The sequence below is a fragment of the Aquisalibacillus elongatus genome, from assembly GCF_003843875.1.
Classification (GTDB): Bacteria; Bacillota; Bacilli; order Bacillales; family Alkalibacillaceae; genus Aquisalibacillus; species Aquisalibacillus elongatus.
Map to the genome: position 1 here is coordinate 1 of NZ_RKRF01000014.1, position 57671 is coordinate 57671.

Below are 57671 nucleotides of genomic sequence, written 5' to 3' on the forward strand. Positions count from 1 at the left end.
ACACGTGGAGCTGACGGATACTAATCGATCGAGGACTTAACTTCGCAAGAAAAGACGTATTCGTCTTTGGCAGTTCGTATTTAGTTTTGAAGGTGTTATTCCTTTGAAAAATATTAAATTTTCACTTGCATTTTATTGCGAAGGTGAATTATAATATTATTTGTCTTGGAAATACCAAGATACATATAAAAGCTAATAAGTCCGGTGGCGATGGCAGAGAGGTCACACCTGTTCCCATACCGAACACAGCAGTTAAGCTCTCTAGCGCCGATGGTAATTGGGGTGTTTCCCCTGTGAGAGTAGGACGCTGCCGGGCATATTCATTACTTCTCCTTCGTGGACAGTTGAATTACATTCCAGCGTAGCTCAGTGGTAGAGCAATCGGCTGTTAACCGATTGGTCGCAGGTTCGAATCCTGCCGCTGGAGCCATTTCTTTGGAGAGCTGTCCGAGTGGTCGAAGGAGCACGATTGGAAATCGTGTAGGCCGCTACCGCGGTCTCGAGGGTTCGAATCCCTCGCTCTCCGCCATTATCATTTGGCCCGTTGGTCAAGCGGTTAAGACACCGCCCTTTCACGGCGGTAACACGGGTTCGAGTCCCGTACGGGTCATTCATTTTTATTCATGCCCTGGAGGATTAGCTCAGCTGGGAGAGCACTTGCCTTACAAGCAAGGGGTCGGTGGTTCGAGCCCGCCATCCTCCACCATTTAAAAGGGCTAAACTTAAATTAATCAGTTCTCTAAATATAGAGCAAACTGACATTATCGCGGGGTGGAGCAGTCTGGTAGCTCGTCGGGCTCATAACCCGGAGGTCACAGGTTCAAATCCTGTCCCCGCAACCAATTTAATTCATCGACACTACGTCGAATTACTTCATTGCGAGATGAAACATGGAGTGCTCGTAGAGTGCAACCAAATTGGTCCGGTAGTTCAGCTGGTTAGAATGCCTGCCTGTCACGCAGGAGGTCGCGGGTTCGAGTCCCGTCCGGACCGCCATTTTAATAAATACATAACACTTTTATTGGCTCGGTAGCTCAGTCGGTAGAGCAACGGACTGAAAATCCGTGTGTCGGCGGTTCGATTCCGTCCCGAGCCACCATTTATTTGGAGGGGTAGCGAAGTGGCTAAACGCGGCGGACTGTAAATCCGCTCCCTCAGGGTTCGGGAGTTCGAATCTCTCCCCCTCCACCATTTTAATTTAATATAAAACGTAGGGGTATAGTTTAATGGTAAAACGAAGGTCTCCAAAACCTTTGATGTGGGTTCGATTCCTACTACCCCTGCCATTTTAATGATGGCGGTCGTGGCGAAGTGGTTAACGCACCGGATTGTGGCTCCGGCATTCGTGGGTTCGATTCCCACCGGTCGCCCTTTTTATTGGGCCATAGCCAAGCGGTAAGGCAACGGTTTTTGGTACCGTCATGCGCTGGTTCGAATCCAGCTGGCCCAGCCAAAGCGGAAGTAGTTCAGTGGTAGAACACCACCTTGCCAAGGTGGGGGTCGCGGGTTCGAATCCCGTCTTCCGCTCCATTTTTTTATGTGGCGGCATAGCCAAGTGGTAAGGCAGAGGTCTGCAAAACCTTTATCACCGGTTCGAATCCGGTTGCCGCCTTTCTGAACTTAATATTGATTAGCTGATAAATCAGACAAGATTTATCTTTTTTTATATTTGAGAGGTTAATCGTAATTCAAACGATTAGCCTCTTTTTGTTATGTCTAAAATGAGAATTTCAGCATTTATAGATGAAATTTCAGTTAAACTACTTAAAATTTCAGCATATAATGGAATTTTTTCATTATATGACTAGTAAATTTCACCTTAGCTTAACAAATCTTCAGGATCTAGCCATAAAATTTCAACTTCTCCATTCTAAACTTCACCTTACAAGCAAAAAATTCAATGCAGTAAAAATAATGGTTGTCTTATAGTGATTAAGATAGTATAATTCAATCAAAACACAATATATTGTGTTTGTTTTAAAAAATAATCAATATTTAGTGTTCTTGTTAAGGTGCTTAAAGCTTAAAAGGGAATCTGGTGAAATTCCAGAACTGCCCCCGCAACTGTAAGCGCGGACGAAATGAATGACCACTTTATAGACTTTACTCATTTGGGTGTCTGTAAGGGAAGGTTCAGAGTAGGTTGATGCGCAAGTCAGGAGACCGGCCTTAATAAGGAAAGTTTCACACTCTTCGGGGATTGAGAGAATGAAACGATATAAGCGTATAGTGATTTTTAAGATTGCTATAGATAGCTATACATATCGTTTTATTCGCTTCTCGCCCGGAGAAGCGATTTTTTTTATTTGGAGGGATCGTAATGACTGTCAAAACAGAACCAATCATTGTAACAGAAGGTGGTGTATATCAAGAACGATTCGATGAACAACAGCTAAGAGATTACTTATTAGGTTTGCTAATTGATTTCGAAGAGTTGGATGGAGCAACATTTACAGAAAAAATCATTCAATCTGTGATAACGAAAGAAAGTATCACAAAGGAACAAATAACGAATGAAGTCTTATTAAGAGGGCTTGAGAATATTAGTCCTGAAGAACCTAATTGGACTTATGTTTGTAGCCGAGTTTATTTAGATCAGCTCTATAAGAAGGCTTCTTTAAATCGTGGTTATTCGAGAATGCAAAAATACGGAAATCTCTATGAACTTACAAGATATCTAACAAAAATTAATATTTTCAGTGATCAATTATTAACATACTATGATCAAAACGAATTTGAAGAGTTAGCATCTATTATAGAGCCTGAACGTGATCAGCTTTTCACGTATATAGGTATTCGTACACTTGCCGATCGTTATTTAGCCAAAGATCACGAAGGACGTATTTATGAGTTACCCCAAGAACGTTTTTTAATCATAGCTATGAGCTTAATGATTTATGAACCTAAAGAGAAAAGGTTAGACCTCGTTAAAGAAGCGTATTGGGCAATGAGTAATTTATACATGACTGTTGCAACTCCGACATTATCGAACGCTGGAAAAGCTCATGGACAACTTTCTAGCTGCTTTATAGACACTGTTGATGATAGCTTACAAGGCATCTATGACTCAAATACAGACATTGCGAACCTTTCTAAGAACGGGGGTGGAATTGGCGTATATCTAGGAAAAATACGCTCACACGGTAGTTCCATCAAAGGTTTTAAAGGGATATCAAGTGGTGTCATGCCATGGATGAAGCAATTAAATAATACAGCTGTGAGTGTAGATCAGTTAGGTCAAAGACAAGGTGCAATTGCGGTTTACCTAGATGTATGGCATAAGGATATTCACAAGTTTTTAGATGCTAAGCTCAACAATGGTGATGAACGTCAGCGCACACATGATTTGTTTACAGGTGTCACCCTACCAGATCTTTTTATGGAGAAAGTAGAAGCAAGAGAAAATTGGTATCTATTTGATCCGCATGAAGTTAGAGAGGTTATGGGCTATAGCTTAGAGGACTATTACGATGAAGAAGACGGTAAAGGAAGTTTTAGAGAAAAATACGAAGAATGCGTTAATCACCAAGGTTTGTCTAAAGAGGAAGTACCGGCAATTGACTTAATGAAACGAATCATGATTAGTCAACTTGAAACCGGGACACCGTTTATGTTCTATCGAGATGAAGTAAACCGGAAAAACCCGAACCGTCATAAAGGCATGATTTACTCGTCGAACTTATGTACTGAAATTACACAAAACCAAAGTCCAACCACCGTTGAAGAACAATTCACTGAAGATGGCAAGATCATCGTCACCAAGAATCCAGGCGATTTTGTCGTATGTAATTTATCGAGTATTAACCTTGGAAAAGCAGTCACAAGTGGAGTGCTAGAGCGACTGATTCCAATTCAAGTCAGAATGCTCGATAATGTCATAGATTTAAACGATATTCCAGTTTTACAGGCCCAAATAGCGAACCAAAAATACCGTGCTGTAGGATTAGGAACTTTCGGTTACCACCACCTTTTAGCACTTATAGGCTTTCGTTGGGAGTCAGAAGAGGCGGTTGAATTTGCCGATCATTTATATGAACAAATTGCTTACTTAACGATTAAGGCGAGTAACGATTTAGCAAAAGAAAAAGGGGCTTACCCATCTTTTGAAGGGTCCGATTGGTCAAACGGTCAGTATTTTGAGAAAAGAGGATATCACTCACCAGAGTGGAACAAGCTTAAGGAGAAAGTCCAAAAGCACGGCGTTCGAAACGGCTACTTAATGGCTGTTGCTCCAAACTCAAGCACAAGTCTTATTGCAGGAAGTACAGCAAGTATCGATCCGATTTTTAAGAAGTTCTACTCTGAAGAGAAGAAAGATTACAAAATTCCAGTTACAGCACCTGATTTAAGTCCCAAAACATTTTGGTTATATAAATCGGCATATGATATTGATCACCAATGGACTATTAAGCAAAACGAAGCACGTCAAAAACATATCGATCAATCTATTTCATTCAACTTTTACGTTAGAAACAATATAAAAGCTAAAGAGTTATTAGATCTACATCTATCAGCTTGGAAATCTAAATTCAAAACCACTTATTATACAAGATCAACGTCATCTGAAATCGAAGACTGCGTCAGCTGCGAATCTTAGTAAGGAGGCATAACTATGACTGAAACATTACAAAAACGACGCTTGTATGATTATCAAGCTCCGAATGCATCAACAGGTATTATTAATGGCGAAAGTTCAAATGTGTTAAATTGGGACGATGTTAGGTTTAGCTGGGCTTATCCAATGTATAAAAACATGCTCGCGAATTTTTGGACACCGTTTGAAATTAATATGTCCAATGATCGGAAACAGTGGCCTGAGTTAAGCCAGGATGAACAAGAGACTTTTAAGAAGATTATAGGTCTATTGGCATTCTTAGATTCTATACAAACAGATTACTCTTCGAAAGTAGCGGATTACTTAACGGATTCAAGTCTATCAGCGTTAATGCAGGTACTATCTTTCCAAGAAGTCGTTCATAACCAGTCTTATTCCTACGTGTTGTCTTCGTTAGTGGACAAGGAAGAACAAGACCGCATCTTTGAATATTGGAAACACGATGACGTATTACTTGAACGAAATCAATTTATTGCAGAAGGGTATGACCGGTTCGTTGAAGAGCAAACACCACAAGCTTTCATTGAATCCGTTGTATATGATGTTGTCTTAGAAGGATTATTCTTCTATGCAGGCTTTGCCTTCTTTTATAATTTGGCTCGAAATCAAAAAATGGTTTCAACCAGCACGATGATCAACTATATCAATCGTGACGAGTTGATTCACGTAAATTTATTCGCTCATATTTACAAAGAAACATTAAATGAAAATCCCGAACTTAATACGGAAGAAAATAAACAATTTGTCACAGAGACATTCAAAAAAGCAGTGGATCTAGAAGTGAAGTGGGGCAAACATATTATTGGCAATAAAATTGATGGAATCAACATGGATGAATTAGAGGAATATATCCAATATACAGCCAATAAACGCTGTAAATTACTAGGGGTAGATGCTCCATATCCTCATATTACGGAGAACCCAATGAAATGGATCAGAGCATACAAAGAGGTAGACGAAGGAAAATCCGACTTCTTCGAACAAAAATCCCGCCAATACACGAAAGTGTCTGATACAAACGGTTTTGACGATTTATAGTGTAAGAAGGCAGTGATGAACTGCCTTCTCCACTTATACATATTGACTAAACCATCATAACCATGTTATATTTATTCTTGTCGTAAATATTGAACACGCCGGTGTGGCGGAATTGGCAGACGCGTGCGACTCAAAATCGCATGGGTTTATCCCGTGTCGGTTCGAACCCGACCACCGGTATTACCAAGTGAATTTAGATGATTTCACGAATTAAAACCTCGCAAATGCTGTATTATACAGTGTTTGTGAGGCTTTTTCATTTTTTAGAAAACGACTGAAGAAGGTAAGAAGAAAGCCACAATCTATTGGATAACAAATAAAGTCATTCGATATCTAGATGAATGTAATGCAATAGTTGGCACCAAGCGACAAGCAAAAGACAATAGACCAAAGCCTATGTTTAATAAGCATTATGTGTATGGAAATGAACTATATGCTGAACTAACACCACATGGATATGGTGTTATTGATTCACGTGTCTGGAAGAAAGAAGAAATAAGAAATACAACCTGTACACGAATACATTAGTAAAAGCTGGACTACGATTTCCAAATGGAGATTTGTATGGAGTTTATCAATTTTTTGAGGAACGTAAAAGTGATAACCGATCAAAGAACTTCGGAAATATGCACAATCCGTTAAAATATATTTTTGTTCAAGATCCAGAGCAATATACACGGGTTGAATCTGAGATTATGAATAATGTCGATAATTTTCCTGCAACCAACGTGTCTGTAGTGCGACAAGGTTTTGGTTTTAATTTACTCAAATATTTCAATTACCATTCAAGCATTCATAATCAAATTGAGTCAGGCATAAATAATCAACGATTGAGTATAGATATCTTGACAGATCATGAAGAATAACTCTCTATCAACTCTCTATTTAGAGAAGGATAAAGGTTAATTAACATAAAAAGTCAACATTTTTTTTAATAAATCCACAAAATTATAGTTATAAATGGTATAATATTTGCGAAAACTATTAAGTGAGGAAAGGGAATGTCCAGTGGCCAAACTATTCATTCCCAATCCACTTGTTGGGGCTAGGCATTTTTATTAACAACACTTAAAATGACTAGTCCCCACACAATTAAAGTTAAATATTCAACAAACAATTTGCATTTCACTCCTTTCTTATTTAGAGATATCTATGTGATTTGCTAAAAAGCAATTATTGTTATCATTAGCGTGGTGTAAACTGCGCTTTTTTTATATGCTAGGACTGACTACTGTTTTTATAGTAATATGAACAGCAGTATATATCAATATATAGTATTGTTTTTTTAATTTTAATACTATATATCAGATTAAGAGCATAATTACACTTGATTGTCAATAAAATCTTAACTTTTTACAATGAATTCAACGTTAAATAACTCAAAGTGTGACAGAACTATTGGGTACAGCCCGTATGATAATACCTTCTTCATATATTGCATAACAATTATTATCCTTTATTAGCTTTTTGCAAATAAATAAGTTATGGGTATGTAATATTTGTTGATATTAACATGAACTAGTAAAAGAATTTAGTCTTATTGATAACCGATTAAACCCTTCTGAATTGGGTTAATTATATTATTGGCAGCCTAAAACAAATGGTGAAGTGAAATATTTTTGGCGACTAAACTATATTTCATATTGAACTTTTGGGCAATAATTGAGCAAGGCGAACATGCAATGGTCGTCTATTTTAATTTAATTAATAAACTGTTGAAATATTATGTTAACATTGATTTAGAAGATCTTGTCCTACTTGGGCAACTTAGTTGAAGAAGTTAACAATTTGTTTTTTATTGGTAAAATGTAGTAAGCGTTTATTTGATACAAGCAATATAAAATAATTTAGTTTAGTTATTGTAGAGGATGTAGTAGATGATGAATTCTTTCATGGTACCATTGTAGTCAAATAGGTTTAGTAAATACAGAATTTAAATGACAGGATCCAATTAATACATAAACAGTGTTCGCTATTTAGTGAAATGAGAAATAGTGCTTATGATTTTATAAAAATGTATAGGAGAAGTATAATGGCCATTTATTTAAGAAAAGAAACACTGCGAAAGGCCCTACATTTAGCTAAATGACATGAAGATATTAAAGGAATTGAAGGAGAAATCAGTGTTGGTAATTGTTAGATCAATACCTTCCAAATGATACCTATCTTCTTATCGCACAATCTGAAATCGGTAATTATCACCAGAATTCCTAATAATTTCTCCGGGTTATGGATTTCGAATTGTTGAGGTAAAAAATCTATCATTGATTAGTATTAGCAATATATAGTCAAATGGTAACTTTTCAACAATATATGGAAGTAAAAACTACCTTAACCAAGTAAGAGCTCATGTAAAAGATTTGAAAAGTTACCTATTGTCAAATCATCCATATCTAGGGGATACCCATAAATTGATTGGTTATTGTGTGTTAACCGTAGGATTTATAAAAGGAGAATTAGAGCAAAAGTTTGAAATATTAGTGAACAAATTGAATAACTGAGAATATTATATTTCATTCTAATTAAATTATAGCAGTGCCTTGAGCTACTAAACACTTAAGGAAATGAATAGTATTAAAAAATCCAGTTTCTTATAAAAAGGGGGGACAGAAGTGAGAGAAGAAAGAAAAGATGTAAAAGGGTATGAAATCTTTATTCTATAACTAGTACTGGAAAAATATATTCATATAAACGAAAAAGAACTATGAAAAGATGGGGAGATAAGTATGGTTTTCACATAGTAAAACTTTACAAAAACGGTATTGCAACTAATCATAATGTATTTGAATTATGGAAAAAACACTTTCCTATTTAAGGGAAACTGAATTTAAAGGTGCTAGAAATGTTATATATAGAAAAAATAAAGGATAATAAATGGAGAAAGTTTAATTAAGAAATAATATTAGAATAAGAGAGGCGTTATTTCTATCAACAGCTTTAATCAAAAATTATATTAAATTCTTCAAAAATTGTTTTTAGTGCTGTTACTAAGAGTAAACATACTATCTAAATTTATTATAAGAAGTCTAAAAGTGAATATCGAATATCTAGTTAAATTACTTCATATATTTGTCTAAAGCATTTGATTTATTGTAATACCTTTTACATTAACTTATGTTTATTATATAATAGAGGTTAAATTTTCCATTTCTTATTAATATATTAAAAAACAATTTTGAAGTTGATTATTTTTACCTCTCAATCCTGGAAAAATATAAAGTAAAAAGGAGCAATAATATGTATAGAATTAGTTGGAGGAATCTATTGAATGAAACAAGACCTAAATATAAGAATAGATTACCTTATAATAACCATGAAGTAGATGTAAATCAGGACCTATATGATCATAGAAATGAATTCGAAAAAGATTATGACCGTATCATGAGTTCCTCCTCTTTACGTAGGCTTCAAGATAAAGCGCAAGTTTTTCCTTTACAAGCTAATGATTTTATAAGAACAAGGTTAACCCATTCAATTGAGGTATCTGCAATTGCAAGATCTTTTGGAGTGTGGTTAGAGAGGAGATTAATTGAAAAGAACAAAGAGTTAGGAAAAGAACATTATGGTAAACTACCTGCAATGTTAGCGACGGCAGGGTTAGTTCATGACATTGGAAATCCACCTTTTGGCCATTATGGTGAAGACATAATTAAAAATTGGTTTAAGAGCTATTTTAAAAAAAATAAAAATTTAAATTTGACTGCGGAACAAGAAAATGATTTTAAAAACTTTGACGGAAATGCTCAAGGAATTAGGGTACTAACAAGCTTACAGTTTTTGAATGATCGGTTTGGTATTAACTTTACATATGGAACATTATCGGTACTTTTAAAATACCCGTGGAGTTCATCGGAGTGTATAGAGAAAGACAAAGAAAAATTTGGGTTCTTTCAAAAGGATAAATTAATAGGTAAAGAGATAATCTCACAAACTACTGGATTAGAAAGTACAAGGAATCCATTAACGTATTTTCTGGAAGCAGCTGATGATATAGCATACTATGGGTCTGACGTTGAGGATGGAGTAAAAAAAGAAATTATTCCATGGGAACATGTATTTGAAACCAAAATAAAAGCAAAAAATAGTAATATTTATAAGGCGTACAAAGAAGATATTGATAAACTTATTGAAAAACATGATAGAGCAAAAGCAAATAAATTTCCAGATTATTTGCTAACCAGTGTTCAAAACTTTAAAGTATGGGCTCAAGGACAAATGATTAGAGAAGTAAAAGAAGTTTTTTTGAATAATTATATAGATATTATGAATGGTAAATTTGGTGAGAGAGAACTTTTAAAGGAGACCAAGAATGCACATTTATTATACGAACTTTTAAACAGTCTCCTAAAAGACTATTGTTTTGGAGATAAAGAAGTAATATCACTTGAATTAGTAGGAGATTCTGTTTTAAGTGATTTATTAAATACCTTTATTGACGAATGTGTGTTATACGAAGATTTTAAAGAAAAGCCAAGATATAAGACAGGTAAATTATATAGATTAATTTCAGAGAATTTTATCTATGTACATTTACTTAATGAAGATCCTAAAGGAAAAAACAGAACTTTTGAAGAATTAACAACATATGAAAGACTATTATTAATTACTGATTTTATATCTGGTATGACTGATTCTTATGCTTTGGATTTGCACCAAAAGTTAAAAGGTGTTAAAATGCCTTAAATATAATGGGAGGTGGATTTGATATTATGGATTTTAACCCAGAAATAAAAAATAGGTTTTTTGAAATTTTATCTTCTCGCCCCAATGCAAATAAATTAATTAATAATTTAATGAATAATGGTGAATTGATATTATTTGGAGGATGTATAAGAGATTATTTTGAAAATTATTTCAATGTTTTACCTCGTGATTTTGATATTGTTATAGATAATATTGATATTGATATTGAATCAATATTATTAAATGTTGATTGTAATTATAGAATAAATAAATTTGGTGGCTTTAAAATATATGTAGATGGGCTAACATTCGATATGTGGGATATACAAAATACTTGGGCATTTAAAACGGAAAAGGTAGAGTATATTTCCTCTAAGGATTTAAACAAAACTGTATTTTTGAATATTGATAGTCTTCATTATAGCTTAAACAGTTGTTTCTTGTTAGATGAAGGTTTTAATAAAGCTTTCAAGCGAAAAGAAATAGATATAGTACTTTCAGAAAATCCTTATCCCGAATTAAACATTGCAAAAGCTATTAGATATAAAAGTAAATATAAACTTAAGTTTTCAGAGGATTTAAATCACTACTTTCAAAACTGGATAAATAATCAGGAAAATAAAATTACAGCACTTAACAGAATAAAAAAAATTGTCTATAAGAGATATCAATCAATCCCTGTAGAAGATCTTGATAATGAGATTAATAAGATAAAAGATGAATATGCTTTGAATCTAAATTAAAAGCCTTAAAACAGGATTTTACATACCGTTTTAAGGCTTTTTAGTATACCTTTCTGTTTGCAATTAATATCAAAAAAATGTAGTTTTAGAGTGGCTGAAATAAGGGTCAGGCACCCCATGTGGATAAATATCCACGAGGAGGGCCTGACCCCTAGCTCTGACACTTACAATGATATATGTCAGAGGAAAGATAAACAATTCAATTTTTAAAATGCAGGAATAGAAGCTTCGCCTTCACGAGAATTTAAAAACTCGCGAACGTCTTCGCTCGTCATGGCCTCAGCTAGTTTTTGAATCAATTCTGAGTCCGCATTATCTTCACGTGCGACTAATGTAATGGCGAATTTATTATCTTCTTTCTCTGTGATGAGTGCATCGTCAGCTGGAGTTAAATCTAAGTTACCAGCGTGTGTCGGGTTAACTATAACGCCATCAAAATCTTTATATAAACGAGTTAAAGCAGCAATACCTGCATCCTCAAAACTATAGTTGTGTGAGTCTTCTTTAATATCATCTAATCCGTACTGTCCGCCGTCTATTTCTTTTAACTCTATTAAGTTATGTGACGCTAATAGGCGAAGGGTACGATCGATGTTTGAAGGATCATTTGCAATACCAATCGTTGCGTCATCTGGAAATTCTTCAACGCTAGTGTATTCTTGTGCATAAAGGCCGAAATTAGCATAGTAAATCGGCTGTACCTCTGTTAAATTAGCATCTTTGTTTTGGTTGAACTGATTCATAAATGGACCATGTTGTGAGAAGTTCGCATCGACCTCTTCGTTTGCTAGCGCTTCGTTTGGTTGGATATAGTCACCCATTTCAACAACCTCTACGTTAATATTGTCTTCAGCGAGAATTTCCTTGGCAATTTCAACAACGTCTAACATAGGTGATTCAACCACTGCAACGCTTACTGTTTGTTCTTTATTATTATCATCACTTGAGCTTTCTGTGCCCTCGCTGTCGTTGCTGTCGCTACATGCGACTAGCACAGATGCTAGTACTACCATCATAATTATGAACCATTTTTTCATTAATAATTTCCCCTTATCTTTTGTCTATTTTTCTTGCTAATGTAATGCCGGCAAATTGAATGAGCTGCACAAATATTACCATAATAATGATAATATAAACCATCAAATCGGTTCGGAATTGTTGGTAACCATAACGGATTGCGAAATCACCGATCCCGCCACCACCGACGACACCCATGATTGTCGAGTAAGAAATAAAGCTAATCGTTGATGTCGTCAGGCTTAAGACGAGCGCTGAGCGTGCTTCAACATACAAAAATTTAAAAATGATATCTTTAATTGATGCGCCCATTGAAACAGCGGCTTCCATCACGCCTTTAGGGACATCGAGAAGTGATTGCTCCGCAAGTCGAGAGTAGTGGGCGATGGCGATCACAGTCATTGGGACAGTAGCAGCTGCTGTACCAATCGCCGTACCAATAATAAAACGGGTGAACGGAATCAAGAAGATGACAAGTAACAAAAATGGAAATGAACGAATAATGTTCACGATTAAATTCAGCGATGAGAAGACAACTTGATTTTCAAGTAATTGTCCTTTGCGACACAGGAATAAAAAGGTTCCAACTGGCAGCCCGATTAACAATGCCGCTAGTATTGAAAAACCAACCATAATAAATGTTTCGCCAATCGACACCCAAATCTCAGTTTGATACTCAACTAATATATCAGGCATGGTTGATGTCCCCACTTGATTTTAATCGTTTGATAAACCCTTCAGCACTATGCTCCATTTTATGTACACCTGTCGGCTCAATCTCAATTTCTTCATAGACTCGACCATCTGCCATAACCGTCACTCGTTCACAGATGCTTTTGATTACTTCCATTTCGTGACTAACAATGATAATGGTGACGCCAAATTCTTGATTAATACGTTGTAATACTTCGAGCACTTCCGCTGTTGTATTCGGATCAAGTGATGACGTCGGTTCATCACATAACAACACATTAGGCTGGTTGACAATCGCTCGTGCAAAAGCAACGCGTTGCTTTTGCCCTCCACTAAGCTGACTTGGATACTGATCTCTTAACGCTTCCAGGCCAACAAACCGCAAACTCTCCATTACTTGTTCTGCACGGCCTTTTTTCGGAGTCTTAGCCAGGTCTAATGGCATGACTACATTATCGAAAACCGTCTTATTGCCGATTAAATGATACCCTTGGAAAATCATAGCTAATGACTGACGGACCTGACGAATTCGCTTACCTTTTAAATGGTTTAGCGTTTCTCCATCTATGAGCACGTTTCCTTCATCAGGCTGCTCGATCAAGTTTATCATACGCAGTAATGTTGATTTCCCTGCACCACTCGCACCTATAATCCCATGAATTTCGCCCGACTTTATACTTAACGATACCGACTGAATTGCTTCAAATGAGCCGAACCGTTTGCTGACATTATTTAAAGTAATCATAAAAAAACCCCTTCCTTAATGAAAGGTGATTCAAAAACATATTTATTATAACTTATATTCAAGTTAATTAACAAACTGTAGAAGGCTGTAAACAAGGTTTTTTCTATAGTGAATTAGTTGGTAGCATACTTAAAACGGAGCTCTTTAGGAACATCAAATAATACGAATCCATGCTTGAGGATTTATTAGTGGGGTTATGGTTGCATTTATCAGGGGAGATTTAAGGAATTGAACCTATTCAGTATTTTTTTATTTTAAATAAAAATGTTTTACATGGACATACTATAGACCGAATTCAAAAGGAGGTTTATGTATGTCTGAAGAAAACAAGAATCGAAACAAAGATAAAGGTAGACAACGAAATGTACGTAAGTATAATACGGAGCCGAAAAGAAATAATTCGGCAGATACTGAATTTGCGGAGGACAGTGAGTTTTTAAATTTAGAAGGGAAAAGGAATAAAAGGAAGAGAAAATAAGACAGGGGCAAGTACTCCAAAATAGGCAGCCAAGATAATAATTTATACTTTAAAACCACCGGTATTTTAATGAACCACACAGATATTGCTATGCAATGTTTGTGTGTTTTTTGATATAGCACTATTATAACTCTTGTTTCTAAATTGACAGATTTTCAAAATAACTATACTAAATAGATTTACATATGTAGTTAAATATTGGAGAAACTGAATGTTAAGGAATAATTCTATTTTGGAGGGATGAAAATGAATTCTACTCAACAAAATGATATCAAATTAACTTCGGCAGAGATAACAAATCTATGGTCTGCATACATGAATGATAGTAGTTCCATCTGCCATTTAAAATATTACCTAAATAAAGTGGAAGATACGGAAATTAAATCTGTTATTCAATATGCATTAGACATATCACAATCGCACGTTAACACAATAACCGATATATTTACTCAGGAAGGTTATCCTGTTCCTCATGGCTTTAAATTAAATGAAGACGTTGATGTGACTGCCCCAAGGTTGTTTTCTGATACTTATTTTTTATATATGATAAATCAATTGGGTAAGATTGGTTTAAATGCATATAGCATGGCTGTATCTGTAGCAGTAAGAGAAGATGTTTATAGCTTTTTTAGTCAGTGTTTACGTGAATCAGATAACCTTATCAAAAAAACAAACGATATATTATTGGCAAAGGGACTGTATATCAGGTCACCATACCTTCAAAAGCCTGAATCATATGATTTTGTAAAACAGAAAAGTTTTTTGGCAGGCTATTTTGGCGAAAAAAGACCCCTTATAGGTACCGAAATCACAAACCTATATACCAATTTTCAAAGGAACGCATTAGGGGTAGCTGCCATGATTGGTTATAGCCAAGTTGCTCAGGATGAAGAAGTGAAACAATTTCTATTAAGAGGAAAGGAAATAGCAAAAAAGCATTGTGAGATATTTGGTTCATTTCTAAAAGAAAGTGATTTACCTAGCCCTATGACATGGGAAACAGAGGTTACTGATTCTGTTACGTACACTTTTTCTGACAGGAAAATGATGTTTTATACAACAAGTTTAATTGCACTTAGCGTAGGATACTACGGGACAAGCATGTCCATGAGTCCAAGAAGAGATATTGGTGTTATGTATAGCAGATTAGTTGCAGAAATATTAAAATACGCTGATGACGGGGCTAAAATCATGATTAAACATGGGTGGATGGAAGAACCGCCACGGGCACTCGACCGTGATGAATTAGCTAGTAGTTAAAAATGAACAAGGAAAGAGAGATTGAAGCTATATTTCGCATTTCTAAAATAAGCCACTCACAATAATAATTGTGAGTGTTTAATTATTGACCAATAATATTTATACACTCACATTATACATTAACTTACTCTAAACAGGCATGTCTGATATACATTTATCATCTCCGTAAGGGAAAACTATTGGATAGATGAATAAATTAGGTGGTGAATATAAATGGATATTGCGATTATGGGTGCCGGACTTTCAGGTTTAGCATGTGCCATTACGCTCGAAAAAAACGGAATTAACCCTACGATTTTTGAGAAAAGAAGCAAAGTAGGAGACCGATTTGTTAACGGTGAGGTTATTTTATCTATTTTTGATAAACCCGTACATGATAATATTGAAAAGTTGTCAGAGGAATATGGGATTTACCTTAAACCTACTTCTAATATTCAGAAAATGGAACTGATTTCAAAAAATGAAAAAGCGGTTATAGAGGGGGATTTAGGATTTGCAAATGTTCGGGGCAGAGAGCAGGATTCGTTTGAATCACAGCTTGAACAACAAACCCAATCCACTATCCATTATAACTCAGAGGAAACCTATGAAGAATTACTAAGTCACTATTCACACGTGGTTGTGGCAACCGGAGATGGTGATTATGCTAAGATGACCAGAAATTTCAGAGAAGATTTAACGGTCACGATAAGAGGGGCGACAATCGAAGGAAGTTTTGACCGCTATGTGGTGAAGGCCTGGCTAGATTATGACATTGCTCCTTTTGGTTATTGCTATTTTATTCCGTATTCAGATCATGAAGCAAATATTTCTTTGGCCATTCCAGATTTACCTGAAAATGCGGATATAAATCTCGATCGCCTTTGGGATTTATTTTACGAAAAGGTACGTTCTGAATTTGAGCAGGATATACGAATTACCGATCAATTCCAAATCACCCATTATCCAATTGGTATTTGTCAAACAGCTCGAATTGGAAATACGTTTTACGTTGGAAATTGTTTTGGGACTACGATGCCTTTTATGGGCTTTGGACAGTATGCGTCTATATTAAGCGGGGTTTTTGCGGCCTATGATTTGTGCGGATTGGGAAAATATGAGGAGTTAATGAAACCACTTCGGGAGAGCTATGAAGACTCTTTAGTTTTAAGAAGAACCATGGAACAATTATCTAATAAAGGATTGGATCGAATAATTCACTCACTTCAAGGTTATTGGGGTGAAAAATTATTCCAAACTAATACTATTAATCCGTTAAAAGTTGCAAGCTTTTTGCTTCGACCTTATATAAAGATGAAAAGGTAATGCTTTCATATTCAAGAATTATTGTTTAAGATATTACTTCACTCAAAGTAGACGGAATCTATGTTAGTTTTATCTTATGTTATACTCAGTCTAGAATGAATAGTAATGGAGAGTTTGATATGTATAAAGAACAAGGTAATGAGACGAATCCGTTTGGTGAGTCATTAGCGAAACAGATTTATCGTCATATTTTAAAGTTAATTATTGAAGGAAAGCTACAGTCGGGTGATAAGATTGTTGAAGAAGAAATATCAAAAACTTTGAATACAAGTAGGGCACCAGTCCGAGAGGCTTTATATTTGCTTCAAGTAGATGGGATTGTAGAGCGCATTCCGCGTAGAGGAAGTGTTGTTAAGTCCTTTACACAAAAAGAGATTGATGATTATTTAAAAACGACTGTTCATTTAATTGGATTTGGTATAGATCAATCGAGCGAGAGATGGACAGAAGCAAACCAAAAAGAGTTTCGAGGTCTTTTTAAAGAAGTAGAAGAGGCATATAATTCAAATGAATTGGTAGATTTTCAGTTAAGGTCAGAGCAATTATTTCGTTACATAATATTTTTAACCGATAACAAAGCTTTAATCCGCTTTTATGATGAAGCAAATCATATTCTAAGTGTATTTGCTCAAGTGCAGATGAATAAAGAAACAAAAGTATCTTTTTATAAAGAATTGTCTTCATTCGCAACAGCGATATTACAAAATGATTGTGCTAAAGCTAAAGTTCATGTGCAGCGGGCTATTGAGGAAGGTGCAAGGTAGCCTCTTTTTAAATTAAGCAATATTGTCGACAATCGACAAATATGAATGCTATTCTGAATATGTAAACGGATACAAAAAAGAGAGGAGAATAATCATGGAATTAAAAGGGAAACGAATTATTGTCACAGGCGGATCACGTGGAATGGGTGCGGCTACGGTTCGTTCTTATGTTAAAGCAGGTGCGAAGGTTGCATCACTAGATATTTTGGATGAACTTGGAGATGAAGTAGTTAAGCAAGCAAATGCTGAGGGACCAGGTGAAGCGACATATTATCACTGTGATTTATCTAATAGTGAAGAAGTCAGAGAAGTTTTTGCAAAGGTAGGTAATGAATTTGGCGGCTTAGATGTTTTAGCTCATGTTGCAGCTGTACAACGCTCAATTCCAGCTGCTGAAATCACAGATGAGGACTATGATTTCTTAACCAATATTAATATCAAAGGTACAATTGTGACCAATCAAGAGGCTTATAAATTAATGCGTGAAAATGGAAAAGGTTCAATTATTAATTTTGGTTCCATATCTGGTTTAAGAAAAGAGGCAGGTGCAACATTATACTCAGCTTCAAAAGGTGCAGTTATGTCTTGGTCAAGAAGCATTGCTGCAGAGTGGGGGCCTGAGGGCATTCGTGTAAATTCAATTCTTCCAGCTATTGATACGCCTATGTACCAAGAAGCGCGCTCACAACTAACGGATGAACAACTAGAAGCTATGGACGCTGCTAATAAGCAGGAAATTCCTTTAGGTGGTAAATATGGAGATCCAGATGATGATTTAGGACCAGTTATGGTTTTCTTAGCAAGTGATGCATCTAAGTTTATAACAGGTCAGTTGCTACCAGTTGATGGTGGACAAGCAACAGTGAGATAAAATTTAAAGGGGGAAAATATCATGAAAGCATTAGTATTATATGATTCAAAAAATGCAAAAGTAGAAGAGATTCAAACACCTCAAGTCACAGATCAAACTGTTAAAATTAAAGTTAAGTATGCTGGGATTTGTGGAACTGACCTACATGAATATTCTCATAAAACGTTTGTGACAGCTAATCAAATGGTTTTGGGTCACGAATTCTCTGGAGAAGTTGTAGAAGTTGGTGCAGGTGTTGGTTCTGTAACAGTAGGTAGTAGAGTTGCCGTTGAGCCAATTTGGGGTTGTGGAGAATGTTCATCTTGTCAATCAGGTAATTATAATACGTGTGTTAACATGAAGTCTTATGGTCTTCATGAAAATGGAGGTTTTGCTAAGTATGTAGTAGTGGACCAATCTAAAGTATTTGAACTACCTGATGAATTAAGTTATGATTTAGCGGCATTAGTGGAACCGACGGCAGTCGTAGTACATGCAATCCGCAGAAGTGCATTCAAGTTTGGTGACCGCGTAGCTGTATTTGGTGCAGGCCCGATTGGATTGTTGTTGTCTGAATCTTTACGTGCAGCTGGTGCGAGTCAAGTTATTGTTGTTGAGGTTAGCGAAAAACGACGTGAACTTGCGAAAGAAATGGGAGCAGATGTTGTGATAGACCCCACAAAAGAAGATGCGGTTAAGAGAATTAAAGAATTAACTGGAAAGGGCGTTGATGTCGCTTATGACGCAGCAGGGGTCGAAGCAACATTTAATAGTTCTCTTGATAGCGTGAAGCCTAATGGTGATTTTATGATTGTAAGTGTATTCTCTGAGCCGATTTCATATAATCCAGCTATGCAACTAATAAGTGAAAAAACAATTTCGACATCACTAGGTTATAACCATATTTTTGGAGAAGTAATTGATTTACTTGCTAAAGGATCTATTAAAGCTGAAAAAGTTATAACAAGTAAAATTGCCTTAGATGATATTGTTGAAGGTGGATTTGAAAAGTTAATCGTAGATAAAAGTGAAAGTAAAATATTAGTTGATCCTAGCTTATAGTTTTATAGGTTGTGTTTATGTCGAAAAAAGTCCATCCAAGTTCGGGGGGACTTTTTTTGTATAAACTCGATTAGCTATTTCTTATTACAAAATGTTATTTACAAACCGATAAATAAAAAATGCATTATTTATCGCAATATTGACCCAATTACAAAAATTACATTATAATAACCTTACGTTAACTGGAAATTTAAGATAACTCTAATGTAGGGAGTGATTCTCCATCCAACAGCTCATCAAGCGGAAAGTGATTGTTCTTTTCACTATTTCTATCCTATTAATTAGTTTCTATATATTTTTCCCTCTATTACTATCAAGCGTCATTTCTGAGCAGCACTCGATGTATTTACCGTTAGCTTGGGGGTATGTGTTCTTTTTATTTGTTTTAACGTGGGGGATTGGTTTTGTTTATGCGTATTATATGAGATCGATAGAGCGAAAGGTTGCAGCACATCAACAAGCTAGGGATTAGGGGCGTTCTTGTATGAATATGACATATCTTTCTTTCTTCATTATTATATTAATCGGTACATTAGTCATTACGCACTGGGCGGCGGAGCGCAGTCGAACAACCCACCAATTCTATGTTGTATCTGGTAGTTTAACAGGTTTTCAAAATGGATTAGCGATTGCTGGGGACTACATAAGTGCGGCTTCATTTTTGGGGATTACGGGTTTAATTGCTTTTTATGGATATGATGGGTTTTTGTACGCAACGGGATTTCTTATATCCTATGTGGTGTTATTGTTGTGGGTGGCTGAGCCTGTGCAGCGACTTGGGACGTATTCGATTGCGGATGTTGTGACGGAGCGTTTTCCGAAGCGGGGAATTCGTTTGATGGTGGCGGTTAGCGGGATTTTAATCTCCGTTTTATATATGATTCCTCAGCTTGTGGCATCAGGTCTTCTGTTGCGTTTGTTGCTTGGAGTGGATTATACGGCATCTGTTTGGGTTATTGGAGTTTTAATGACGTTGTATGTTGCATTTGGTGGAATGGTTGCGACATCCTGGGTTCAGATCATTAAGACCGTTCTTTTAATGGGCGGTTCATTATTAGTGGTTTTAATTGTGTTGTCATGGGTGAATTGGGATTTGTCGGTGTTGATTGTGGATGCGCAGAACCAAAGCACTTACGGTAATGCGTTTTTCTATCCGGGGCATTTATTTAATCATTCGATCGAGAAAATTTCTCTGACGCTATCTCTTATATTGGGGACTTCGGGTCTACCGCATATCTTATTAAGGTTCTTAACAGTCAAAAATGCTAAGGAAGCTCGTCTTTCTGCCATGTCAGCTACGTGGGTAATCGGTTTATTTTATTTAATGACGTTAATTTTAGGCGTTGGGACGATAGCGATTGTCGGTTGGGACCAACTGACTGGGGCTGATCCGAGCGGGAATTTAGCCGCTTTATTATTAGCTGAAATCGTAGGGGGAGACTTTTTAGTAGCCTTTGTGATGGCCGTTGCGTTTGCGACAATCATTGCGGTTGTAACTGGCTTGGTGTTTGCGGCAACGTCAGCATTCGCTTATGACATTTATCATCATATATGGAAAAAACAACAGGCAAGTGAAAAACAACAATTGACGGTCGCTCGGTACGTTGCGGTCATCATTGGTTTAATTTCTATTATGCTTTCAATTGGTATGGAAAATGTTAATGTTGCTTTTCTTGTTTCGATGACGTTTGCGATTGCTGCATCTAGCATTTTCCCACTGTTAATGTTGACGTTTTATTGGAAGCGTTTCAATCATATCGGTGCTTATTCTACACTACTAACAGGTTTTATTGTGTCACTATTAATGATTGTAATAGGTTCAGAAGGTTTAGGTTTAATCTCATTAAGTAATCCAGCCATTGTGTCGATTCCTTCTGGGTTTTTAGGTGGAGTCATTGGAACATTTGTAGCCAAACATAAGCCGGCTACAAATGACGAAGTTTTTATGCAACGCGTTCACTTTGGAGAGCAGGAGGTTACGCCTCATGATTGATGTTATGATACTCCTGTTTGAACGAATTGGACTTTTATTACTAGTCGCATTTATGTTGACTCAAATTCCGGGCTTCCGTTCGTTACTGGATCGTGATATGGCTTGGGATACGGTGTTCTATCATGCGATTGTCTTTGGTGTAATGGGAATTTTAGGGACGCATACAGGCGTTATTATGGACCACGAGACATTCATGATTGAGTCATGGCTATTAAATGTTGGTGACCATCAGGTATTGATTGGATTTGGAATGGTTGTTGTCATGATCGCCGGGTTACTCGGTGGACCATATGTCGGACTGGGGTCTGGATTAATTGTAGGAATTTATATGGCATTTATCGGCGGTGGCGCCTGGATGGCTAATAGTCTTATGAACCCACTTGCCGGTTTGATTACGGGTTGGACAGGTCAGTTCTTCTCTGATGAACGTGTCATCGCCCCTAATAAAGCACTATTTATAGGGATGTTCCCGCCAGTTCTATATATGGGAATGATTTTGATCTTTATTCCTAACCAACAAACAGGAATTGAAATTGTGAATCAAATCGGAATTCCGTTAGTGATTACGAATGCTATTGCACTTGCGATTATAACGATGATGATTCGTTCGGCGTTAAAAGAGAGTGAACGTGAAGCTGCGATTGAGACGAACCGCGCGTTATCAATTGCTGAAAAAGCCTTACCGATTTTAAAGGATGCATCACTTGCTAAAAATGCTGAAGCGTTGGCGGAGTTACTATATGATGAACTAGATGTTGCAGCTATAGCGATTGCTGATCAAAAAGATGTGGTTAGTTTTGTTGGACAAGGTGAAGATCATCATCAAGTTGGCGAATCAATTAAAATGAGATTATCGCAAGTAGCTTTAGAAACAGGTGAATTACAAGTCGCTTACGATAAAAGTGAGCTTCAATGCCCTTATGAATCTTGTCCTTTACAGACGGCTATTATGGTTCCAGTTTATCGTTCGCGTGAAGTCATTGGGTTGATAAATTTATACTATCGACACTCTCAACAAATTCGCGCCGTTGAGGTTGAGCTTGCTCGTGGGCTAGGCACGATTATTTCAAATCAACTTAGTGGGTTTGAAGCTGAACGAATGAAGGAATTATTAAAAGAAGCAGAAATGCGTAATTTACAAGCGCAGATCCATCCGCACTTTTTATTTAATACGTTTAATCTTATCCACTCATTAATGCGTGTGAACCATGAACAGGCTCGGCGTATTTTAATTCGTTTCAGTCAGTACATGCGTGCGAACCTCAATATTGCGAGTAAATCATTGATTCCATTAAGAGATGAGATTGAACATGTTAATGCTTATTTGGACATTGTAACAGCTCGTTTTCAAGATCAATTGGAAGTTAAGAAGGAAATTGATCAAGATGTTTTAGATGTCCTAATTCCCTCAGCAACTTTACAACCGTTAGTTGAAAATAGTATTCAACATGGTTTGAAAAAAATTCAGTCAAAAGGGATTGTGAAAATAAATGTTGTTCGAATTCAAGACAGCGTCTCAATTGAAGTAAAAGATAATGGGATTGGTTTTCCAGAAGAATTACTTTTAAGTATTGGAAAGCAGCCTTTTACCGATCGTCATGGTAATGGTACGGCTTTATATAATGTAAATGAGCGGTTAAAAGGCATTCTTGGTGAGGATGTCCAGCTGAAGTGTCGGAACCTTGATGGTGGAGGTAGCTCTGTATCATTTTTAATTCCTATTCAGTATGATACGAACGAAGGGTTGGAGAGGAGTTCAATCTAATGATAAACGTATTAATTGCAGAAGATGAACGGTTAGCTCGGGAGGAGTTAGTGTATCTTTTAGAGCAAGAAAAAGACGTCACCTTGTGCCCTAGCGCAGAAAATGGCGACCAGCTCTTAACTCATTATAAAGAGCATTCTCCAGATGTATTATTTTTAGATATTCGCATGCCAGGCGTAACAGGGATTGAAATCGCTGAAATGATTCGTGAGGAGAATAATGATCAGCAGCCATTAATTGTTTTTACAACAGCGTATGACCATTACGCGGTACAAGCCTTTGAACTACAAGCCATTGACTATTTATTAAAACCATTTGATCAAGAGCGTTTTGATATATCCATGCAAAGAGTACGTACAGCATTGAATTATCGTACTTCAGAGTCTAAGCATAAAATTGATAAGTTAATCGTTTCAACGAATGAAAAAATGGTCGTTTTGAATCCAAGTGACATTGGTTTTGTTGAGAGAATCGACCGAACGCTTAAAATCCATACATTAAATAATGATGTTATAGAAACGAAAATGACATTAAAGGAATTAGAAGAGAAGTTAAGTGCATATCCTTTTTATCGGCCTCATCGTAGTTATTTAGTCAATCTTGATGCTATTGAGGAAATCACACCATGGTTTAATGGAGCTTATAACATCGTCGTACGAGACTCTCAAAAATCAAAAATTCCAGTTAGTCGAACCGCAGCCAAAGAATTTTTTGAAGTTTTACAGCAATAACCATTAAAGTAAACGATACAACATTTAAAACAACTTATACGACATTTCAGAAAAGTGAAGTCACATTTCAGACACAAATTCAATTGAATATGGATTGTTTTAATATACTGAGTACAAAAGTTAGAGTATTCAGTATTTTTTTATTCTAAAAATGAAAGCGTTTTCTTTACAGAGTGCTCTAACAAAACTTATTGCGAAAGGGTGAAGAGGTTGGAACAACAAAAGACGTTGGATGAAAGACAAAGATGGTATTGGCGAAAGAATATTCGTTTTATTCTAGGTTTATTAGCAGTTTGGGCCATTGTTGCTTATGGCGGCGCTATTTTATTTGCAGAACCACTATCTAACATACAATTTTTTGGCGTGTCATTAGCATTTTGGATTGCACAACAAGGGTCTATATTAGTCTTTTTCTCTTTGATTTTAATTTACGCTATTCGCATGGATCGTTTGGATAAAGAATACGCTCGATTATTAAAGAATGATAAGGAGGGGTAGGCATTGAGTGTTGAAGCGATTACGATAACGTTAGTTGTTATTACATTTATCATTTATACAGCCATTGGTTGGTGGTCTCGTGTACGTGATACATCTAGTTTCTATGTGGCTGGTCAAAATGTTCCGACAGTCGCAAACGGTGCTGCGATTGCAGCGGACTGGATGTCAGCAGCGTCATTCATTTCCATGGCTGGACTTGTGGCTTTCTTAGGTTATGATGGTACGATTTACTTAATGGGTTGGACAGGGGGTTACGTATTACTTGCTTTACTACTAGCCCCATACTTACGTAAGTTTGGTAAGTTTACAGTGCCAGACTTTATCGGAGATCGATTTTACTCTAATGGTGCACGCGCCGTTGCGGCGATAGCGACGATTTTCATTTCGTTGACTTACATTTCAGGCCAAATGCGTGGCGTTGGAATTGTTTTTAGTCGTTATTTACAAGTTGATATAGTTGTAGGTGTATTAATTGGAATGACGATCGTTGGTTTCTTTGCGCTCCTTGGTGGTATGAAAGGTGTAACTTGGACGCAAGCGGTTCAATATTTTGTTGTTATTATCGCCTTTTTAATTCCAGCATTTGCGATTTCAGCTCAATTAACAGGAAACCCTGTTGCGCAAATGAGTTTTATCACGAATGATATTGTGGCTCGGCTTGGTGAAATCCAAATTGATCTTGGAATGACAGAGTACATGGCACCATTTACTAATTTATCAATGCTCAATGTCTTTATGATGACATTAGCTCTGATGGCTGGTACAGCAGGTTTGCCACACGTCATTGTCAGGTTCTACACGGTTAAAAGTGTGCGAGCGGCTAGGTGGTCCGCGGTGTGGGCGATTATATTCATTGGTTTACTATACTTAACAGCTCCAGCTGTTGGGGCATTCGCCAAGTATAATTTAATAGATACAATCGCTGATAAACCAGTAGAAGAAGTTGAAAATATTGATTGGGTCAGTAAATGGCAAACGACTGGATTGCTAAAATTCAATGATGAAAATGGAGACGGAGTGGTAAACTATACTGCTGGTGATGACAATGAAGTTATGATTGATGGGGATATTATTGTCCTATCAACACCTGAGGTAGCCAATTTAGCTCCATTTATCATTGCACTTGTCGCAGCGGGTGGACTCGCCGCCGCCTTATCGACGGCCTCTGGTTTGTTAATTACGATGACCAGTGCCGTATCACACGACATTTACTATCGAATATTTAATAAAACAGCTTCTGAAGCCCAGCGTTTACGAGTTGGACGTATTACTCTATTTATCGCTTTACTCGTTGCGGCTTATGTTGGTATTAGCCCGCCTGGATTCGCAGGTGAGGTTGTAGCACTTGCCTTTGGTTTAGGTGCAGCAAGTTTATTCCCAGTAATTTTACTCGGTATTTTTGATAAACGGATGAACAAAGAAGGGGCCATTGCTGGTATTCTAACTGGTCTATCCTTCACCTTAATTATGATTGGTGCCATTCTATCTGAATCTATCATAGGAACAGATGGACCAATACTTGAAAGTTTCTTTGGTATTAATGCTCAAGGTGTCGGTGTCATAGGGATGATCTTAAACTTCATTGTAAGTTTCATTGTCTCGCGTATGACAGAAGAGCCGCCGCAAGATATTCAAGAGCTCATTGAAAATGTTCGAGCACCTGAGATTGATGAGGATTCCAATTAAGTTTAGAAATTGAAAGGGGTAGCGTGATGAATTGGACACTTGTATTAGGTTGTGTAGTATTTTTAATCTATGTATTGAGCCCATGGATGACATTGAAGACTGTTCAACGGGCAGTTGGGATTACATTGTTTCTACAAATCTTTTATTTAATGGGTCATTATGTTATGGAGTGGCCGTTCCCAACGCCGTTAGTTTTGATTCAACTGCTAGTAGCTTCTAGTCTAGGAGTTGCGTTAGGGGTATGTTTTTCAAAGGTTTGGCCATTACCGCTAAATAAAGGATTCGAACGTATATTTCGCACATTTTTAATCGTCATCCCATCATTAGGGCTTGGCATGGGTCTTCAAATCCTCTTACAAGGAGCACAAGCAACACAAGCGATTTACTTAATTTTCGCGCTTGCTGCGTGGATCGGGTCTGGACAATTTGTCCGAGCAAAAGAAGAAGAACAACCTGTTCAAAAAAAGGTCGTTAATGGAGTGTCCTAATCACGAAATACTTTTAATGAAAAGGCTGTCCTAATTGTAGTTATATACTTACTTTAGGGCAGTTTTTTTGTTATTAGTGCCTAAAGTACTATTCAATGTTTATACAATTTAATGTATCATAACGTATAAGTTTTACCATTAATTTGAAAATTTGCTTAAGTACTAAAGGGGGATTCACGGTTTATGAAACAGTTCTTTCTAGCAATAGTAGTTTTGTTAATGGTAGCTATCGTAGGTTGTGATGAAGGTGAACCAAATGAACAAAGCGAGGATAATGAAGAAGTTAAAGAAAATAAATCTGATGATGAACAAAGTGAAGAAGATCAATCCGAAGAAAAAGATGAAGATGTTAAAGAAAATGACGAAGAAGATGAAAAAGATGAAGAACTTGAATTCAAAGCAGATGCGACTAGTTACGAACTTTCTAGCGATGAGCCACTGAATGTGGAAATCGTTGGGGAAACAGTTATCATTGACAACCAATTACAAATAGCTGGGAAAACGAATCTACCTGAAGGTGCAAGAATCCATATAGCTCAAAAACCTATTGGTAATGTCACTTTCATGGGAACATCAGGATATGCTTCAATTGAGGGTGACGGGAGTTTTAAATATCAGAAAGAAATACCAGATGATTACAAAGATAATTTAAACATTGTTATGACGTTGAATCCTAAGGTAAGCAAAGATGAAATTCAAGATGTGTATGGAGAACTTGGAGAAAGTTTAGAAGGTCCATTTGTACGACAAGATTATAGTTCTGATGAATATATTAAAGAAGTCGTCGCAGAAATATACCACGAAAGAAACAAGGATGGATCTTTATCCAAAGCTGAAATACCTACACCAACACTCGATAAACCTAATGATTATGGCGACCTTAATATTAGAATGGATGCAGATTTAGAATATGATGATGATTATGTCTATATTAATGGTACTAGTAATTTAATAGAGGGAACTGATATAAGAGTTTCAGTAAATAAGCCAAGTGGCTCTAGAAGTGGAATGTCTGAATTCGTAACTATAAAGCCAGATGGTTCATTTAACGTAATATTTAAAAACAAATCAGATGACGGAAGTTTATTAGATTATAAGTTACATCTTAATTTTAGTATCTCTTCTTCTAATTGGCCAGATGCTATCGAAAAATATGGTGAAAACGGAGAAAATTTAAAAGGAGACCTTGTAGAGGAACAATATGATGGAGAGCTAGAAGCAGTAAAAATGATAACGATAACTGAGTAACTATATAAGCCCCTTTAACATTGAAAATGCTAAAGGGTTATTTATTTGATAATTAAAGGAAAAAGTAAGCAGTTTTGTAAAATAATATAGTTACTTTTAGTTACCATTATTTAGTAAATTAGTACTCTTTTATTCCAAAATAAGTAAAAAGATAGTAGCATAAGTACGATATGCAATTTAATACTATACTCCCTTTTTTTAGGAAAAATAGTGAATTAAAAAATAACTATGTTAATATAAATTTTAGTCAAATGGATATAAGAAAGTAGGAGTATGTTTGTATATATTTCTGTTGGCAGGTTTTTTGTCTTGTCTAACTTTTGTATCAATTCGACATTTTATCCCTTTGTATAGTCCTCATTATGAATTACAACATCCTAAGATTGATACAAAACTATTATTTTATTTATTTAGTTTATTTTTATTAATCTTATTTATCCTGCCTCTAGAAGATTTACAGTATTTTACCACAACAAATTACTTAATAATAATCACGATTGTTATAGTAGCAGCAATTCTGGATAGTTTATACATGGTTATCCCAGACCGATTGTTGCTAATATTTTTACCTAGTATTATTTTTCTTCAATTATTAAATAACGAATTTATCTCCGGTTTGCTTGGGGGATTATTTGCTTTTGCCTTATTATTACTCATTGCTATTATTTCCAAAGGTGGAATTGGTGGTGGTGATATTAAATTAGTGACAGTGATTGGACTAGGAACTTCCTTCACCTTTGTATATCAATTGTTACTATTATCAAGTCTTTTAGCATTTTTTATAGGACTTTTTAACAGGGTTATTGGGAAAAGGAAGAAACAGGAAATGGCACCCTTTGGACCGGCTATTTCTTATACTACTGTTTTACTAATACTTTATTACTCTGCACAGGGGGGAATAGTTTGAAGGAAATACTAAGTAAAAAAGTAACTATTTTAGTCGAACATGATCATGACTACATAAAACAACACCCATTGTTTCAAATGCACGATATTGTAGAGGTCGATCAGAAGAAAAAGATAAGTTTTGATGAGAGAATTCCATTAATTAACCAATATAAACATAATGATATCGTAATTTATTTGTTTAAAGCCGCCAAGAAAAACGACGAAGAACTCATGAAACTTAGAAACTTCTATTTACCGGAGATAAGAATTATACCGTTTGAATTGCCGGATAATCAGGCTGAAACTATGCATTTATTGTTTCTGTTGACTGATCGACAGAGTGAACCACTGATATCGTTATTGGATAATTGGCGCCGAGTAAAGAAGCGATTGAGAAATTACAAAATAGTAAACAGTAAGTATAAAAAAATTCAGCAATTAAAACAAAAAGGAAAAAGTTTCAAATTAGAGGATTACATTTTGTGGAAAGAGGGTAATGGTAAAGCTAAGAAAGCTAACAAAGGCGGTTTAGAGGAACTTATTGACGAAGTGAAGAATGAAGCAGAAAATAGCTCGCCAATAATTGTTCAAGAGATGTTTAGTGGAGAGGTATATTTTTATCATTCTTTTAGTAAATTGGAACAATTAATAGACACAGCATCTATATCCATTAGCTTACTAGATTCAAATAGGAGTGAGGGTTAATTGGTTGAAGCAAAGCGAAAGGCGTTCATATTTATATTATTAGCATTTATATTAGCTATTATCGCAGCGGGTTTAATTATTCAACAGTTGCAAGCCATTGCAGAATCTACTAGTCAAACGATTGAGGTGGCAGTTGCAAGTGAAGAGATTGATAGCTATGAGGAATTTAATGACAGTAATGTGGACTGGGTAGATGTTCCACTAACGGATCAAGCTGAAAACTTCATTCAACAGAAATCCGACCTTGAAGATAGCATAAGCATTGTAAATTTAGAAGCAGGAAATTACATAACAAGTAACATGGTTAGAGAGAAAAGCTCAATACCACCTAATGAAAGAATTGTAAGGCTTGATGCTACAGATAATGTTATGAAGGATGAAGCAATAGGTGAGGGGGATAATCTAGACATTATTGTTGTATACGATACAGATGAAGGGACTACTGTTAGTCCAGCTTTTAGAGATGTTCCCGTTGTAGAGGTGAACGGTGAGGAAGTCCTTGTACGTATGGATATAGAGGTAGCACAGGAACTTATTTACTACCAGAATATTGCAAAACAAATTCGTGTGTTGAGAGTGAGTAATAGTAACGCTCAAGTAGAAGAACAAAGTGAGGGAGAATAACACATGAATCATTATAAAACGACAGTGATGATAAAAAATGAAGCTTGGCTAGATCAAATTGAAAAGATGTTAAATGAATTAGATTTAGAATTTGATGTAGCAACTAATAACCAATTTGATTCCAAGAGTGACCATATTTTAGTAGACCATGAAGTTGTCTCGCCTAGGGATTTTAGACGCCCTCATCAATCCAATGAAGTTACGGTACTCCTTGAAGAGGAAAACTTTAGAGAGGCCCGTGCTTGGATGGATGCTGGTGCAACTTCAATATTCATCTTCCCAAAAGAAGTCGATCGTTTACAACAACGGTTATCCGAATTAAAGAATCAATTCGAAAATAGAAGAGAACTGATGAGAGGTACAGAAGGCGGGAATGAAATTTGGTCTTTTTATAGTGCTAAGGGTGGTTCAGGAAAATCAACATTAGCTACGATTGTTTCGCAATCGTTAGCCATTCACAACGAGAAGAAAGTTCTCCTTATTGATATGAATAGTCAGTTTGGGGGATTAGAGTCGATGTTCGGGTTAGAGGGTGGACGGAATTATCAACAGCTAGAGGTCGTTCTAGATGAGTTAACTCCTGATCACATAATGAATGTTAGTTATCCAACAAAATCTGGAGTCCATGTCTTATTAGGACCGGCAGACCCTGTACGAGCGGCAGAACTTCTAGATAATCTATTACCGAAAACTATTCAGGTTGCAAAGTCTTATTTTGATTACGTCATATTAGATTTGCCAAGCGGTTTTAGTGAGGTTAGCTATGTTGGTTTATCAGAGGCCACGAAAGTCTTTTATGTTTTAAGTCCAGAAAGTCCTGCAATCCGAGCTTTTAAGCAATCTAAACCAATCTTTGAAAGTTTCGCCTTAAAGAGTGGAAAAAACTTTCATGTCATTTTAAATCGAGATAGTAGTAAAAATGAGCTTCAAGCTAAAGATGTAGAAAAAATTATTGAAGAGCCTATATATACAAAAATAAGTTCCCATTTTTCTGGTATCCAACCTTACATTAATATGGGTGAACCGTACTTCACTAAGAAAAAAGGTCGGGCTGCAAATAAAGTTAGCCGAGAGGTAAGTCATTTTGTTCTCAGTGTAACTAAGGAGGAATAACGATGTCTTGGGTACAAAAGTTAAAAGCACAAGAACATTCGTATGAACACCAAAGCAACAGAGCCCTCGATGACCATATCAATCATTTTAAACAAAGGTTATTGAACGAGGCTAATTTAGAAACCATTACATCGATGCCTCCTGATAAACGAAAAGAAACCATTGAGAACCTTGTGCTTCAAATGGTAAGTGAAGAGAAGATTATTTTGAAAAAAAGTGAATTGAAGCAAATTGTAGATTTCATCATTCACGAATCAGTTGGGTACGGTCCTTTAGAAAAACTTCTGGATGATGATTCGATTACAGAAATTATGGTAAATGGTCCAACTGAAATATATATTGAGCGAAATGGAAAGATATCTAAAGCAGATATTCGGTTCCGAGATCAAAAACATATTAGACATATTATTGACCGAATAATTGCTCCATTAGGTAGACGAATTGATGAAAGCTCTCCTATGGCAGATGCTAGACTACATGACGGAAGTCGTGTTAACGCAGTTTTACCACCAATTAGTTTAGATAGTCCATCAATGACGATTCGAAAGTTCAAAAAAGATCCATTTATTATGGATGACCTTATTACGCTTGGAACACTGAATCGAGATATGGGAGAATTTTTGGATGCTGCTATCCGTTCTAAAAGTAATATCTTGGTATCCGGAGGAACAGGAAGCGGGAAAACTACGCTTCTTAATGTACTTTCGGAATTTATTCCAGTAGGTGAGCGCTTAGTAACGATAGAAGATATGGCTGAACTACGCTTTGATTATGATAATATTGTCCGACTTGAAGCGCGACCAGAAAACGTTGAAGGAACGGGTGGTATTACAATTCGTCAATTGGTGAAAAATGCTCTACGTATGAGACCTGACCGTATCATCGTTGGTGAGGTAAGAAGTTCAGAAGCTTTTGATATGCTTCAAGCGATGAATACCGGTCATGAAGGATCTCTTACTACCGTTCACGCAAATTCACCTAAAGATGCAATTGGTAGATTGGAAGCGATGGTTATTATGTCAGGTTTGCAACTAACACCTGAGGTTATTTCAAAGTATTTTATCGGGGCAATCGATTTAATAGTTCAAATAAGTAGATTAGTAGATGGCCGACGCAAAATTACTAAAATATCAGAATTAGTAAATGAAAATGGATATTTGCAAGTAAATGATATATTTGTGTTTGATCAAACAGGAACAGACCAAAATGGTTATGTAGAAGGTACTTTTAAAGCAACAGGTTATGTTCCGAAAATTAACGATCGATTTAGACGTTTTGGCTATGATCCTCTACAGCGAAAGGGGTAATAGATGATGCTCTACTTGCAAATTGTTCTAACTCTACTTTTTATGGCCGTATTACTCTCAATGTTTTATATCATTTACTACGCAAGGTTACGAAGAAGGAAAAAGAAGTTATACGCTAATTTTCAAGTTGAGGAAGCTTTAGAAAGAAGAAGTTTATTAATGAAGTTTGGGGATCAATTCGACTCTTCGTCTATGGCGAGTGAATTATCTCTAAAACTTCAACAGGCGGATATTACCATTAAACCATCCGAGTATATGATGCTCTTCTTATTATCTTTCGGCGGGTTATGGTTTATCAATAATAAGATGTTATCACTTATATTTCCAATAGATTTATTATTAGCATTTTCAATTGTCTATTTTGGTTCTTATTTTCTTCTGAAATCACGGAAAAACAAGCGTAGAGAAAAACTAAATGCTCAGCTTCCAGAGATTTGTAGGCTTATGTCTAACTCACTTAAAGCAGGTTTGACCATTCAGCAAGGTATAAAAAACTGTGCAGATGATTTAGAGGAACCAGCCAGAAGCGATTTTGCAATCATGACTAGGGAACTGTCTGTTGGTGAAGATCTAGAGTCTGTATTAAATCGATTTCGAGACAAAGCTCAATCAAGTGATGTCAATATTTTTGTAGGTACTTTATTAATCCAAAAGCATGTTGGCGGTAACTTAGGAAAGATACTAGATATGATGGCTCAAACAATTGAATCACGCTCAAGAGTATTTAAAGAAATTCGAGCAGCCACGGCAGAAGGCAAAGCCGTTGCATATATCTTGCCGTTAATGCCAGTTGCGATGATGGGTCTTATGTCTATTATCATACCGGGTTTTCTAAATCCATTATTTACTCCATTCGGATTAATTTTAATTGGATTAGTTGTAGGGGTTATCACTGTTGGTTTGATTATTATTAAGCGTCTGACAAATATTAGGGTGTGAGTATTGTGCAAAATTTTTACCTAGAAATATCCATTATTTTTTTTACATTAATAATCTTACTATTTGGGCTTATTTTTCTATTTAACTATTACTTAAAAAAATTTGAATTGCATAATTATTGGTTGGGAGAAAAATTAAAAAAGAAGAAGAAAGCTAAACTTAGAAAAAGGTTCGTTTATCGTGTGATGAACATGGCGCAAAAGATGGCTCCAAGAGCGAAGTCTTTACTATCTTTCCGAAATATTGAGAAAGACCGTGAGCAACTTCAGTTAGCCGGAAGCCCCTACGGAATGACTGTGGACTCTTACTACGGTCTCAAACTTACGTTGGGTGCTTTTGGTGGAGTATTGTTTTTGATCTTATTCATTTTAGGTATTAGAGCTTTTGTAATTGCATCTGTTTTATTAACGTTTCTAGCATTTATGTGGCCAGACATTTGGTTGAGTCTCAAAGCCAAAGAGCGTCAAAGAAAAATAAGTGAAGAGATGCCGGATTTCCTAGATACGATCAGTGTGATGTTGCATGCGGGTAGTTCTTTGGATGGCTCTTTAAAAACAAGTACAAATTACATGGAAGGGCCACTTTATGAAGAAATTAAGAAATTCAATCAAGAGATTGAACTTGGGGTGCCTAGAAAAACGGCTTATGAGAACTTAATGAACCGTAATGATTCCCAAGAATTAAGCGCCCTGGTTAAGTCTTTGATTCAAGGTAGTGAGCTTGGAGTATCTATTGCGCATACATTCCAGGTGCAAGCTGAAGATCTTAGGTCTTCAAGGGGAAGCATTGCTAAGGAGAAAGCGGCAAAGTCAAACCCTAAGATTTCTTTAGTTACAACATTTTTAATCGCACCATCTCTGTTCTTCTTAATCGTAGGTTTATTATTATTAAATTTAATATATAACCCCGAGAATTTTGGGGTAACAGGTTTCTTTAATTAAATAAAAGATAAGGAGTGTTCCAATGATGTTATTATCAAGGTTTAGTAGAAAAGTTAATAATGGTTTTGAGGTTGTTAAAAGAAGACTAAATAATGAAAAAGGCGCGGAATTGATGGAATGGATTGGTATGACATTAGTTGTCATTGCAATCTTAGGTGCTGTCATTGCTTTTTTCTCAGATGGTGGAGGTACAGAAATAGGTCAATCAATTATGGATTTTATTAATAAACAGATTGAAAACCTAACAAATAGTGGTGAATAGGTTCGTCACATGAAGAGGTGATGTGACTAATGAAAAAATGGTATAAGCATATAAAAACTGAACGCGGATCCCAAGTTGTAGAATTTATAGGGACTTTTCCATTAATCATTATTTCAGCTCTAGTAGCATGGCAAATATTAATGGCAGGGTACACAATGATTATTGGCGAAGCTGCTGCTCGAGATGCTGCTAGGGTCGCAAGCGTTGGCGGTGATTATGAGGTCGCAGCGCAGAATTCAGCAAGTGGTCTTTATGTCAGTAGTCAATTGTCAGACGAAGGTGATTATGTTGAAGTTTCAGTTAAAACTAAGGTTCCAACAATTAAAATTCCGATTTGGGAAAATCCTAATTTTGAAATAGAATCCTCCGCTATCATGCCAAAAGAGCCGGAAGATGAGGAGGATTGACTATAATGAAATGGGTTAATAACGAAAGAGGTTCTGCCACATTTATCATGTTCTCGTTGTTAGCTGGAATGATTATTATGGGATTTATTTTCTTCGATATGACGAGTGTGTTTATGGAGAGACGTATTTCCCAAACTGGAAGTGACGCAGCGGCAATTGCTGCAGCACAGAAAGCTGAAGAAGTCTATGAAGATAGAATTGAAGAGAAAATAAAAGACTCAATTGATCACTTAGAGACAAGGACTAAAGACCAAATTGAACAATGGGAAGAAGAGTTTGAGGAGATGCAAGAGGACTCCGAACCAGGCCCTTCTCCTATTAGTTGGGATGAGTTTTTCGATGAAAAGTTTGAAGAATGGATTGAACAGATAGAAGAAGAACATGATCATCGATCCATGCCTTCGGGTATTGTGAGTTATTTAAGATACAATATTCCATTGGATATTGATATCGAAAATGCAATGAAATTCTTTTGGAATGAAGAGCAATTATCAAATCTTATTTGCGAAGCAGTCTTAGACCATAAAGATGATGAAATACGTGATGCTGCACAGCATTATGCAGATTTAAATGGTATTGAAAATGATATATCCGTTGTATTTCCTGTTGAAGAAGATGAATTTAAAGTAGGAATTCGAACTAAATCTACTATTAATGATTCATTTGTTGATAGTGTTAATACAGATGAGTTAAAAGTACCGGCTAATGCCGTGGTGAATATCCAAAAACCTAGAGATATTAATGTTGTATGTGATTAAAGCTGCTTTTATGAAATAGTATCAACATTTTGAGAGGTTGATTGGAGGTGTCACATGAAAAAGGGCCTTGTATTATTAATTCTGGTGTGTTGTTTTTTAATCCCAACATCTTCTATTTCAGCAATTAATGTTACAGGGGAAATAGAGCATGACAGCGAACACCCAACTTTAACAAATGGAGAAATCACCGAAGAAGAATGGCGCGCTGGAGAAGGAGATGGCATGGATGGAGTAGGCAATCCAGGTGCTGACGACCCTAATGATGCAAGTGTGAAAGATCGCTTTTTTGGTTGGTTGGATGACCTAGCTGATTCAGGAGGGGAATTTATAGGTGATGTCTATAATTCTACTGTTGATTCATTGAAAGAGTTGGGAAGCAATTTACAAGATATAGGTCATAATATTGCGGATGTTGCTAATAGTGTAGTTGACAGAATTGCTGATGCATGGAATGGGTTAAGTGATGGTGTTCAAGACCTTATCTTAACAGTCGCTGCAGTTATTGCTGCAGTTGCAGTGGCTGTAGCTTTAGCTGCCGCAGCTGCCGCAGTTATTACAGCGTTTACATTATCTGCAGGAGTAATTGCTGCTATTGTTGCTGGAGCGGCCGTAGTAGGAGGTTTGTATTATTTAGCCCAAGGAGGAACTGATGACTTTACCTTCTTTGGTGCTTTTACTTCTGCATTAACGGGTGGTGTAATGGGCGGATTTTTAACTACATCACTTGGAGGAGCTGTAGTTCTGAATGCAGTAAGAGCTTTAGGCACACATAATTTTAAGGCTGGCCTTGCTATGGCTTTATCCAGAGGGTCACTGGCAACAGGAAGATATATTGTTGGTACAATGCTAAAAAATTCAGTAATTCCATTTACTGTATATGGAGTAAGTTTAGTTCTTGATTTTGTCGTTAATGGAAATGTGCCATCAGGTAGAGAGATGTTTTTTGAGAGTTTATTCATAGTACTGACTGCCCCTATTGGAGGTGCAATATTTAAACGAGCAGCTTCACAATTACGTATGAAAAACATTTTTAGTGGGATGAGTTGGGGGCTTGCTGGAATTAATTTAGGAGGTGCTACTTCATTTGCTCTAGCTTCCATAGGAGAAGGAAATGGAGAATTGAGAGATTATATTATAGGCTCATTGGTTGCCACTTTGTTTGTATATTCTGATGTTAATCTTGATAAGTTCATTGTCAAAAACGGACTATCAAAATCAAGAAGAGAAGTAACATTATTATATGAGACAGCTAAAAGATTCCTCAGTGAGAGAATTACCGATTCTTTCAAAGGAGAAAAGCCAGCTGGTCAGTTTTATACTCCACATGTGGGAGATAGCATAAATTATTCCAATATTAATGCTTCACTAAATGAAACAAATGTGAATCCAAACCCTTTAGAAAATCACGGTGCCAAACTGGGTAATGTTCAAAACTTAGACGTTAACCAGTTCAATGGTAACTTGACAGCTGAAGAAGTAGAGGCTATTGAAGAGTATTTAAAAGATTTACAAAAAGATTAAACCATAACCAGAACCATTAAAGGTGTGATTTAAATGAACGATATAGTTTGGAAAGTAATTCAAATATCTAGTGCCTCTATTGTTATAATCGGAGGTATAATTACTTTTTTATTACTGCCTAAAGAGAGGCTTCCGAATGGTGGTTGGGATGTGGCAATTCCAGGTGGAGCTTTTCAAATTACCGCTATAATTTTAGTAGCTGGACTAGGATTTACTTTTGTATTCTCGACGATGGTTCGGAGAGAAAAAGAAGTCTCAATGAAGGTATTTTTATTTACCATTCTATATATTATTTGCTTTGGCTTAGTTTACCTATTCCTAAGATCATTTAGAGGTTGATTATAAGGGGAGGTATCTCATTGAGTAGTCATGTTGATTTGTGGAAACTGATTAAAGTTATATCTGTTTTTTGTGTCGCAATTGGGGTACCATCCTTTTTTTACTTTTTTGGATATCGCCTAACTGGAAGTACTGAAGTTGATTTTAATTTAATTTCATATACTAACCCCTTTTTCTACTTTAATGTATTGGTGATATTGTTTGGTGCCATTGCAGGGATGGTTGGTCAATCTGTGGAACGGAATAATTATACATTTCAAAGCACTATTATATTTAGCGTTGTAGTTAGAATCGCTTTAATGATTTTTATAATTGCTATTTTAAGCTGGATCATTGTATAGCTCGGAAGCAAAATGAGGCATTAGCTGTTGGTGAGGTGAAAACCATGAAACGACAATTGACAAAACAAGATTTTGTACATTTAAAGCGTCTATTTTCAGATTACCGAAGGTATAAACGCGGGTTGCCACGGCTTTTCGGTATTGGATTATTGGGGTCGGTTGTGCTTAGTATAATTATGATGATTTCCATTTTAATTAAATCAGGAGAATTTAATTTAAGTGTTTTTATCTTAATTTTAGTCTTACTTTCTATTTTTTCAATTATCTTGGTTTTAGTTGGTTGGTTAATCATTAAAAAGAATGCTATAAAATTTGAGGAAAAATTAATTGAATTAGAGATGACCGAACAGGAACTTGAGACAATGATTTACGAAGATTACAAAGACAGACTTGGAGTATAGGTATAGCCCTAAAGAAGTTCGTTAAGTGCCCACACAAATGGCTGTAAAAGCAGTCTTTGTGTGGTTTTGTTATTTTTGTGGGATAATGGTTGTGAAACCTACATAAAGGAGTTCTCACCATGGAGTTAGGGATCTTAGAACAAATGGCACAACCGAAGGATAAATCGGCAGAAGAAACGGTTGCAGATACGATTGAAATGGCTCAATTGGCGGAAAAGTTGGGTTATGGACGGTATTGGTTTGCGGAGCATCATGCGACGAAGGGGATGGCATCGAGTTCTCCTGAGATTATGATGGCAGCTGTTGCGTCTAAGACTTCTAAAATTAAAGTTGGAAGTGGTGGTATTTTGCTTCCACAATATAGTTCGTATAAGTTGGCCGCACATTTATTTCAACTTCAGGCTCTTTTTCCAGGTAGGATTGAAGCGGGTGTTGGTCGCTCGCCTGGTGGCGGTGAGCGAATTCGGTCTTTATTGGCTGACGGAAAGCCTAGTCAGTTGGATGACTATCCGGAAAAGTTAAGAGACTTAATTACTTTTTTAAGTAAAAGTGGTAAAGTGCGTGCAGCTCCTCGTACTGAAGATTCACCTGAACTGTTCTCATTAGGTTTAGGTGAAAATAGTGCTAAACTAGCTGCAGAACTAGGGATCGGCTATGTTTATGGGCATTTTATTAACCCCAGCAGAGGTGAAGCGGCGCACCAAGATTACCGAGATCATTTTAAAGAAGGTTACTTACCAAAGCCTATTCAACGTTCGGCAGTATTTATTATTTGTGGTGAAACGGATGAGCATGCAGAAGAACTTGCGGTGAGTCAGGACATTTGGTTATTACGTGTGGAAAAGGGTCTAGATAGTCGAATACCGAGTATTGGTGAGGCAAATAAAGTAATGTTAAGTGAAAAAGATAAAAAGAAAATTCAAGATAACCGAAAGCGCATGATTATTGGTGGTCCAAATAAGGTTAAACGAGAACTGGATCAGCTATCAAATGAGTATCAATGCTTTGACTGGCTGGTTTTGACGAATATTTATGACTTTAAGGAAAAACAACAATCCTATCGTCGTATTATGGAATTATATTCATAAAAGTACGTATCCCCTTGTTTAATAAACAAGGGGATAATTTGTAACTGTTATTTGGCCCTATTCCCCATTGATGAATATAACAACCTTAATTTCTTTTTTCTAATGTAACAATTCCAAACTTGGTTTATTAATAAAAATTAAATTGCGGAGATTTTAGAGGGTAACAAGGGCGTATTTTACCTATTTCAATAATTAAATATTGTTATTCGATAAAAAATTATTTATAATCAAGTTAAACATAATGTGAATTGGGAGGCTCCTTAGATGAGAGGGCTAAGACAGTTTGTTCGTTTTGGGTGGGCTCAGGCGTTATCGTGTATGTTTCCTGTAGTGATTTTTGTTTCATTGGCATTTACAGAATGGGTATCTATGCCCTTTATCCCGCGTTATGATTGGTTGCTGTTGATTTGTTTGTTAATGCAGTGGTGGATGTTGAAGTCTCGCATTGAAACAAAAGATGAATTAACAGTAATTACGTTGTTTCATCTGATTGGTCTAGTATTAGAAATTTATAAAGTCAATATGGGATCTTGGACTTACCCAGAGGAAGGTTATTCTAAAATTTTCGGTGTACCACTATATAGTGGGTTTATGTATGCAAGTGTTGCAAGTTATCTGTGTCAGGCTTGGAGAAGACTTGAATTGAAATTAATTAATTGGCCTCGGCCTTACATAGTCATTCCGCTTGCAGCAGCGATTTATTTAAACTTTTTCACACATCATTTTTGGATTGATATCCGTTGGTGGTTATTAGGTCTTGTTATTATTGTCTTTTGGAAGTCCTGGGTTCGTTATAAAGTAGGTAGAATAAATTACAGAATGCCAATTGTTTTATCATTTATACTAATTGGATTTTTTATTTGGGTAGCAGAGAATATTGCAACTTACTTTGGAGCCTGGGAATACCCTTATCAATCAGAAGTATGGAGTCTTGTTCATTTAGGAAAAGTTAGCTCGTGGTTATTATTAATTATTGTTAGTTTTTTCATAGTTGCAGTTTTAAAGCAAATTAAACATTATCCGACTAGAGAATCTTCGTATGTACATAATCCACCTTTTTACGGTTACGATAAAACTAACTAATAATCATTGGAGGAATGAACATGACGTAGGGTTTGGGTTAAATGAATGATAAACTATGGAAAGTAATTCAAACATCCAGTGGATCTACTATTCTAATAGGGGGAATAATACTTGTCTTATCATTGCCGAAAGAGAGGAAACCGAGTGGTGGCTGGGAAGTGGAAATTCCAAGTGTAGCTTTCCAAATCACTGCAATAAATATTACTTCTTTGATAGGTTTTACATTTGTATTTTCGTCAATGGTTAGGAGGCAAAAAGAAGTCTCTTTAAAAGTGCTACTAATCACCTTTATTTATATAATCTGCTTCGGTGTATTTTACCTAATGTTAAGGTCATTTAGAGGTTAAAGTATACTCTTTTAAAATTAGTGTAAGCTATGACCTTAGATGACACTTTGGCAGAAATTAATTTATACTTCCACACAAATGGCTGTAAAAGCAGTCTTTGTGTGGTTTTGTTATTTTTGTAGGGATAATTTTTATTAACGATAACTATTCACTGAAATTAAACTTAGTTTTGATTTCCCAAGAGTCTGTTATGATATTGGCTTGATCTCCTTGATGAAAAACTAGTCTGAATCCCTTCTCTTCCTGTTCATTCTTTAACTTCAGTATACCATGTGGTAAATAATCGTATTTAAATCCAGAGTTAGAAAATTGAAAATCACGAGGGCTTTGATTAATTTGATTTATCATTTCATTAATTTTGTTTTGATCATTTAAGACGTGCGTTACTTCTCCCATATGTGTAACTGTTAATTGGTCGTATTCCCCTTTTACAATCTTGTAGTTATAAGCATAGAGAATTGATGATGCGACAATCAATGAAACGACTAAGATGATCACCCATAATTTTTTCTTTCTCATGCAACAACCCTTCCCAAAGTAAGTTTATTTAATAATACCATAATTATTTGAAAATTTAAGATGGAGAATGGACTCTTAATAACCTCGGCAGGTACTAATAAAAACTTTTCACTTTGTTAAATATTTAAAATTATGTGTTAATTACCGATATATAATTTATGAAGGTTAACTTAGGGGGGTGCTGTTACTGAAAAAGTTAACGATTAATAAAGAGGCTAAAATAAGCACTCTTTTATTAATGATTCCTTTAATCATTACGTTGCTTCTTTTTACACCAGTACAAGAGGAGTTTATAACTAAAGGTGATATTGAACCCGTGACTGAATTAGGGGTAGAAGGTAGTGTGTATTTTACATATGTTCACTCTGGTTTCGTAGAAAACTACTTGGATAAAATCTCACTAGGTATACAATACAATAACATAGAATTTATACCTCTTAGTGATGAAGAGTATGAGTATTACACTTCTGAATACACGGAGGATGACCAGTATTATAAGGAACAAACCATTGCGAATGCGGTTAATGTCACCTCCGATTCTGAATCTGAACCTAAACATCGAGATCGAATAGCAGATATTATTTACGAAGCTAGGGAATATTATGGCGATTCCTTTGGATTAATGATTGCAATTGGATTAATAGAAGAGGAGTTAAGTATGGATTATTCACGAAATGGCTCTTTTTTAATATCTGGAACTGGAACAATAGAAGCGGATCACACAGTTGGGTCAGTTGGCGCTATACGTCATAAACTTTTGACAGCAGAAGAGAATGGTGTAGATATCTTTTTTATGCCAAAAGATGAGATCTACTATGGTGAAACAAGTAATCAAAGAGAAGCAATTAATGTATTAGAAAAAGAGGATTTGGACTTAGATGTTGTGTTTGTTTCCACTTTAGAAGAAGCTTTAAATGTTCTTGAAGATTTAAATTAATAATGTTGGAAGGTGATTTTTTTGAAGAAATTAGCATCTGAATCTATAGGCAATATATTACGTACAATACTTTTAGCACTTATCATTCTTGAATCAATTGTCTTTATCATAACCATTATATTTGTGATTGATTATAATTCATATTTACCATTTGCTCAAATTGAACAAGCTATCAATACATTTATTTTCATTTCATTATTTATTATGTATTTAATATACGTGATTTGGATATATAAGGTTCACGTAGATATGCAACAATTAAATTTGAATTATCCGATTAGCCCTGTTAAGTCGGTTTTGAGTTTTGTAATCCCTTTTTATAATTTATATGGTGCTTGGAATGTTCACTCAAAATTAGCCGATAGTTTTAGACAACGGAATTTACCTAAAGCGATTCGCCTAGGTGATACAATAATGAAGGTATTACCCGTGGCCTATTTATTGACCTTTGCAGACCGGGTATTAGGCATGTATTTGAATGATTTATTAGAAGCACAAGAGGTAGTTTCTGAATACTTATGGCTCTCAGTAGAAGTTGTATTTCTTGCGTTGTTGCTCTCATATTGGAGACTTTATAAATCAATAACAGAAGGTGTTCGTTTCATAAGTGCCCCAGGTATGAATGAGAGTGAGGATGAATCTGAATCGACTGGAACCGAAGGAGTATAATGAACTAAGTAGGGTGCTTTCAAAATGTTACGTACATTAATCAGTGAGTTATGGTTACGATAAAACTAACTAGTGATTAATGGGAGGTAAGAACATGACGAAAGATTCAAAAGCACCGAAGTATAAGCGTAATGGCGAAGGAAAACGGCCTGACGAGCAACGAAGAGGTAAGGCTAAGTCGACTGCACGGAACACGAAAAATTAATTTTATAAGGCGCCTGATGGGGCGTCTTTTTTGTTGAATTGATTTTCTTTAAATGAGTATTTCTATGATAAAATGAGACAGTATGAATTCAACATCATAGGAGTGAAATCATTGAATAAAAAAGACATCGCCAATATTCGTAAACAATTCAAATTAGACAATGACCTATTGAACATTAGCGAGATTTTTAATGTTTATATTATGAAAGAATCGAGTGATATTTATCACCATGAAACGATGCCGTTTGAGTTATTAGAAGAAGAACAGAAAGAGTTATTTATGAATAACTTCAAGAAAGTGTTAACAGGACAGCTTGATGAGAAGTTATTTGAGTTAAAGTTCCAGCAGGATTCTGAACAAAGTAGTCAGCTTATTCTACATCAAGGTTTACTTGGTCAAAGTACTGAAGAGTGGACGAACCAAATGCTTAAGCTTGTTGAGAAGATGTTAAAGGATAAACAATATGAGATGGATATTGTCGTGACTTTTATCCGGGGTGAGTACAGAATCCCGACGAAGGGCAATGCTGAGGCGGATGAGAGCGGACGCGATAAGGTATACGCAAATCCCTTTATTTTATGTAGCATGAATAAAACCCAAGACCCGAAAAAAGAGTTGTTGTTTGATTATATCGAAAAGGAATTTAAATATAATATCGTCGTCGATCCGATTATTAACTTAAAGGCACCAATCTCTGGATTCCTATTCCCATCAGTGACAGATGGGGCATCAGATGTTAATCATGTTTTATATTCGACTGGAAAAGCTAATGAACTAGATTATCATTTCGTAGAAGATGTACTTGGCGCTGAGGAAGTTATGACAGCACAAGAAGATAAAGTGGTGTTTGAAGAGGTTGTCAAGAAGGTAACAGGAGACCAGATTAATACATCGACGTTGTCGAATGTGTACGAAGAGATTAACCGTGTAATCGAAGACCACGAAGAAGAGGAACCACCAACATTAGACTATAAAGATGTTGGAAATGTTCTTAAAAGTAGCGGTGTAAAAGAAGTTGATGAAGAGAAGTTAGAATCAGCCTTTAAAACCGTAATTGATGATGAAAAGTATGAGTTTAAAGCCAAAAATGTCGTGCCAAAATCTAACTCTAAATCTATTAAAATTCAAACGAAAGTAGCGGATGTTTCGATAAGTCCGCAAGATTTAAAATACGTGAGGCAAGTTCAAGTAAATGGCAAGGTTTGTTTGATGCTTGAAGTCGAAGAGAATACAGTAATCGAAGGATTTGAGATGATTCCTGAGGTGTTGTTTTCAAAAGCAGATGACGAAGGTTAAAAGTCAGGTGAGAGCCTGGCTTTTCTTTTGGAAAAATAATTGACAGATTATTCTCATATCAGTAAAATAATATTGGTAATATCCTCGGACAAATCCTGACAAACTTCTATTTACTTCTTAAGTTCTTCTTCATTTAACACTTCAAACATCTTTTCTAAGTTTTCCTTTGTGTGTTTGAACAATACAATTGTATAGATGGGAGGTGAATGATTCTCTATTGGTAGTTTAATAGAGGATGTTGCTAATTCCATTAAATTTAAAGAGGGTGAAGAGATGGGTCTTGATATGCACTTGTATTCTGCTCCAAAAATTGAAGGGATGGAGCTAGATGAGATTATTAAGGCTAACAATCAGTTATCGATTTTAGAAAATGAAGATCGTGAAACCTATTTAAAGGTTAAAGATCACATTAAGCAGTTTGAAAAATTTGGCCATAAATGGGAAAGTCTTTTGACTCAGCAAATATACTGGAGGAAGGCTAACCATATTCATTATTGGTTTGTTGAAAATGTCCAAGGTGGTGAAGACCAAAACTTGGCATTATCCCCGGTTGAAAAAGAACAGTTAACCAAACTCTATCTATTGTGTGAGAGTATCCTAGAACATAATGAATCCCCAGATGAGACACTACCTACCATGCCCGGTCCTTTTTTTGGAAGTCTCGCCTACGATGAATTCTATTTCCATGAAACAGAACGAACATATCACGAGCTAAAACGAATACTTTTGACGTCATTCCTTGACGAGAACTATGTGATGTACCAGAGTTTTTGGTAGGGATCTATAAAAGGAGAGTCGATTCTAAATGAGGAATTGACTCTCTTTTTTTTATAAAAACAGTATCTTCCTAATAGTCTTTAGATCCATTTATGCTCTGTTTAGACCATTTTTGAGTAGGTTCAGACCAATATTCCTGAATAATGATATCAAAAATAGGTTTTTCAGAACTTTAAAAGTTGTTTTCATACCTTTTTAAAACAAAACCACCTACTGTTCAGTAGGTGGTTATTTTTATGAAGTCTGGAACATTTTATTTTGAATTTTTTCATTTACTTCATCAATTGAAATATTGAGAGCAAGAGAGATTTCTTTAAACAAGATGCTTTTAATTTTGGTTAATAATTTTTGGTCGTTCTCATAAAGGGTTTTTTCGTTTTGTTTAAGTTCGTGTTGTTTCCTAATGAGTGTGTTAGCAATGCTAGCTATGTCTTTGCGATCGCCGGAGTTAATTTTTTTATTAAAAACCTGGTTTCGATTATTCGCGTTATCAATCCACTCAAGACCATCTGATTCAAACGTTTGCAAGATGTCCTTTGCCTCATTTTCATTAACTAATGAGAGCATTAACATTCCATTGTTATCGACTGGAATACTGATGGTAAGGTGTTGGTTGTTTTCGATTGGGCTTAATATATAGTAAGTACGTGTGGTTCCTGCAATGTTTTTTTCGGTTATGTTATCGATTCGGCATATTCCATGTGTTGAGTAAATGATCAAATCACCTTTGTTATACATGACAGACCCCTTTCTTATTGCTTAGCTCTATTTATATTATACGTCTATTCACCCTAAATTGTCAACTAGGTTGACAATCATAAGTGTTTTTGATTAAATTTATTTCAGTTTAAGGATTGGGGTGTATGGTAGAGGATGAAGCTTGAAGAGTTAGATTTAATTGATTTAGTTAGTGAGCGACACCAGCAATTACGAAAAGTATCTGGCGAGCTTTGGAATAAAAATAGTGATCTATATATTTCAAATTCAGAATGGTTTATATTAACTAGAATTTTCCAAGAAGGACAAACAACAAGTTCTTATATTACGAAAAGTGTCGATATCTCCAGACAGGGAACGCATAAATTTCTTAAACAGCTTGAAAGTAAAGGATTAGTCCGAATAAGTAAAATGAAAGAAAATAAAAGGGAACGCTTATTAGAACTTACCTCATTAGGTGAAGAATGTGTGGAGAAAAATCAGCTTTTAAAAAGGCAAATTGAGCAAGAAATATCTGAAGCCATTGGGGAAGAGCAAATTATTCAGTTGAAAAAGATTTTAACATCAGAGTGGAATCTATAGTTAAATTAGTTCGTAATGGGGAATGTTATCGTTAGACTAACTTTTTCTGGAGGTTCTTCTAATGAATCATTCTCACCAAAAGGTACCAAAAGAAATTGGACTTGATCATTCCCTTGAATTGCTTAAAGAAGGTTATTACTTTATTATGAACCGTTCCGAGAAGTTTGACTCACGGGTTGTCCAGACCAGATTATTAGGGGAGAAAACGTATTGTCTAATTGGTCAGGAAGCAGCGGAACTATTCTATGATACGGATAAATTTTTCAGAAAAGAAGCGGCGCCAGTAGTTGCCCAGAAGACGTTGTTAGGTATGGGTGGCGTTCAAGGACTGGATGGAGATGAACATCGTCATCGTAAAGCGATGTTCATGTCGCTGATGACAAAAGAGTCACTTAAAGAGATCCAGAGTATTGTAAAAGAAGAATGGACTCGCTATTTAGAGGCTCATGAGAAAGAAGTGAAGGTTTTTGAAGCTGCTAAGCTAGTTTTAGCTCGGACGGCTTTAAGATGGACGGGCGTTCCATCTCATGAACATGATGCAGATGACTGGGCTTCAAAGTTAAGTCCTCTCTTTGAAATGGCATCCAAGGTTGGACCTAAACATCTGAAGTCTAGATGGTCGCGTGTTCAGTTAGAAAGTCGATTAGAAAAGTTGGTAAAACAGGTTAGGAATAGAAGTTTGGATGTGGAACGACATAGGGCTTTCTATCATGTTGTGTGGCATCGTGATGAAAATGGTGAACTATTAGATCCGCATATCGTTGCCGTTGAAATTTTGAATTTGTTAAGGCCCATTGTTGCTATTGCGGTGTATCTTGATTTTATATTTTTAGCGATTAATGATTATCCAAAAGAGGCTGAGTTAGCTAAACAAGGTTATGATGAGCGTCATCGTTTTATACAAGAGGTGCGTCGTTATTATCCGTTTTTTCCATTTGCAATTGCGAGGGTGAAGAAAGATTTTATGTGGAAAGGTTATACCTTCAAGAAAAACACCATGACATTATTAGATTTGTATGGTACTAATCATGACCCTGAATTGTGGGATGAGCCTCACCAATTTATGCCGAAACGATTCGAAAAATGGGAAGGCAATCCATTTGATTTTATCCCTCAAGGTGGTGGCGAGTTTGATATAGGTCACCGTTGTGCTGGCGAGTGGTTAACGGTTGATATTATGCAAGTCACGCTTGATTATTTTTTAAATCATGTGAATTACGAATTGCCAAAGCAGAAACCGGATTATCGAATGAACGATATTCCACCGATTCCTGGCATGAAAATCTATATAAAGCATTAAAGTTCGAGCTCTGGTTCGATGCCAAACGACTTGAGCTCACGAATCACACGCGATAATGGTAAACCAACGACATTATAATAGTCACCAACTATTTGTTTGACAAACATGGACCCTAGGCTTTGGATACCGTAGGCGCCTGCTTTGTCGTATGGGTCATCCGTTGAGACGTACCAATGGATTTCATCTTGGTCAAGCTTCCAAAATTCAACCTCTGTTTTAACGACAAACGTGCTCTCTTTTTCTGGAGACTGAATCATGACGCCTGTGTAAACTTCGTGTACATTATGACTTAAATCTGAAATCATTTGATAAGCTTTGTCACGATTTTTGGGCTTTTCAAAAATTTGATTTTGAAATGATACGACGGTATCAGCGGATAAAATGACTTCTTTTGGTGATTGAAAATTTACGTGTTGCCCTTTAAGCTGGGCGAGTTGTTTAACTTTTTCGTAAGGGTCCTTCGTCTTGATTTGTGTTTCGTCAACGTTTGGTTTTCGAATATGAAAAGAGATGCGAGCTTGTTTTAAAAGTTCCTGTCTTCTTGGTGAAGAAGAAGCTAGAATTAATTGTGAGTCCATAGAATACCTCCGATTTAGAAAGGATTGTCCATATGTCATTTGTCAAAGAGACGATTCGGGTAATGGGTGTCGATGTATATTGCGAACATGATTTTAATGGCAAACCACCCATTGTCTTAATTCATGGCTACTTAGCTTCTACATATACATATCATAAAGTGTTGCCGTTACTGCAGGAGCATTTTTCGGTACTAGCCATTGATCTACCCGGTTTCGGCAAGAGTGAAAAATCAAAATCATTTCGTTATTCATTTGAGAACTATGCCAAGCTTGTTACCGCGTGTATGGATGTTTTTAATATCTCTTCGGCTATGTTAGTTGGGCATTCAATGGGTGGACAAGTCGTGATGAATGTTGCCAAATTTTCACCTGAGCGTGTGTTGAAGTTAGTTTTACTAAACAGTTCTGGTTATTTGAAGCGTGCCAACAGGCTTTTAATCTTCAGTTCATATTTACCATTCTTTCATCGCTTTGTCCATTATCATATAAATAAGCATGACGTGAAAGACGTTTTAAAAGACGTTTTATACGATCACTCCTTAATTGACGAAGACATGATAGAGCAGTACAAGCGTCCTATTATGGATGGGAATTTCCCTCATTCATTGATTAGGTTACTAAGACACCGTGAAGGTGATTTATCAAATGAAGAGTTAAATCATCTTCAAGTGCCAGCACTTTTGTTATGGGGGAAACAAGACAAAGTAGTTCCATTATACATTGGGGAAAAGTTAGAAAAAGAGTTGCCTCAAGCTAACCTTAAGGTTTATGACAAAGTTGGTCACTTGATCACAGATGAGAGGCCACGAGAAGTTGTTGAAGACATCGTCATGTTTAGTTTCAATAAATGAGAATGTCTTTTAATCAATTATCTTGACTTTAAGATATGTCGTTAGTAAAATGGGATTTGTGCTTACAAAAAGTAAGTGAACATCTAGAAGGGAGTTTTTCAGAATGACTAATTTAGCAATTGTTTATTATAGTTCAACTGGTACAAACTATCAGATGGCTAAATGGGCTGAAGAAGCAGCTCAAGAAGCAGGTGCAAATGTTAAAGTTCTTAAAGTAGAGGAACTTGCACCACAAGCTGCGATTGAATCAAACCCAGCTTGGAAAGAGCATTATGAAGCAACTCAAGATGTAACTGTTGCAACATCAGATGATATCGAGTGGGCAGATGCGATTATTTTCAGCACACCAACTCGTTTCGGTAACTTACCATCTCAAATGAAACAGTTCTTAGACTTACAAGGCGGGCTTTGGGCAAATGGTAAGACCATCAATAAAGTCGTAAGTGCCATGTCATCAGCGTCAAACGCACATGGTGGACAAGAAGCAACTGTACAAGCACTTTACACATCTATGATGCACTGGGGCGCGATTATTGCAGCACCTGGTTACACAGATCCTGTTCAATTCGCATCAGGTGGAAACCCGTATGGTGTAAGTGTTACTGTCGACCAAGACGGTAACATGGTTGAAGATGTGAAAGATGCAGTTAAACATCAAGCTAAACGTACACTTGAAGTTGCATCATTTGTTAAGAAAGGTCAACAAGATGGATTAAACGTATAAATAATTGATGACTGATAACGCCGAGATGATTTTCATCTTGGCGTTTTTTAATTTTTAAACATATGATTGTGGTTTTTGGGAATGTTAAAAGTTAAGAAATTATGATGATAAAGAGGGGTTTTCATGCATCCAAACCATGATCTTAATAATTTAACGTCTGCTGAAGTGACGAATTTATGGAATACTTACATGAACGACTCAGGGGCAATTTGTCACCTAAAGTATGAACTTTCGCATGTTGAAGATGAGGAAATTAAGTCAGTTCTTCAGTATGCCTTAGAAATGTCACAGTCTCATGTAAAACAAATTGAAGATTTTTATAATCAAGAAGGCCATCCAATTCCTCGAGGTTTTAGTATAGAAGAAGATGTAGATGTATCAGCTCCAAGGTTGTTTACAGATGTTTATTTTTTAAACAGTGCGAATCAAATGGGAAAAATAGGGTTAGGTAACTATGGTATAGCCATCACGCATGCGACACGAGAAGATGTTTTTCAATTTTTTAAGACTTGTATTAACGAGTCAGTTGAATTAATTAATAAGTGTAAAGAATTATTGATGAAGAAAGGGCTATATTCTAAGACACCTTATTTACCAGTACCGGAAAATGTAGATTTTGTTAATCAAAAATCATTCTTATCTGGCTTCTTTCAAGAAAAACGACCACTGACAGGAGAAGAGATTATGAATTTATATAGTAACTTTGAACGTAATGCATTAGGGTCCGCGACGATGATGGGCTATAGTCAAATTGCTCAAGACAATGAAGTCATGAAATTTTTATTAAGAGGAAAAGAATTAGCGAATAAACATACTAAGATTTTTGGTGAAATTTTAAAGCAAAATGATACACCAATACCCATGACTTGGGATTCGGAAGTGACAGATTCGACGTCATATGTCTATTCAGATCGTAAGATGATGTTTTATTCAACGGCATTAATTGCTTTAAGCATTACGTATTATGGCGCCGGTCTTGCAGCAAGTCCTAGACGAGATGTTGGAGCCGTATATAGCCGTTTAATAACCGAGCTTATGAAGTATGCTGATGATGGAGCCAAGTTGATGATAAAATATGAATGGATGGAAGAGCCTCCGCGATCTGTTGATCGTGATGAATTAGCTAAAAAGAAAGATTAATAAAAAACCAGTCGTAATCTACGGCTGGTTTTTTATTGAAGATGACTGTCATAACTTTTTAACAAAACTGTAAATTCCACCGATTCCTACTGAAATTAGCACGAATTTTCTGTATAATAGTAAATAGACAACAAAGAGAGAGGGGACTTCGTTTGACTAAGAAACGGTGGATGAAAATTGGGGCAGTTATTCTATCAATTCTATTAGTTGCAGATATAATTGGTAGTTTTTATTTTTATGACTTGGCGATTGAACGTGAACAAAAAGACTTTTTGCAAAATAATGACGATCTCGTTGTCTCGAATGAAGCGATGAGTGTTTTTACTAGTGGTGGCTGGCGAGAATGGGTAGACGAGCAAGACTTCGATTATTGGGAATTAAAATCGTTCGATGATTTAAGGTTACAAGGCTATTATTTAGAAGCTGAAGAACCAACCGAAAAAACTGTGGTCTTCGCCCATGGTTATCTTGGGAAGGCAAGAGATATGGGATTATATGGAGAACATTATTATGAAGATCTCGGCTATAATATTCTTTCAGTAGACTTACGAGGACATGGTCAAAGTGAAGGCGATTATATCGGATTTGGCTGGCACAGTCGACTTGACCTTCTAGATTGGATTGACCGACTAATAGAAAAACAAGGTGAAGATGCTGAAATTGTGTTACACGGCTTATCGATGGGAGCGGCATCTGTCTTAATGTCTAGCGGAGAAGATTTACCTGAACAGGTGAGTGCGATTGTCGCAGACAGTCCATATACGAGTGTTCATGATCTATTTGATTACCAAATGGGACGGATGTTTAATCTTCCATCTTTCCCAATACTACACTCAACAAGTTTAGTCACACAAATGAAGTCGGATTTTTCGTTTAAAGAAGCATCGGCGTTGAAGCAAGTGAAGAAGGCGGATGTTCCTATTCTCTATATTCATGGTAATAGTGATGATTTCGTCCCAACACGTATGACGGAAGAACTTTATGAAAATACCAATAGTGAAGCAAGGTTGAAAGTGTTTGAAGACTCGAGTCACGGAGAAGCTTATGCTATTTATAAAGAAGAATATATTGAAGTCTTAAATGATTTCTTAAAACAGTATAATTAATTCAAAGAGCCAGGCAATCTTTATCTGATGCCTGGCTTTTTGCGTTAATATCGACCGATATCATTGAAGTTACGTTGAATGCCATTCATTCCAGGTTCCCAATTCGCAGGAACACCTAATCCGGTTTCGCGTCCGAACTGGATGCCTTGCATGAGTCTAAGAATTTCATAAGCACTCCGTCCAACTTCTCGCGGATATATCATTTTAGAAACAATGGTACCATCTGGATCGATGATGACCGTAGCTCTAAATGAAGTACCAGAGTTTTCGTCTAATACTCGATAACCTCTAGAAATTCGCTGGTTACGATCACTGACTAGTGGAAATTGTACTTGCCTAGCCGATGGTGACGTTTCTTTAAAGACTTTGTGTGCATAAACACTATCTGTGCTAATTCCTAACACTTCTGTATTCATGCTTTGTAGCTCAGGGTATATAGCAGCAACTGCTGCTAATTCTGTAGGTCAAACGAACGTAAAATCACTAGCGTAGAAAAATAATATTACCCATGATCCCCGGTAGTCTTCTAAATCAATCGATTGAATACTGTTTTCGTAAAGTGCTTCCGCTGTAAATAACGGGGCAGGATCATCCCTAGTTGCACAGAAAGGCAAGGTGCGTTCGTCTAACGCATCAACCGTTAAAAATTCCGATTGAGTTCTTTTCATGGTGTTAATACCTCCCAGATAACGTTTAGCACTATACTATTCAAACTCCCTGACTAAGATTACTCTCGTTTTTTACTTTGTCTAAATTTGAATAGAATAATTAAAGCGATTATAGCTAGCGGAATCAATATTGGTGATAGTCCAACAAAAAAGACAACTAAACCTGAACCGATGGACATAAAAACATTAATTGTATCTAAGAATAGTTTCTTTGCTTTTGCCATTGTATTTAATTCTTCTTGAGATTGAACTTCTGGAATCTTCACGTTTCTCTCTTGAATGGAAATGGTGACAGTTGAGTAGGCGACGTGGTTTTCAATATAATTCATACGGCCTTTAATCTGTTCGATTTCTTCTTGTACTTGTGATAAGTCATCGGAGATTTGAAGAAGATCTTCTGTTTTTTCAGCGTTTTCCATAAAATTTAATAATCTTTCTTCGACAGCTTCTTTAGCGGTTAGCCTAGATTCAAGGTCAACATATTCTTCTGTTACATCTTCACTTTCTTGTGTTTTGTTTAATACATGGACATTTTCTGCTTCTAAACTGTTCATAAATGGATCAAAGTGTTCTTGAGGAATACGCACTTCTATTTCGCCATACCTTTGTTCTTCCTCACCTCGAGTGTGCTCATTTGAACGGACAATGTATCCGTTACGATTAGATAGCTCATCTCGAATCATATCGTTGATTTCCTGGTAATTATTCGTCTCAAGTTCTATTCTGCCATTATAAATGATCATCTGGTTCATCGTATCAAAGTCGATCTCACCTTCAGTTGGTTCTGCACCTGATTGTTCATCGCTCTGGTCCATTTCTCTTTCACCTTCTGCATCATCGCTACTTTCCGTCAATCCTGCCCCGTCTTGAGCACTGTCGTCCATATTTGAGCCTTCGTTTGCTGAGTCGTTTTGTGAGCAGGCAAACAGGAAAAGTAATAAACCGATTAAACACATCCCTTTTAATAATTTCATTTAATTGGCCCCCTAGAATATCTTTAATTCTTTAGACGTTAATTCCGTCGATTGGTTACATATTTTGATTAAATAGTTGGCCTTAAGGGAATATAATTTCATATACGATGACGTTAGGGATGATTGAAATGCAACTTAGTACGCTACTTAAAGGCATCATAGTTTTTATATTTGTGTTGTTACTTTATTCGTTTCATCAGCGTTTATTTCATATTTCACCCGAAGATATAAGAAATATCATTTTAACCGCAGGGTGGTTTTCACCTGTATATTATATTCTTCTATTTATGTTTAGACCGCTTGTGCTATTTCCTGCTTCTGTATTTTCGATTGTTGGAGGATTAGCTTTTGGTTCGGTATGGGGATTTTTCCTAGCCATCACAGGTGCAACAGCTGGAGCGGCTGTTGCTTTTTGGATTTCACGAAAGTTAGGCGAAGATACTTTTAAAAAATTAAAAAATCAAAAAGTACTAGATTTGAAGCACCATTTTGAGGAACGAGGATTTCTTTATATACTTTTACTTAGATTACTACCAGTTATTAACTTTGATTTAATTAGTTACGGTGTTGGTTTATCAAAAGTTCGTTTTATGGAATTTCTTAAGGCAACGCTCATTGGAATTATCCCAGGTACATTGATTTACGCGTTTTTAGGTGCTAGTTTAGTGGAAGGAAATAGATGGACTGTGACCATGGTGGTATTTATTTATATAGTTCTAGTATTAGTTCCAATATTATGGAGGAAAAATATAATGAATCGAATTGACCAGGTAAACGAGAAGAATACAACGGAGGGATAACTTGAAATACTTGAAGCAAAAATTAAAGCAAATTGATGGCAAAAGTTATAAAGGTTACAAAGGTATCCAAGGTTCATTTCAATTCTCGAACTTTGATTTACACATCGACTATGCTCAAGGTGATCCATTTGCATCGCCATCAAAAATTCGCTTAGTTATACCAAAGCGATATCAGTCCATAGATGAAGAATGGCTAAAGACACCTAGACGTCAGACTTATGTTGAAGACCATGTGGCGCGCCGTGTTCATAAGGCTGTTTTTAAAGAACAAACGATTGTTAAAGGAAGCGGAAAAAGTGGCATGATCGCCATTGACGGCCCGGATCAGACGATATTGAAGCGCTCAGCTGTAAAAGTTGAAAAGGATGCTGTAACGGTTTGTCTTTCTATTGGACTTCCAGCTAATGGCCGACGCATTAATGGACGTGAGGCAGAGAAATTATTTTTTGAGGCCTTACCTTCGATTCTTAAGCATTCCATCTTTTCCTTAAACCAAGATCATTTATCGGATATTTTACAATTAGCAGATCAACATGATGCAATCCGCCGCAAGATGAAAGAAGAAGATTGGATTGCGTTTATTGCCAATGATTCGATTTTACCGCGAAGCAGTGGTATAAGTTCGAAGCCATTACAAAATTCCATTCCGTTTAAAAGTCCTAAAGAAAATGAAGTATCATTTAACATTCCGCATCGTGATGAGCCGATTGCTGGGATGGCGATTAAAAAAGGCATTACATTAATTGTTGGTGGTGGCTTTCATGGAAAAAGTACGTTATTAGAGGCACTTGAGCAGGGAGTATATGAGCATATTGCCGGAGATGGTCGTGAATATGTGTTAACAGACCCTGACGCTGTTAAAATCCGTGCAGAAGATGGACGTAGTATTACGAAAGTAAATATTTCACCGTTTATTAATGATTTACCGAATGGGTCTGACACCAAGACCTTTACCACAGAAAATGCTAGTGGAAGTACATCACAGGCAGCGAATGTGATGGAAGCATTAGAAGCGGGTGCTACGACACTATTAATCGATGAAGATACAAGCGCGACAAACTTTATGATTCGTGATGAGCGAATGCAGCAGTTAGTGGTGAAAGACAAGGAGCCCATCACACCTTTTGTCCAAAAAGTAAAACAACTACGAGATGAGTTAGATGTCTCAACCGTACTTGTAATGGGTGGGTCTGGTGATTATTTTGACATTGCGGATCAAGTCATAATGATGGATCAGTATATTCCTTTTAACGTGACTGAGAAAGCGCGCAATATTGCTGATGACAATCCGGTTGAATGGCCAGAAGAACCTGAGAATTTTGGACAATGGACAGACCGGACTGTTATACGGGAGTCTATCGAAAAACGTTTGGGACCTAAGGCGAAAGTTCAAGCAAAAGGTAAGCATCATATTATGATCGGAAAAAATACGATTGACCTTAGCTTAGTTGAACAAATTGTCGAAGATTCCCAAACAAGAATGATTGCAAATATGTTAAAATATATGGCGGTGTATGCACCTGTTAACGGTGATTTGACTATAACTGAGTGGCTAGAATATTTTGAACGTGAAATTGAACAAAAAGGTCTCAGTTTTACACAAAAAGACCAAGAACAACACCCAGGCGATTTAGCTGAGCCGCGACGTTTTGAAGTATCGGCAGCCATTAATCGTTTGAGACAAATCAATATTAAATAGAAACTGATATAATGTTAATTAGGAAGTGCGTTTTGTTAATAAAAACGCCCCTAATGTTAAAAAGGAAAGCTTAAACGTTAATTAGAAATGTGTTTTTGTTAATAGAAAAGCTTTAAACGTTAATTGAAATCCATTTAACCATAAAAGGAGGGTCGTGCATGGATGTTAATCAACTGAAACAGGACTTAATTGAATACAGCAAAGAAATTGGAATCCAGGAGATTGGGTTTACGACAACTGATACGTTTGAAACGTTAAAACAACGGTTAGTCGTCCAACAATCTCTTAAGTTTCAATCGGGTTTTGAGAAAGGATCGATTGAAGAGCGCACGACCCCGACTACATTAATGCCTAAGGCGCAATCGATTATTTCGATTGCGCTTGCTTATCCGTCGCGCATGAAAGATGCTCCTAAAAGTAAAAAAGGTGATCGACGGGGGATTTTCGCGCGAGCATCTTGGGGTAAGGATTATCATGATGTGTTACGCGAGAAGTTAAATCTGTTAGGCGAATTTTTACAAAGCCGAATCGATGGCGCTGCATATAAAGCCATGGTAGACACTGGCGAATTATCAGACCGAGCTGTGGCTGAACGTGCTGGCGTTGGCTTTGTTGGGAAGAACTGTGCGTTAATTACAGAGGATTATGGTTCGTGGGTTTATTTAGGCGAAATGATTACAAATATTCCTTTTGAACCAGATGAACCGATTGAAGAGGGTTGTGGCGATTGTAATATTTGCGTTGATTCATGCCCAACGGGTGCCTTAGTACAAGGTGGTCAACTTAATGCGTCTCGTTGTGTGGCTTATCAAACGATTACGAAGGATTTCTTACCAGATGAGTTTCGTGAAAAGCTAGGAAATCGTTTGTACGGGTGTGACACGTGCCAAATTGTCTGCCCTAAAAATAAAAAGAAAGACTTTCATATTCATCCTGAACTAGAGCCAGAACCAGAGCGCGTAAAACCGAAATTGATTCCACTTCTTAAGATTTCAAATCGTGAATTTAAAGAAACGTATGGTTATATGGCGGGGTCATGGCGTGGTAAAAAACCGATTCAGCGTAATGCTATCGTGGCTTTGGCTCATTATAAAGATGAAACGGCAGTCGACACATTAGCTGATTTAATGGTAAATGACCCGCGTCCAGTCATTCGTGGAACGGCCGCTTGGGCCATTGGGAAAATTGGACGCGAAGATGCTGCTCAAATGATAGAAGAAGCTATGGTAAAGGAATCAGACGATGAGGTATTATTCGAAATGGAAAAAGGTCTAGATTTATGTAAGCAAAAAGCTTAATTAAGGAAAGGATGTTGTTAAGGTGAAAAAGCTCATCATCTCTCATCTTGATACGCCAGTAGGAAATATGATTTTTGGCGGGCAGCATGATTCGGTTTATTTTAT

General features: G+C 36.3%; 59 protein-coding genes, 14 tRNA genes, 1 rRNA gene and 1 riboswitch (1 of these 75 running past the window's edge). Of the genes, 65 read left to right on the top strand and 9 right to left on the bottom strand.

The window, feature by feature from the left end; all coding sequences use genetic code 11:
- Positions 1 to 200 precede the first annotated feature (200 nt).
- The 21 genes from rrf to EDC24_RS13995 all read left to right on the top strand — a co-directional run bounded on the left by rrf (position 201) and on the right by EDC24_RS13995 (position 11079).
- Positions 201 to 316 (top strand): 5S ribosomal RNA (gene rrf, locus EDC24_RS13900).
- Positions 317 to 355: 39 nt separating this feature from the next.
- Positions 356 to 430: transfer RNA gene (locus tag EDC24_RS13905), tRNA-Asn, on the top strand.
- A 7-nt stretch (positions 431 to 437) separates the two neighbouring features.
- Positions 438 to 529, top strand: a tRNA-Ser gene (locus tag EDC24_RS13910).
- Positions 530 to 538: 9 nt separating this feature from the next.
- Positions 539 to 610: transfer RNA gene (locus EDC24_RS13915), tRNA-Glu, on the top strand.
- 20 nt (positions 611 to 630) lie between these two features.
- A tRNA-Val gene (locus EDC24_RS13920) sits at positions 631 to 706 on the top strand.
- A 59-nt stretch (positions 707 to 765) separates the two neighbouring features.
- A tRNA-Met gene (locus EDC24_RS13925) sits at positions 766 to 842 on the top strand.
- Positions 843 to 919: 77 nt separating this feature from the next.
- Positions 920 to 996 (top strand) — tRNA-Asp (locus EDC24_RS13930).
- 27 nt (positions 997 to 1023) lie between these two features.
- Positions 1024 to 1099, top strand: a tRNA-Phe gene (locus tag EDC24_RS13935).
- A gap of 7 nt (positions 1100 to 1106) precedes the next feature.
- A tRNA-Tyr gene (locus EDC24_RS13940) sits at positions 1107 to 1191 on the top strand.
- 21 nt (positions 1192 to 1212) lie between these two features.
- A tRNA-Trp gene (locus EDC24_RS13945) sits at positions 1213 to 1286 on the top strand.
- A gap of 11 nt (positions 1287 to 1297) precedes the next feature.
- Positions 1298 to 1370 (top strand) — tRNA-His (locus EDC24_RS13950).
- Between the two features lie 8 nt (positions 1371 to 1378).
- Positions 1379 to 1453: transfer RNA gene (locus tag EDC24_RS13955), tRNA-Gln, on the top strand.
- A gap of 2 nt (positions 1454 to 1455) precedes the next feature.
- A tRNA-Gly gene (locus EDC24_RS13960) sits at positions 1456 to 1530 on the top strand.
- 11 nt (positions 1531 to 1541) lie between these two features.
- Positions 1542 to 1612 (top strand) — tRNA-Cys (locus EDC24_RS13965).
- A 381-nt stretch (positions 1613 to 1993) separates the two neighbouring features.
- Positions 1994 to 2186: riboswitch (cobalamin riboswitch) on the top strand.
- 134 nt (positions 2187 to 2320) lie between these two features.
- The gene (locus EDC24_RS13970) at positions 2321 to 4597 is read left to right on the top strand and encodes a ribonucleoside-diphosphate reductase subunit alpha (protein ID WP_124223645.1); all 2277 of its coding nucleotides are present in this window, start codon (positions 2321 to 2323) and stop codon (positions 4595 to 4597) included.
- 15 nt (positions 4598 to 4612) lie between these two features.
- On the top strand, positions 4613 to 5653 hold the full coding sequence (locus tag EDC24_RS13975) for a ribonucleotide-diphosphate reductase subunit beta (RefSeq protein ID WP_124223647.1): 1041 nt from the start codon (positions 4613 to 4615) through the stop codon (positions 5651 to 5653).
- A gap of 97 nt (positions 5654 to 5750) precedes the next feature.
- Positions 5751 to 5833 (top strand) — tRNA-Leu (locus EDC24_RS13980).
- A gap of 380 nt (positions 5834 to 6213) precedes the next feature.
- Positions 6214 to 6519: a hypothetical protein gene (locus EDC24_RS13985; protein ID WP_124223649.1), complete on the top strand. Its 306-nt coding sequence runs from the start codon at positions 6214 to 6216 to the stop codon at positions 6517 to 6519.
- 777 nt (positions 6520 to 7296) lie between these two features.
- Positions 7297 to 7428 carry a hypothetical protein gene (locus tag EDC24_RS15440; protein ID WP_281274531.1) on the top strand — a complete coding sequence of 44 codons (132 nt, stop codon included), beginning with the start codon at positions 7297 to 7299 and terminating at the stop codon, positions 7426 to 7428.
- Between the two features lie 1489 nt (positions 7429 to 8917).
- Entirely contained in the window at positions 8918 to 10336 is a 1419-nt protein-coding gene (gene dgt / locus EDC24_RS13990; protein WP_245998196.1) for a dGTP triphosphohydrolase, read from the top strand.
- Between the two features lie 26 nt (positions 10337 to 10362).
- The gene (locus EDC24_RS13995; protein WP_211342382.1) at positions 10363 to 11079 is read left to right on the top strand and encodes a hypothetical protein; all 717 of its coding nucleotides are present in this window, start codon (positions 10363 to 10365) and stop codon (positions 11077 to 11079) included.
- 206 nt (positions 11080 to 11285) lie between these two features.
- Here EDC24_RS13995 and EDC24_RS14000 read toward each other — a convergent pair whose 3' ends face one another.
- The 3 genes from EDC24_RS14000 to EDC24_RS14010 are packed head-to-tail and all read right to left on the bottom strand — an operon-like array spanning position 11286 to position 13534.
- Positions 11286 to 12116, bottom strand: coding sequence for a MetQ/NlpA family ABC transporter substrate-binding protein (locus tag EDC24_RS14000; RefSeq protein WP_124223652.1), 831 nt, complete (start codon positions 12114 to 12116; stop codon positions 11286 to 11288).
- Between the two features lie 13 nt (positions 12117 to 12129).
- Positions 12130 to 12792, bottom strand: coding sequence for a methionine ABC transporter permease (locus tag EDC24_RS14005; protein WP_124223654.1), 663 nt, complete (start codon positions 12790 to 12792; stop codon positions 12130 to 12132).
- The gene (locus EDC24_RS14010; protein ID WP_124223656.1) at positions 12785 to 13534 is read right to left on the bottom strand and encodes a methionine ABC transporter ATP-binding protein; all 750 of its coding nucleotides are present in this window, start codon (positions 13532 to 13534) and stop codon (positions 12785 to 12787) included. Before EDC24_RS14010 ends, EDC24_RS14005 begins: the two co-directional genes overlap by 8 nt.
- A gap of 313 nt (positions 13535 to 13847) precedes the next feature.
- On the opposite strand from EDC24_RS14010, the gene EDC24_RS15250 reads away from it, so the two are divergent.
- The 30 genes from EDC24_RS15250 (at position 13848) to EDC24_RS14150 (ending at position 40379) form a co-directional block, all read left to right on the top strand.
- Positions 13848 to 14012: a hypothetical protein gene (locus EDC24_RS15250; RefSeq protein ID WP_170158603.1), complete on the top strand. Its 165-nt coding sequence runs from the start codon at positions 13848 to 13850 to the stop codon at positions 14010 to 14012.
- A 246-nt stretch (positions 14013 to 14258) separates the two neighbouring features.
- Positions 14259 to 15272, top strand: coding sequence for a DUF3231 family protein (locus EDC24_RS14015; RefSeq protein ID WP_124223657.1), 1014 nt, complete (start codon positions 14259 to 14261; stop codon positions 15270 to 15272).
- A 213-nt stretch (positions 15273 to 15485) separates the two neighbouring features.
- Positions 15486 to 16577 (top strand): NAD(P)/FAD-dependent oxidoreductase, encoded by a 1092-nt coding sequence (locus EDC24_RS14020; protein ID WP_124223659.1) that lies wholly within the window; start codon positions 15486 to 15488, stop codon positions 16575 to 16577.
- Positions 16578 to 16696: 119 nt separating this feature from the next.
- Positions 16697 to 17341, top strand: a complete 645-nt coding sequence (locus EDC24_RS14025; protein ID WP_170158604.1) for a GntR family transcriptional regulator — start codon at positions 16697 to 16699, stop codon at positions 17339 to 17341.
- Positions 17342 to 17435: 94 nt separating this feature from the next.
- Positions 17436 to 18212: an SDR family NAD(P)-dependent oxidoreductase gene (locus EDC24_RS14030; protein WP_124223663.1), complete on the top strand. Its 777-nt coding sequence runs from the start codon at positions 17436 to 17438 to the stop codon at positions 18210 to 18212.
- A 21-nt stretch (positions 18213 to 18233) separates the two neighbouring features.
- Positions 18234 to 19253, top strand: coding sequence for a 2,3-butanediol dehydrogenase (locus EDC24_RS14035; protein ID WP_124223664.1), 1020 nt, complete (start codon positions 18234 to 18236; stop codon positions 19251 to 19253).
- Positions 19254 to 19593: 340 nt separating this feature from the next.
- Positions 19594 to 19725, top strand: a complete 132-nt coding sequence (locus tag EDC24_RS15445; RefSeq protein WP_281274532.1) for a hypothetical protein — start codon at positions 19594 to 19596, stop codon at positions 19723 to 19725.
- A 12-nt stretch (positions 19726 to 19737) separates the two neighbouring features.
- The gene (locus tag EDC24_RS14040; RefSeq protein ID WP_124223666.1) at positions 19738 to 21246 is read left to right on the top strand and encodes a solute symporter family protein; all 1509 of its coding nucleotides are present in this window, start codon (positions 19738 to 19740) and stop codon (positions 21244 to 21246) included.
- The gene (locus EDC24_RS14045) at positions 21239 to 23011 is read left to right on the top strand and encodes a LytS/YhcK type 5TM receptor domain-containing protein (protein ID WP_124223667.1); all 1773 of its coding nucleotides are present in this window, start codon (positions 21239 to 21241) and stop codon (positions 23009 to 23011) included. The genes EDC24_RS14040 and EDC24_RS14045 overlap by 8 nt, the downstream gene beginning before the upstream one ends.
- The gene (locus EDC24_RS14050; RefSeq protein ID WP_124223669.1) at positions 23011 to 23742 is read left to right on the top strand and encodes a LytR/AlgR family response regulator transcription factor; all 732 of its coding nucleotides are present in this window, start codon (positions 23011 to 23013) and stop codon (positions 23740 to 23742) included. The genes EDC24_RS14045 and EDC24_RS14050 overlap by 1 nt, the downstream gene beginning before the upstream one ends.
- A 201-nt stretch (positions 23743 to 23943) precedes the next feature.
- Positions 23944 to 24240: a DUF4212 domain-containing protein gene (locus EDC24_RS14055; protein ID WP_425455193.1), complete on the top strand. Its 297-nt coding sequence runs from the start codon at positions 23944 to 23946 to the stop codon at positions 24238 to 24240.
- A gap of 3 nt (positions 24241 to 24243) precedes the next feature.
- Complete coding sequence (locus EDC24_RS14060) at positions 24244 to 25926, top strand: sodium:solute symporter family protein (protein WP_124223671.1); 1683 nt, start codon at positions 24244 to 24246, stop codon at positions 25924 to 25926.
- 26 nt (positions 25927 to 25952) lie between these two features.
- Positions 25953 to 26414: a hypothetical protein gene (locus tag EDC24_RS14065; RefSeq protein WP_124223673.1), complete on the top strand. Its 462-nt coding sequence runs from the start codon at positions 25953 to 25955 to the stop codon at positions 26412 to 26414.
- Between the two features lie 183 nt (positions 26415 to 26597).
- Positions 26598 to 27662 carry a hypothetical protein gene (locus EDC24_RS14070; protein WP_124223674.1) on the top strand — a complete coding sequence of 355 codons (1065 nt, stop codon included), beginning with the start codon at positions 26598 to 26600 and terminating at the stop codon, positions 27660 to 27662.
- 292 nt (positions 27663 to 27954) lie between these two features.
- Positions 27955 to 28569, top strand: coding sequence for a prepilin peptidase (locus EDC24_RS14075; RefSeq protein WP_170158605.1), 615 nt, complete (start codon positions 27955 to 27957; stop codon positions 28567 to 28569).
- Positions 28566 to 29255, top strand: a complete 690-nt coding sequence (locus EDC24_RS14080) for a hypothetical protein (RefSeq protein WP_124223677.1) — start codon at positions 28566 to 28568, stop codon at positions 29253 to 29255. The genes EDC24_RS14075 and EDC24_RS14080 overlap by 4 nt, the downstream gene beginning before the upstream one ends.
- Entirely contained in the window at positions 29256 to 29879 is a 624-nt protein-coding gene (locus EDC24_RS14085; protein ID WP_124223679.1) for a CpaB family protein, read from the top strand. It begins immediately after the preceding gene.
- 3 nt (positions 29880 to 29882) lie between these two features.
- Positions 29883 to 30992: a CpaE/TadZ family protein gene (locus EDC24_RS14090; RefSeq protein WP_124223681.1), complete on the top strand. Its 1110-nt coding sequence runs from the start codon at positions 29883 to 29885 to the stop codon at positions 30990 to 30992.
- Between the two features lie 2 nt (positions 30993 to 30994).
- On the top strand, positions 30995 to 32299 hold the full coding sequence (locus tag EDC24_RS14095; RefSeq protein WP_124223683.1) for a TadA family conjugal transfer-associated ATPase: 1305 nt from the start codon (positions 30995 to 30997) through the stop codon (positions 32297 to 32299).
- A gap of 6 nt (positions 32300 to 32305) precedes the next feature.
- The gene (locus EDC24_RS14100; protein WP_170158606.1) at positions 32306 to 33238 is read left to right on the top strand and encodes a type II secretion system F family protein; all 933 of its coding nucleotides are present in this window, start codon (positions 32306 to 32308) and stop codon (positions 33236 to 33238) included.
- 122 nt (positions 33239 to 33360) lie between these two features.
- Complete coding sequence (locus tag EDC24_RS14105; RefSeq protein ID WP_170158607.1) at positions 33361 to 34179, top strand: type II secretion system F family protein; 819 nt, start codon at positions 33361 to 33363, stop codon at positions 34177 to 34179.
- Positions 34180 to 34201: 22 nt separating this feature from the next.
- Positions 34202 to 34441 carry a hypothetical protein gene (locus EDC24_RS14110; RefSeq protein WP_124223689.1) on the top strand — a complete coding sequence of 80 codons (240 nt, stop codon included), beginning with the start codon at positions 34202 to 34204 and terminating at the stop codon, positions 34439 to 34441.
- Positions 34442 to 34470: 29 nt separating this feature from the next.
- Positions 34471 to 34848: a hypothetical protein gene (locus EDC24_RS14115; protein ID WP_124223690.1), complete on the top strand. Its 378-nt coding sequence runs from the start codon at positions 34471 to 34473 to the stop codon at positions 34846 to 34848.
- 5 nt (positions 34849 to 34853) lie between these two features.
- Positions 34854 to 35606 carry a pilus assembly protein TadG-related protein gene (locus EDC24_RS14120; RefSeq protein WP_124223692.1) on the top strand — a complete coding sequence of 251 codons (753 nt, stop codon included), beginning with the start codon at positions 34854 to 34856 and terminating at the stop codon, positions 35604 to 35606.
- Between the two features lie 54 nt (positions 35607 to 35660).
- Positions 35661 to 37127, top strand: a complete 1467-nt coding sequence (locus EDC24_RS14125) for a hypothetical protein (RefSeq protein WP_124223694.1) — start codon at positions 35661 to 35663, stop codon at positions 37125 to 37127.
- A 33-nt stretch (positions 37128 to 37160) separates the two neighbouring features.
- Positions 37161 to 37466: a hypothetical protein gene (locus EDC24_RS14130; RefSeq protein ID WP_124223696.1), complete on the top strand. Its 306-nt coding sequence runs from the start codon at positions 37161 to 37163 to the stop codon at positions 37464 to 37466.
- 20 nt (positions 37467 to 37486) lie between these two features.
- The gene (locus tag EDC24_RS14135; protein ID WP_124223697.1) at positions 37487 to 37807 is read left to right on the top strand and encodes a hypothetical protein; all 321 of its coding nucleotides are present in this window, start codon (positions 37487 to 37489) and stop codon (positions 37805 to 37807) included.
- A gap of 44 nt (positions 37808 to 37851) precedes the next feature.
- Positions 37852 to 38208 (top strand): hypothetical protein, encoded by a 357-nt coding sequence (locus EDC24_RS14140; protein WP_124223699.1) that lies wholly within the window; start codon positions 37852 to 37854, stop codon positions 38206 to 38208.
- A gap of 119 nt (positions 38209 to 38327) precedes the next feature.
- The gene (locus EDC24_RS14145) at positions 38328 to 39296 is read left to right on the top strand and encodes an LLM class flavin-dependent oxidoreductase (RefSeq protein ID WP_124223700.1); all 969 of its coding nucleotides are present in this window, start codon (positions 38328 to 38330) and stop codon (positions 39294 to 39296) included.
- Between the two features lie 264 nt (positions 39297 to 39560).
- Positions 39561 to 40379 (top strand): DUF817 domain-containing protein, encoded by an 819-nt coding sequence (locus tag EDC24_RS14150; RefSeq protein WP_124223702.1) that lies wholly within the window; start codon positions 39561 to 39563, stop codon positions 40377 to 40379.
- Positions 40380 to 40870: 491 nt separating this feature from the next.
- Here EDC24_RS14150 and EDC24_RS14160 read toward each other — a convergent pair whose 3' ends face one another.
- Positions 40871 to 41245 carry a hypothetical protein gene (locus tag EDC24_RS14160; RefSeq protein ID WP_124223705.1) on the bottom strand — a complete coding sequence of 125 codons (375 nt, stop codon included), beginning with the start codon at positions 41243 to 41245 and terminating at the stop codon, positions 40871 to 40873.
- Between the two features lie 178 nt (positions 41246 to 41423).
- Here EDC24_RS14160 and EDC24_RS14165 point away from each other — a divergent pair, with 178 nt between their 5' ends.
- The 3 genes from EDC24_RS14165 to EDC24_RS14175 all read left to right on the top strand — a co-directional run bounded on the left by EDC24_RS14165 (position 41424) and on the right by EDC24_RS14175 (position 44352).
- The gene (locus tag EDC24_RS14165; protein WP_124223707.1) at positions 41424 to 42182 is read left to right on the top strand and encodes a hypothetical protein; all 759 of its coding nucleotides are present in this window, start codon (positions 41424 to 41426) and stop codon (positions 42180 to 42182) included.
- Positions 42183 to 42203: 21 nt separating this feature from the next.
- Complete coding sequence (locus EDC24_RS14170; RefSeq protein ID WP_124223709.1) at positions 42204 to 42851, top strand: hypothetical protein; 648 nt, start codon at positions 42204 to 42206, stop codon at positions 42849 to 42851.
- Between the two features lie 316 nt (positions 42852 to 43167).
- Positions 43168 to 44352 (top strand): DUF4317 domain-containing protein, encoded by a 1185-nt coding sequence (locus tag EDC24_RS14175; RefSeq protein ID WP_124223711.1) that lies wholly within the window; start codon positions 43168 to 43170, stop codon positions 44350 to 44352.
- Between the two features lie 110 nt (positions 44353 to 44462).
- Here the strand turns inward: EDC24_RS14175 and EDC24_RS15255 are convergent, their stop codons facing one another.
- Positions 44463 to 44603, bottom strand: coding sequence for a hypothetical protein (locus tag EDC24_RS15255; RefSeq protein ID WP_170158608.1), 141 nt, complete (start codon positions 44601 to 44603; stop codon positions 44463 to 44465).
- A 22-nt stretch (positions 44604 to 44625) separates the two neighbouring features.
- Between EDC24_RS15255 and EDC24_RS14180 the strand changes: the two genes are divergently transcribed.
- Complete coding sequence (locus EDC24_RS14180; RefSeq protein WP_124223713.1) at positions 44626 to 45129, top strand: hypothetical protein; 504 nt, start codon at positions 44626 to 44628, stop codon at positions 45127 to 45129.
- Positions 45130 to 45363: 234 nt separating this feature from the next.
- On the opposite strand, the gene EDC24_RS14185 is transcribed toward EDC24_RS14180, so the two are convergent.
- The gene (locus EDC24_RS14185; RefSeq protein ID WP_124223715.1) at positions 45364 to 45867 is read right to left on the bottom strand and encodes a CarD family transcriptional regulator; all 504 of its coding nucleotides are present in this window, start codon (positions 45865 to 45867) and stop codon (positions 45364 to 45366) included.
- A gap of 135 nt (positions 45868 to 46002) precedes the next feature.
- Here EDC24_RS14185 and EDC24_RS14190 point away from each other — a divergent pair, with 135 nt between their 5' ends.
- Positions 46003 to 46428, top strand: a complete 426-nt coding sequence (locus tag EDC24_RS14190) for a MarR family winged helix-turn-helix transcriptional regulator (protein WP_124223716.1) — start codon at positions 46003 to 46005, stop codon at positions 46426 to 46428.
- A 61-nt stretch (positions 46429 to 46489) separates the two neighbouring features.
- A complete protein-coding gene (locus EDC24_RS14195; RefSeq protein WP_124223718.1) occupies positions 46490 to 47728 on the top strand; it encodes a cytochrome P450 in 1239 nt (412 codons plus the stop codon).
- Here the strand turns inward: EDC24_RS14195 and EDC24_RS14200 are convergent.
- On the bottom strand, positions 47725 to 48306 hold the full coding sequence (locus tag EDC24_RS14200; RefSeq protein ID WP_124223720.1) for a Maf family protein: 582 nt from the start codon (positions 48304 to 48306) through the stop codon (positions 47725 to 47727). The two genes, EDC24_RS14195 and EDC24_RS14200, sit on opposite strands and share 4 nt — an antisense overlap.
- A gap of 32 nt (positions 48307 to 48338) precedes the next feature.
- On the opposite strand from EDC24_RS14200, the gene EDC24_RS14205 reads away from it, so the two are divergent.
- The 4 genes from EDC24_RS14205 (at position 48339) to EDC24_RS14220 (ending at position 52127) form a co-directional block, all read left to right on the top strand.
- Positions 48339 to 49157, top strand: coding sequence for an alpha/beta fold hydrolase (locus tag EDC24_RS14205; RefSeq protein ID WP_124223722.1), 819 nt, complete (start codon positions 48339 to 48341; stop codon positions 49155 to 49157).
- 103 nt (positions 49158 to 49260) lie between these two features.
- Positions 49261 to 49881: an NAD(P)H:quinone oxidoreductase gene (wrbA, locus tag EDC24_RS14210; protein ID WP_124223724.1), complete on the top strand. Its 621-nt coding sequence runs from the start codon at positions 49261 to 49263 to the stop codon at positions 49879 to 49881.
- Positions 49882 to 50004: 123 nt separating this feature from the next.
- Positions 50005 to 51021 carry a DUF3231 family protein gene (locus tag EDC24_RS14215; RefSeq protein ID WP_124223726.1) on the top strand — a complete coding sequence of 339 codons (1017 nt, stop codon included), beginning with the start codon at positions 50005 to 50007 and terminating at the stop codon, positions 51019 to 51021.
- A gap of 152 nt (positions 51022 to 51173) precedes the next feature.
- A complete protein-coding gene (locus EDC24_RS14220; protein WP_245998197.1) occupies positions 51174 to 52127 on the top strand; it encodes an alpha/beta hydrolase in 954 nt (317 codons plus the stop codon).
- A gap of 44 nt (positions 52128 to 52171) precedes the next feature.
- Here the strand turns inward: EDC24_RS14220 and EDC24_RS15340 are convergent, their stop codons facing one another.
- Both EDC24_RS15340 and EDC24_RS14235 read right to left on the bottom strand, forming a co-directional pair.
- The gene (locus tag EDC24_RS15340) at positions 52172 to 52795 is read right to left on the bottom strand and encodes a peroxiredoxin (protein WP_245998199.1); all 624 of its coding nucleotides are present in this window, start codon (positions 52793 to 52795) and stop codon (positions 52172 to 52174) included.
- A gap of 59 nt (positions 52796 to 52854) precedes the next feature.
- On the bottom strand, positions 52855 to 53769 hold the full coding sequence (locus EDC24_RS14235; RefSeq protein WP_124223731.1) for a DUF4349 domain-containing protein: 915 nt from the start codon (positions 53767 to 53769) through the stop codon (positions 52855 to 52857).
- 128 nt (positions 53770 to 53897) lie between these two features.
- Here EDC24_RS14235 and EDC24_RS14240 point away from each other — a divergent pair, with 128 nt between their 5' ends.
- The 4 genes from EDC24_RS14240 to EDC24_RS14255 form a co-directional block, all read left to right on the top strand.
- Positions 53898 to 54569 (top strand): TVP38/TMEM64 family protein, encoded by a 672-nt coding sequence (locus EDC24_RS14240; RefSeq protein WP_124223732.1) that lies wholly within the window; start codon positions 53898 to 53900, stop codon positions 54567 to 54569.
- Between the two features lies 1 nt (position 54570).
- Positions 54571 to 56268: an ABC-ATPase domain-containing protein gene (locus tag EDC24_RS14245; protein WP_124223733.1), complete on the top strand. Its 1698-nt coding sequence runs from the start codon at positions 54571 to 54573 to the stop codon at positions 56266 to 56268.
- Between the two features lie 158 nt (positions 56269 to 56426).
- Entirely contained in the window at positions 56427 to 57566 is a 1140-nt protein-coding gene (gene queG / locus EDC24_RS14250) for a tRNA epoxyqueuosine(34) reductase QueG (protein ID WP_124223734.1), read from the top strand.
- A gap of 22 nt (positions 57567 to 57588) precedes the next feature.
- A protein-coding gene (locus EDC24_RS14255) for a methylated-DNA--[protein]-cysteine S-methyltransferase (protein WP_245998201.1) crosses the window boundary here: on the top strand, positions 57589 to 57671 show its 5' end (the start). The gene runs 448 nt beyond the window's last position; 83 of the gene's 531 nt are visible here — the first part of the coding sequence; its start codon is at positions 57589 to 57591; its stop codon lies beyond the right edge, outside the window.

Excerpts from the sequence above, each read along its gene's own strand:
- EDC24_RS13970 (WP_124223645.1), top strand. The coding sequence starts at position 2,321 with ATGACTGTCAAAACAGAACCAATCATTGTAACAGAAGGTGGTGTATAT.
- EDC24_RS13975 (WP_124223647.1), top strand. The coding sequence starts at position 4,613 with ATGACTGAAACATTACAAAAACGACGCTTGTATGATTATCAAGCTCCG.
- EDC24_RS13995 (WP_211342382.1), top strand. The coding sequence starts at position 10,363 with ATGGATTTTAACCCAGAAATAAAAAATAGGTTTTTTGAAATTTTATCT.
- EDC24_RS14000 (WP_124223652.1), bottom strand. The coding sequence starts at position 12,116 with ATGAAAAAATGGTTCATAATTATGATGGTAGTACTAGCATCTGTGCTA.
- EDC24_RS14005 (WP_124223654.1), bottom strand. The coding sequence starts at position 12,792 with ATGCCTGATATATTAGTTGAGTATCAAACTGAGATTTGGGTGTCGATT.
- EDC24_RS14010 (WP_124223656.1), bottom strand. The coding sequence starts at position 13,534 with ATGATTACTTTAAATAATGTCAGCAAACGGTTCGGCTCATTTGAAGCA.
- EDC24_RS15250 (WP_170158603.1), top strand. The coding sequence starts at position 13,848 with ATGTCTGAAGAAAACAAGAATCGAAACAAAGATAAAGGTAGACAACGA.
- EDC24_RS14015 (WP_124223657.1), top strand. The coding sequence starts at position 14,259 with ATGAATTCTACTCAACAAAATGATATCAAATTAACTTCGGCAGAGATA.
- EDC24_RS14020 (WP_124223659.1), top strand. The coding sequence starts at position 15,486 with ATGGATATTGCGATTATGGGTGCCGGACTTTCAGGTTTAGCATGTGCC.
- EDC24_RS14025 (WP_170158604.1), top strand. The coding sequence starts at position 16,697 with ATGTATAAAGAACAAGGTAATGAGACGAATCCGTTTGGTGAGTCATTA.
- EDC24_RS14030 (WP_124223663.1), top strand. The coding sequence starts at position 17,436 with ATGGAATTAAAAGGGAAACGAATTATTGTCACAGGCGGATCACGTGGA.
- EDC24_RS14035 (WP_124223664.1), top strand. The coding sequence starts at position 18,234 with ATGAAAGCATTAGTATTATATGATTCAAAAAATGCAAAAGTAGAAGAG.
- EDC24_RS15445 (WP_281274532.1), top strand. The coding sequence starts at position 19,594 with ATGTATTTACCGTTAGCTTGGGGGTATGTGTTCTTTTTATTTGTTTTA.
- EDC24_RS14040 (WP_124223666.1), top strand. The coding sequence starts at position 19,738 with ATGAATATGACATATCTTTCTTTCTTCATTATTATATTAATCGGTACA.
- EDC24_RS14045 (WP_124223667.1), top strand. The coding sequence starts at position 21,239 with ATGATTGATGTTATGATACTCCTGTTTGAACGAATTGGACTTTTATTA.
- EDC24_RS14050 (WP_124223669.1), top strand. The coding sequence starts at position 23,011 with ATGATAAACGTATTAATTGCAGAAGATGAACGGTTAGCTCGGGAGGAG.
- EDC24_RS14065 (WP_124223673.1), top strand. The coding sequence starts at position 25,953 with ATGAATTGGACACTTGTATTAGGTTGTGTAGTATTTTTAATCTATGTA.
- EDC24_RS14070 (WP_124223674.1), top strand. The coding sequence starts at position 26,598 with ATGAAACAGTTCTTTCTAGCAATAGTAGTTTTGTTAATGGTAGCTATC.
- EDC24_RS14090 (WP_124223681.1), top strand. The coding sequence starts at position 29,883 with ATGAATCATTATAAAACGACAGTGATGATAAAAAATGAAGCTTGGCTA.
- EDC24_RS14095 (WP_124223683.1), top strand. The coding sequence starts at position 30,995 with ATGTCTTGGGTACAAAAGTTAAAAGCACAAGAACATTCGTATGAACAC.
- EDC24_RS14100 (WP_170158606.1), top strand. The coding sequence starts at position 32,306 with ATGCTCTACTTGCAAATTGTTCTAACTCTACTTTTTATGGCCGTATTA.
- EDC24_RS14110 (WP_124223689.1), top strand. The coding sequence starts at position 34,202 with ATGATGTTATTATCAAGGTTTAGTAGAAAAGTTAATAATGGTTTTGAG.
- EDC24_RS14115 (WP_124223690.1), top strand. The coding sequence starts at position 34,471 with ATGAAAAAATGGTATAAGCATATAAAAACTGAACGCGGATCCCAAGTT.
- EDC24_RS14120 (WP_124223692.1), top strand. The coding sequence starts at position 34,854 with ATGAAATGGGTTAATAACGAAAGAGGTTCTGCCACATTTATCATGTTC.
- EDC24_RS14125 (WP_124223694.1), top strand. The coding sequence starts at position 35,661 with ATGAAAAAGGGCCTTGTATTATTAATTCTGGTGTGTTGTTTTTTAATC.
- EDC24_RS14130 (WP_124223696.1), top strand. The coding sequence starts at position 37,161 with ATGAACGATATAGTTTGGAAAGTAATTCAAATATCTAGTGCCTCTATT.
- EDC24_RS14140 (WP_124223699.1), top strand. The coding sequence starts at position 37,852 with ATGAAACGACAATTGACAAAACAAGATTTTGTACATTTAAAGCGTCTA.
- EDC24_RS14145 (WP_124223700.1), top strand. The coding sequence starts at position 38,328 with ATGGAGTTAGGGATCTTAGAACAAATGGCACAACCGAAGGATAAATCG.
- EDC24_RS14150 (WP_124223702.1), top strand. The coding sequence starts at position 39,561 with ATGAGAGGGCTAAGACAGTTTGTTCGTTTTGGGTGGGCTCAGGCGTTA.
- EDC24_RS14160 (WP_124223705.1), bottom strand. The coding sequence starts at position 41,245 with ATGAGAAAGAAAAAATTATGGGTGATCATCTTAGTCGTTTCATTGATT.
- EDC24_RS15255 (WP_170158608.1), bottom strand. The coding sequence starts at position 44,603 with ATGGAATTAGCAACATCCTCTATTAAACTACCAATAGAGAATCATTCA.
- EDC24_RS14180 (WP_124223713.1), top strand. The coding sequence starts at position 44,626 with ATGGGTCTTGATATGCACTTGTATTCTGCTCCAAAAATTGAAGGGATG.
- EDC24_RS14185 (WP_124223715.1), bottom strand. The coding sequence starts at position 45,867 with ATGTATAACAAAGGTGATTTGATCATTTACTCAACACATGGAATATGC.
- EDC24_RS14190 (WP_124223716.1), top strand. The coding sequence starts at position 46,003 with ATGAAGCTTGAAGAGTTAGATTTAATTGATTTAGTTAGTGAGCGACAC.
- EDC24_RS14195 (WP_124223718.1), top strand. The coding sequence starts at position 46,490 with ATGAATCATTCTCACCAAAAGGTACCAAAAGAAATTGGACTTGATCAT.
- EDC24_RS14200 (WP_124223720.1), bottom strand. The coding sequence starts at position 48,306 with ATGGACTCACAATTAATTCTAGCTTCTTCTTCACCAAGAAGACAGGAA.
- EDC24_RS14205 (WP_124223722.1), top strand. The coding sequence starts at position 48,339 with ATGTCATTTGTCAAAGAGACGATTCGGGTAATGGGTGTCGATGTATAT.
- wrbA (WP_124223724.1), top strand. The coding sequence starts at position 49,261 with ATGACTAATTTAGCAATTGTTTATTATAGTTCAACTGGTACAAACTAT.
- EDC24_RS14215 (WP_124223726.1), top strand. The coding sequence starts at position 50,005 with ATGCATCCAAACCATGATCTTAATAATTTAACGTCTGCTGAAGTGACG.
- EDC24_RS14235 (WP_124223731.1), bottom strand. The coding sequence starts at position 53,769 with ATGAAATTATTAAAAGGGATGTGTTTAATCGGTTTATTACTTTTCCTG.
- EDC24_RS14240 (WP_124223732.1), top strand. The coding sequence starts at position 53,898 with ATGCAACTTAGTACGCTACTTAAAGGCATCATAGTTTTTATATTTGTG.
- queG (WP_124223734.1), top strand. The coding sequence starts at position 56,427 with ATGGATGTTAATCAACTGAAACAGGACTTAATTGAATACAGCAAAGAA.